Source organism: Devosia sp. Root685, from assembly GCF_001427875.1.
In the GTDB taxonomy this organism is placed as follows: domain Bacteria; phylum Pseudomonadota; class Alphaproteobacteria; order Rhizobiales; family Devosiaceae; genus Devosia.
On record NZ_LMHK01000004.1, the window covers coordinates 1 to 57,671 of the forward strand.

General features: G+C 61.6%; 47 protein-coding genes (1 of these 47 running past the window's edge). 11 read left to right on the top strand and 36 right to left on the bottom strand.

Annotation, left to right across the window (positions count from 1 at the left end):
• Both ASD83_RS21260 and ASD83_RS17470 read left to right on the top strand, forming a co-directional pair.
• The coding region (locus tag ASD83_RS21260; protein WP_210168351.1) for a hypothetical protein at positions 1 to 388 on the top strand (388 nt) is incomplete at its 5' end.
• Between the two features lie 189 nt (positions 389 to 577).
• Positions 578 to 2,548 (top strand): M23 family metallopeptidase, encoded by a 1,971-nt coding sequence (locus ASD83_RS17470; protein WP_056313388.1) that lies wholly within the window; start codon positions 578 to 580, stop codon positions 2,546 to 2,548.
• A 4-nt stretch (positions 2,549 to 2,552) separates the two neighbouring features.
• On the opposite strand, the gene ASD83_RS17475 is transcribed toward ASD83_RS17470, so the two are convergent.
• Both ASD83_RS17475 and clpB read right to left on the bottom strand, forming a co-directional pair.
• Positions 2,553 to 2,894, bottom strand: a complete 342-nt coding sequence (locus tag ASD83_RS17475; RefSeq protein ID WP_056313390.1) for a VOC family protein — start codon at positions 2,892 to 2,894, stop codon at positions 2,553 to 2,555.
• Positions 2,895 to 3,142: 248 nt separating this feature from the next.
• Positions 3,143 to 5,758: an ATP-dependent chaperone ClpB gene (gene clpB, locus ASD83_RS17480; RefSeq protein ID WP_056313392.1), complete on the bottom strand. Its 2,616-nt coding sequence runs from the start codon at positions 5,756 to 5,758 to the stop codon at positions 3,143 to 3,145.
• Between the two features lie 609 nt (positions 5,759 to 6,367).
• Between clpB and ASD83_RS17485 the strand changes: the two genes are divergently transcribed.
• Complete coding sequence (locus ASD83_RS17485; RefSeq protein ID WP_056313393.1) at positions 6,368 to 8,632, top strand: autotransporter outer membrane beta-barrel domain-containing protein; 2,265 nt, start codon at positions 6,368 to 6,370, stop codon at positions 8,630 to 8,632.
• 340 nt (positions 8,633 to 8,972) lie between these two features.
• Here the strand turns inward: ASD83_RS17485 and ASD83_RS21200 are convergent, their stop codons facing one another.
• The 5 genes from ASD83_RS21200 to ASD83_RS17510 all read right to left on the bottom strand — a co-directional run bounded on the left by ASD83_RS21200 (position 8,973) and on the right by ASD83_RS17510 (position 15,717).
• Positions 8,973 to 9,668, bottom strand: a complete 696-nt coding sequence (locus ASD83_RS21200; RefSeq protein WP_056313395.1) for a DUF4167 domain-containing protein — start codon at positions 9,666 to 9,668, stop codon at positions 8,973 to 8,975.
• Between the two features lie 339 nt (positions 9,669 to 10,007).
• Positions 10,008 to 10,964 carry a N5-glutamine methyltransferase family protein gene (locus ASD83_RS17495; RefSeq protein WP_056313397.1) on the bottom strand — a complete coding sequence of 319 codons (957 nt, stop codon included), beginning with the start codon at positions 10,962 to 10,964 and terminating at the stop codon, positions 10,008 to 10,010.
• On the bottom strand, positions 10,961 to 12,037 hold the full coding sequence (gene prfA, locus ASD83_RS17500) for a peptide chain release factor 1 (RefSeq protein ID WP_056313399.1): 1,077 nt from the start codon (positions 12,035 to 12,037) through the stop codon (positions 10,961 to 10,963). Before prfA ends, ASD83_RS17495 begins: the two co-directional genes overlap by 4 nt.
• A gap of 77 nt (positions 12,038 to 12,114) precedes the next feature.
• Positions 12,115 to 14,382, bottom strand: a complete 2,268-nt coding sequence (ptsP, locus tag ASD83_RS17505) for a phosphoenolpyruvate--protein phosphotransferase (protein WP_056313401.1) — start codon at positions 14,380 to 14,382, stop codon at positions 12,115 to 12,117.
• A 69-nt stretch (positions 14,383 to 14,451) separates the two neighbouring features.
• Entirely contained in the window at positions 14,452 to 15,717 is a 1,266-nt protein-coding gene (locus ASD83_RS17510) for an aspartate kinase (RefSeq protein WP_056314044.1), read from the bottom strand.
• Between the two features lie 198 nt (positions 15,718 to 15,915).
• Between ASD83_RS17510 and ubiG the strand changes: the two genes are divergently transcribed.
• Together ubiG and ilvD are read left to right on the top strand one after the other, a co-directional pair.
• A complete protein-coding gene (gene ubiG / locus ASD83_RS17515) occupies positions 15,916 to 16,656 on the top strand; it encodes a bifunctional 2-polyprenyl-6-hydroxyphenol methylase/3-demethylubiquinol 3-O-methyltransferase UbiG (RefSeq protein WP_056313403.1) in 741 nt (246 codons plus the stop codon).
• Between the two features lie 598 nt (positions 16,657 to 17,254).
• Positions 17,255 to 19,108 carry a dihydroxy-acid dehydratase gene (gene ilvD / locus ASD83_RS17525; protein ID WP_056313406.1) on the top strand — a complete coding sequence of 618 codons (1,854 nt, stop codon included), beginning with the start codon at positions 17,255 to 17,257 and terminating at the stop codon, positions 19,106 to 19,108.
• 219 nt (positions 19,109 to 19,327) lie between these two features.
• Here the strand turns inward: ilvD and ASD83_RS17530 are convergent, their stop codons facing one another.
• From ASD83_RS17530 to ASD83_RS17555, 6 genes are all read right to left on the bottom strand, one after another.
• Positions 19,328 to 20,197, bottom strand: a complete 870-nt coding sequence (locus tag ASD83_RS17530) for an aldo/keto reductase (protein ID WP_056313408.1) — start codon at positions 20,195 to 20,197, stop codon at positions 19,328 to 19,330.
• 78 nt (positions 20,198 to 20,275) lie between these two features.
• Complete coding sequence (locus tag ASD83_RS17535) at positions 20,276 to 20,635, bottom strand: MmcQ/YjbR family DNA-binding protein (protein WP_056313410.1); 360 nt, start codon at positions 20,633 to 20,635, stop codon at positions 20,276 to 20,278.
• Positions 20,632 to 21,057, bottom strand: a complete 426-nt coding sequence (locus ASD83_RS17540) for a DUF1178 family protein (RefSeq protein ID WP_056313412.1) — start codon at positions 21,055 to 21,057, stop codon at positions 20,632 to 20,634. Before ASD83_RS17540 ends, ASD83_RS17535 begins: the two co-directional genes overlap by 4 nt.
• The gene (locus ASD83_RS17545; protein WP_056313414.1) at positions 21,054 to 21,911 is read right to left on the bottom strand and encodes a carbon-nitrogen hydrolase family protein; all 858 of its coding nucleotides are present in this window, start codon (positions 21,909 to 21,911) and stop codon (positions 21,054 to 21,056) included. The genes ASD83_RS17540 and ASD83_RS17545 overlap by 4 nt, the downstream gene beginning before the upstream one ends.
• 21 nt (positions 21,912 to 21,932) lie before the next feature.
• The gene (grxC, locus tag ASD83_RS17550) at positions 21,933 to 22,187 is read right to left on the bottom strand and encodes a glutaredoxin 3 (protein WP_056313415.1); all 255 of its coding nucleotides are present in this window, start codon (positions 22,185 to 22,187) and stop codon (positions 21,933 to 21,935) included.
• A gap of 32 nt (positions 22,188 to 22,219) precedes the next feature.
• Complete coding sequence (locus ASD83_RS17555; protein ID WP_244489228.1) at positions 22,220 to 23,035, bottom strand: ComF family protein; 816 nt, start codon at positions 23,033 to 23,035, stop codon at positions 22,220 to 22,222.
• A gap of 39 nt (positions 23,036 to 23,074) precedes the next feature.
• Here ASD83_RS17555 and ASD83_RS17560 point away from each other — a divergent pair, with 39 nt between their 5' ends.
• The gene (locus ASD83_RS17560; RefSeq protein WP_082561320.1) at positions 23,075 to 23,908 is read left to right on the top strand and encodes a methyltransferase domain-containing protein; all 834 of its coding nucleotides are present in this window, start codon (positions 23,075 to 23,077) and stop codon (positions 23,906 to 23,908) included.
• Positions 23,905 to 24,444, top strand: a complete 540-nt coding sequence (locus ASD83_RS17565; RefSeq protein ID WP_056313419.1) for an AAA family ATPase — start codon at positions 23,905 to 23,907, stop codon at positions 24,442 to 24,444. Before ASD83_RS17560 ends, ASD83_RS17565 begins: the two co-directional genes overlap by 4 nt.
• 98 nt (positions 24,445 to 24,542) lie before the next feature.
• Here ASD83_RS17565 and ASD83_RS17570 read toward each other — a convergent pair whose 3' ends face one another.
• From ASD83_RS17570 to ASD83_RS17590, 5 genes are all read right to left on the bottom strand, one after another.
• On the bottom strand, positions 24,543 to 25,109 hold the full coding sequence (locus tag ASD83_RS17570) for a CarD family transcriptional regulator (RefSeq protein WP_056313422.1): 567 nt from the start codon (positions 25,107 to 25,109) through the stop codon (positions 24,543 to 24,545).
• Positions 25,110 to 25,478: 369 nt separating this feature from the next.
• The gene (fdxA, locus tag ASD83_RS17575; RefSeq protein WP_056313423.1) at positions 25,479 to 25,817 is read right to left on the bottom strand and encodes a ferredoxin FdxA; all 339 of its coding nucleotides are present in this window, start codon (positions 25,815 to 25,817) and stop codon (positions 25,479 to 25,481) included.
• 162 nt (positions 25,818 to 25,979) lie between these two features.
• Positions 25,980 to 26,384: an RNA-binding S4 domain-containing protein gene (locus tag ASD83_RS17580; protein ID WP_056313425.1), complete on the bottom strand. Its 405-nt coding sequence runs from the start codon at positions 26,382 to 26,384 to the stop codon at positions 25,980 to 25,982.
• Positions 26,385 to 26,387: 3 nt separating this feature from the next.
• Complete coding sequence (locus ASD83_RS17585) at positions 26,388 to 29,408, bottom strand: helicase-related protein (protein ID WP_056313427.1); 3,021 nt, start codon at positions 29,406 to 29,408, stop codon at positions 26,388 to 26,390.
• Between the two features lie 854 nt (positions 29,409 to 30,262).
• Complete coding sequence (locus tag ASD83_RS17590; RefSeq protein WP_162249189.1) at positions 30,263 to 31,036, bottom strand: DUF3108 domain-containing protein; 774 nt, start codon at positions 31,034 to 31,036, stop codon at positions 30,263 to 30,265.
• Between the two features lie 236 nt (positions 31,037 to 31,272).
• Here ASD83_RS17590 and rpmB point away from each other — a divergent pair, with 236 nt between their 5' ends.
• Together rpmB and ASD83_RS17600 are read left to right on the top strand one after the other, a co-directional pair.
• Complete coding sequence (gene rpmB / locus ASD83_RS17595; protein ID WP_056313432.1) at positions 31,273 to 31,557, top strand: 50S ribosomal protein L28; 285 nt, start codon at positions 31,273 to 31,275, stop codon at positions 31,555 to 31,557.
• 119 nt (positions 31,558 to 31,676) lie between these two features.
• The gene (locus ASD83_RS17600) at positions 31,677 to 32,369 is read left to right on the top strand and encodes a queuosine precursor transporter (RefSeq protein WP_056313433.1); all 693 of its coding nucleotides are present in this window, start codon (positions 31,677 to 31,679) and stop codon (positions 32,367 to 32,369) included.
• Here ASD83_RS17600 and ASD83_RS17605 read toward each other — a convergent pair.
• From ASD83_RS17605 to ASD83_RS17640, 8 genes are all read right to left on the bottom strand, one after another.
• Positions 32,366 to 33,058: a hypothetical protein gene (locus ASD83_RS17605; protein WP_056313435.1), complete on the bottom strand. Its 693-nt coding sequence runs from the start codon at positions 33,056 to 33,058 to the stop codon at positions 32,366 to 32,368. The genes ASD83_RS17600 and ASD83_RS17605 overlap by 4 nt on opposite strands.
• Positions 33,059 to 33,128: 70 nt before the next feature.
• Positions 33,129 to 34,100, bottom strand: coding sequence for a L,D-transpeptidase family protein (locus ASD83_RS17610; RefSeq protein WP_200946535.1), 972 nt, complete (start codon positions 34,098 to 34,100; stop codon positions 33,129 to 33,131).
• A 207-nt stretch (positions 34,101 to 34,307) separates the two neighbouring features.
• Entirely contained in the window at positions 34,308 to 36,206 is a 1,899-nt protein-coding gene (locus tag ASD83_RS17615; RefSeq protein WP_056313437.1) for an ABC transporter ATP-binding protein, read from the bottom strand.
• Complete coding sequence (locus ASD83_RS17620; protein ID WP_056313440.1) at positions 36,203 to 38,005, bottom strand: ABC transporter ATP-binding protein; 1,803 nt, start codon at positions 38,003 to 38,005, stop codon at positions 36,203 to 36,205. The genes ASD83_RS17615 and ASD83_RS17620 overlap by 4 nt, the downstream gene beginning before the upstream one ends.
• A 420-nt stretch (positions 38,006 to 38,425) precedes the next feature.
• A complete protein-coding gene (gene pyc / locus ASD83_RS17625) occupies positions 38,426 to 41,866 on the bottom strand; it encodes a pyruvate carboxylase (protein ID WP_056313442.1) in 3,441 nt (1,146 codons plus the stop codon).
• A 108-nt stretch (positions 41,867 to 41,974) separates the two neighbouring features.
• Positions 41,975 to 42,391, bottom strand: coding sequence for a TIGR01244 family sulfur transferase (locus tag ASD83_RS17630; RefSeq protein WP_056313444.1), 417 nt, complete (start codon positions 42,389 to 42,391; stop codon positions 41,975 to 41,977).
• A gap of 103 nt (positions 42,392 to 42,494) precedes the next feature.
• Positions 42,495 to 44,060: a putative bifunctional diguanylate cyclase/phosphodiesterase gene (locus ASD83_RS17635; protein ID WP_056313446.1), complete on the bottom strand. Its 1,566-nt coding sequence runs from the start codon at positions 44,058 to 44,060 to the stop codon at positions 42,495 to 42,497.
• 157 nt (positions 44,061 to 44,217) lie between these two features.
• Entirely contained in the window at positions 44,218 to 45,282 is a 1,065-nt protein-coding gene (locus ASD83_RS17640) for a glycine betaine ABC transporter substrate-binding protein (RefSeq protein WP_162249190.1), read from the bottom strand.
• A 222-nt stretch (positions 45,283 to 45,504) separates the two neighbouring features.
• Between ASD83_RS17640 and ASD83_RS17645 the strand changes: the two genes are divergently transcribed.
• Positions 45,505 to 46,701, top strand: a complete 1,197-nt coding sequence (locus tag ASD83_RS17645; protein ID WP_056313449.1) for an ABC transporter substrate-binding protein — start codon at positions 45,505 to 45,507, stop codon at positions 46,699 to 46,701.
• Between the two features lie 78 nt (positions 46,702 to 46,779).
• Positions 46,780 to 47,373, top strand: a complete 594-nt coding sequence (locus ASD83_RS17650; protein ID WP_056313451.1) for a class I SAM-dependent methyltransferase — start codon at positions 46,780 to 46,782, stop codon at positions 47,371 to 47,373.
• 3 nt (positions 47,374 to 47,376) lie between these two features.
• On the opposite strand, the gene ASD83_RS17655 is transcribed toward ASD83_RS17650, so the two are convergent.
• From ASD83_RS17655 to ASD83_RS17700, 10 genes are all read right to left on the bottom strand, one after another.
• Positions 47,377 to 48,048 (bottom strand): RES family NAD+ phosphorylase, encoded by a 672-nt coding sequence (locus tag ASD83_RS17655; RefSeq protein WP_056313452.1) that lies wholly within the window; start codon positions 48,046 to 48,048, stop codon positions 47,377 to 47,379.
• A complete protein-coding gene (locus tag ASD83_RS17660; RefSeq protein ID WP_056314046.1) occupies positions 48,039 to 48,566 on the bottom strand; it encodes an MbcA/ParS/Xre antitoxin family protein in 528 nt (175 codons plus the stop codon). The genes ASD83_RS17655 and ASD83_RS17660 overlap by 10 nt, the downstream gene beginning before the upstream one ends.
• Positions 48,567 to 48,632: 66 nt before the next feature.
• Positions 48,633 to 49,922: a branched-chain amino acid ABC transporter permease gene (locus ASD83_RS17665; protein ID WP_056313454.1), complete on the bottom strand. Its 1,290-nt coding sequence runs from the start codon at positions 49,920 to 49,922 to the stop codon at positions 48,633 to 48,635.
• Positions 49,919 to 50,923 (bottom strand): branched-chain amino acid ABC transporter permease, encoded by a 1,005-nt coding sequence (locus ASD83_RS17670; protein WP_056313457.1) that lies wholly within the window; start codon positions 50,921 to 50,923, stop codon positions 49,919 to 49,921. Before ASD83_RS17670 ends, ASD83_RS17665 begins: the two co-directional genes overlap by 4 nt.
• Before the next feature lie 3 nt (positions 50,924 to 50,926).
• Positions 50,927 to 51,631 (bottom strand): ABC transporter ATP-binding protein, encoded by a 705-nt coding sequence (locus tag ASD83_RS17675; RefSeq protein WP_056313459.1) that lies wholly within the window; start codon positions 51,629 to 51,631, stop codon positions 50,927 to 50,929.
• On the bottom strand, positions 51,631 to 52,416 hold the full coding sequence (locus ASD83_RS17680; RefSeq protein WP_056313460.1) for an ABC transporter ATP-binding protein: 786 nt from the start codon (positions 52,414 to 52,416) through the stop codon (positions 51,631 to 51,633). The genes ASD83_RS17675 and ASD83_RS17680 overlap by 1 nt, the downstream gene beginning before the upstream one ends.
• A 185-nt stretch (positions 52,417 to 52,601) precedes the next feature.
• Positions 52,602 to 52,964, bottom strand: a complete 363-nt coding sequence (locus ASD83_RS17685; RefSeq protein WP_056313462.1) for a methylglyoxal synthase — start codon at positions 52,962 to 52,964, stop codon at positions 52,602 to 52,604.
• 50 nt (positions 52,965 to 53,014) lie between these two features.
• Positions 53,015 to 54,637, bottom strand: coding sequence for a globin-coupled sensor protein (locus tag ASD83_RS17690; protein ID WP_244489229.1), 1,623 nt, complete (start codon positions 54,635 to 54,637; stop codon positions 53,015 to 53,017).
• A gap of 150 nt (positions 54,638 to 54,787) precedes the next feature.
• Complete coding sequence (locus ASD83_RS17695) at positions 54,788 to 56,488, bottom strand: methyl-accepting chemotaxis protein (RefSeq protein ID WP_056313466.1); 1,701 nt, start codon at positions 56,486 to 56,488, stop codon at positions 54,788 to 54,790.
• A 346-nt stretch (positions 56,489 to 56,834) separates the two neighbouring features.
• A protein-coding gene (locus ASD83_RS17700; RefSeq protein ID WP_056313468.1) for a methyl-accepting chemotaxis protein crosses the window boundary here: on the bottom strand, positions 56,835 to 57,671 show its final stretch. Its footprint extends 1,203 nt past the window's final position; the window shows 837 of its 2,040 coding nt (coding positions 1,204–2,040); its start codon lies beyond the right edge, outside the window; the stop codon is at positions 56,835 to 56,837.

A 57,671-nucleotide genomic window follows, 5' to 3' on the forward strand; every position in this document is an offset into this window, starting at 1 on the left:
TCAGATTGTAACACCAACAGTGGGAACAACTCTAAGTCATTCGCGTCGTCAGCGCCGCGGTATCTATGTCAGTCAAACCAACCTGTCAACCGCTTTTTTCAGAATTCCGGTAGAACCGAATTTCCTGGTCGCTTCATTGTCGAATTTATCATTCGTTTTCAGCAACTTGCTTTCGTCTTTGGCGCTTTGCGGCGCCGCCGTCTCCAGCGATGACCGGGTTATAGGGGCGACCCGTTTTGCTGTAAACCCCCTCCATGACAAAAACGACATTTTCCGATTTTTGCGTCCGCCCGATTGTGGAAAACACGACTGGATCACCAGAGATTTCAGGCGCCTCCCGCCATTCGTGCATTTCATCAGATTTTTCAGGAGCTTCCTCCCTTTATAGAGGCAATCGCGACCGAGAATGCGCCGGGCGCCCAAAACTCCGCGCTTTCGCCGCATTTGCGGACAATATGACGGCCATTGAAATCATTGTCCGCTCTCCTTAGGCTGCGCCCCACGCTATCTCTATAAGAAGAGGTCCGTCACATCGGGCCCCTGGAGGCAGACCTATTCAATATCAAAGGACGGCGCGTTGAACGCTGCGCAACGAAATCGCCACGCTTCCCTGCTGCGCGCCAGCGGCTTTGAAGATGGCCCGGCCCTGACAGTTCAGTCGACCGACGGTGAAATCCCGCAGGGTCGCGAGCTCAGCTTTGCCTGGTTGAGCGGCACGGTGATGACCGGCCTAACCTCTGTCCTTCTTATGGGCGCGGCTCTCTATGTATCCTTTCAGGGGCAGGACACCTTTTCGACCGCCTATAAAGCATTGCAGCTCGCCGCCCCGCGGCTTGAGCAGCCCTTTGCCACCGACATAACCGCAAAATCCTCGCGCATCCGTCCCGTCGCCGCGACCCGCTCGGATCTCGAAACCATCGAAGCCTCCATTCGCCAGGTGGTCGATGGCCGCGAGATCCTGCGCAATCAGCCCTTTACCCGCCTCCGCGCGACGCTTGCGACGACGGCCACCTCGCTTTCGGCCGACGCGCCCGCCTATGACCCGGTCGCCATTCTCAATGCGACGCAGCCATTGCAAGCCGTGTCGCTCGATCTCAATGCCGACGTCTATGGTACCGATGTCGATGGCGAAGTCGCGGTGCGCCAGGCCGACATGCCGGCAAGCTTCATTCCAGCGCGCGACATCAGCGATGAAGTGGCGGCCGATTTCGTCCGCGGCACGGCCGAAGCGACCTTTTATACCGAAGACGCGCCGCCGACCCTTGCCTATGCAGCGCTCGGGCCCAGCCTCGATGCCTTGGCCAAGGAAGGCACGGCCACCTCGCCCAATGGCATAGCCGAGAACGTCACCGTCGTTCCCAAGACGACGCTCGCCGCCAATAAGGGCCCCGGCCGCACCGAGCGCTTTCTCACCGTCCGCGAAATCGGCCCCCTGGCCGACACGCTGATCCGCAACGGCTTTACCCGCGCCCAGGTGTCGATGGTGGAAAACACCCTCGCCAACCTCATGCCAGCGGGTGGCCTGCCGGCGGGCATTCGCCTGCGCATTCTTTATGGTCCGCTGACCAGCGACAGCAACAGCCTCGTGCCCTATCGCATGTCGATCTATCGCCCCGAAGGCATGCAGGGCGATCCGCATATCGCCACCGTCGCCCTCAGCGACAATGGTCAATATGTCGTCGGCCTGCAGCCCGATTGGGTCGACTTCCCGAAAGAAGACATCGAGCAGATCAATGTGGGCAATCTTCCCACTGTTTATCGCTCGATCTGGGAAACCGGCCGCAAGCACGATCTCGACGACGAGACCATCCAGCGCATCGTCGGCATGTTCGCCTATGACGTGGATATGACCAAGCGCATCTCGGCCGGCGACACCATCGAAATCCTGGAGACCCAGGATACGCCCGAGGCCAAGCCCGAGCTGCTCTATGTCTCGCTCAATCTCTCGGGCACCAAGCGCCAGCTCTATCGCTTCGCCACTCAGGACGGCAGCGTGGATTTCTATGATCCGGACGGGGAAACCGGCAAGCGCTTCCTCAATCGCCGCCCGCTCGAAGGCGGCGGCACCCTGCGCTCGCGCTTCGGCTATCGCATCCACCCCATTTTCCACACGCGCAAGCTCCATACCGGCGTCGATCTCGCCGCCCCCAGCGGCACGCCGATCTATGCGGCCGGCGACGGCACCATCCAGTATTATCGCTGGCAGTCGGGCTACGGGAACAAGATCGAAATCCAGCACGTCAACGGCTATGAAACCGCTTATGGCCACCTCTCGCGCTATGTCGATGGGCTCGGCGTCGGCTCAAAAGTCCGCCAGGGCCAGCTGATCGGCTATGTCGGCTCGACCGGCCAATCGACCGGCCCGCACCTCCATTTCGAAATCCTGATCAACGGCAATCTCGTCGATCCCCTCAGCGTCAAACTGCCCAAGGACAATGTGCTGGCGCCGCAATATCGCGATGCCTTCAAGCAGGCCATGACCCAGATCGACGACCTGCTTGCCCGCGAAGGCGCCCCAACCCAGGTCGCCTCCGCGAAAACGCCGTAAAACCCTATTCCGCGCGCGACACCCAGACGGCAAGCTCATTGCCGCCGGGTTCGCGGAAATGAAAGCGGCGCCCGCCGGGAAAATCGAACTGTGCACGCGTGATGACGCCGCCGGCCGCGATCACCCGCTTTTCGGCATTATCGAGATCGTCCGTCCGCACGATCGCCATGGTCGCCGCCACGCGGCCTTCCGCCTGATCGACGCCACCGTCAATGCCCGCATTTTCGAGCCCATCATAATCGGGCCCATAGCCGGTCATCCCCCACCCAAAAGCCGCCGTGAAGAACGCGCTGCTCTTTTCCCGATCCGTCGAGGGAAACTCGATATAGTCGATCTTCTCAGCCATTCTTTCACTCCTTATGTTCGCTTTTTGTTCTAGTTTAGAATCGGCGAGTAGGCAAGGAGCATTCAGAGAGGGCCTTAACTCACTGGCCTCAACCCACACTCGATTGTCACCCCGGCGAAGGCCGGGGCCCAACCTGAGATCTCAGACAAGACCCCGGCTCAAGGCCGGGATGACAGAAGGTGGATGACCAAATAGCAAAAGGGGCCGGTCAAACGACCAGCCCCTCTCTTATTCACTCTGCGCTCCCGTCAGGCCGCAGCCTCAGCCTCGCTCTTGCCGCCCGGAAGCAGCACAATCCCCTCCTCATCGGCATCGACCACAACGCGGTCGCCATCCGAAACCTTGCCCGAGAGGATTTCCTCGGCCAGCCCATCCTGCACTTCGCGCTGGATGACCCGCTTCAGCGGCCGCGCCCCATAGGCCGGGTCATAGCCTTCGTTCGCCAGCCATTCGCGCGCCTTGGGCGTCAGTTCCAGGCTGATATCGCGATCCCGCAGCAGCTTTTCGAGCCGCCCGAACTGGATGTCGACAATGGAACCCATATGCTCGCGCCCAAGCCGGTGGAACAGCAGGATTTCGTCGATACGATTGAGGAATTCCGGCCGGAACGCCGCCTTGACCGCATCGAGCACTTTTCCGCGCACCAGCTCCACCGATTCTCCATCCCTGAGATCGACGAGGTATTCGGCCCCAAGATTGGAGGTGAGGATGATGACGCTATTACGGAAATCGACTGTACGCCCCTGCCCGTCCGTCAGCCGCCCGTCGTCGAGCACCTGCAGCAAAACATTGAACACATCGGGATGCGCCTTTTCGATCTCGTCGAAGAGCACAACCTGATAGGGCCGCCGCCGCACGGCTTCCGTCAGCACGCCGCCCTCGTCATAGCCGACATAGCCCGGAGGCGCGCCGATCAGCCGGGCGACCGAGTGCTTCTCCATGAACTCGGACATGTCGAGCCGCACCATGGCGGTTTCGTCGTCAAAAAGGAACTGCGCCAGGGCCTTCGTAAGCTCGGTCTTGCCGACGCCGGTTGGCCCCAGGAACATGAACGAGCCGATCGGCCGGTTCGGATCCTGCAAGCCGGCGCGTGAACGGCGCACGGCCTTGGCCACCGCGGCCACCGCTTCGGCCTGCCCGATAACCCGATTGCCGAGCGAGGTTTCCATATGCAGCAGCTTTTCGCGCTCGCCTTCCATCATCCGGTCAACGGGAATGCCGGTCCAGCGCGACACCACCTGGGCAATGTCGGTCGGCTCCACGGTTTCCCTGGCCATCAGCGGATCGGGCTTGCCGTCGCCGTCGGGATCGTCGGCCGTCTTCAGCCGCTTTTCGAGATCGGGAATGACGCCATAGGCCAGCTCGCCCGCCTTGGCGAGATCGCCCTGGCGCTGCGCGATTTCGAGCTGGCTGCGCGCGGCATCGAGCTCTTCCTTGATTTTCGTCGACCCCTGCAGCCGCTCTTTTTCCATGAGCCACTTTGACGAGAGGACCTGCGCCTGCTCTTCGAGCCCGGACAGTTCATGCTCCAGCCGCTCAAGCCGGGTTTTTGAGCCGTCGTCGGTCTCTTTCTTCAGCGCCTCGCGCTCGATCTTGAGCTGCATGATGCGCCGATCAAGCTCGTCCAGCGCCTCGGGCTTAGAATCGACCGCCATGCGCAACCGCGCCGCCGCCTCGTCCATCAAGTCGATGGCCTTGTCGGGCAGAAACCGGTCGGTGATATAGCGGTTCGAGAGGGTAGCCGCGCTCACCAGCGCCGAGTCGGCAATGCGAATGCCGTGATGGAGCTCATACTTTTCCTTGAGCCCGCGCAGGATCGAGATCGTATCCTCAACGGTCGGCTCCGACACAAACACCGGCTGAAAGCGCCGTGCCAAAGCCGGGTCCTTTTCGACATGCTTGCGATATTCATCGAGCGTCGTCGCACCCACGCAGTGCAGTTCACCCCGCGCCAGCGCCGGTTTAAGCAGATTGGACGCATCCATGGCGCCATCGCTCTTGCCCGCGCCGACCAGCGTATGCATTTCGTCGATGAACAGAATGATCTGCCCCTCGGCCGATTGCACTTCGCTCAGCACCGCTTTCAACCGCTCTTCGAATTCGCCACGATATTTCGCGCCGGCAATCAGCGCGCCCATATCGAGCGAGAGGAGGCTCTTGCTCTTGAGCGATTCCGGCACATCGCCATTGACGATGCGAATGGCCAAGCCCTCGGCGATCGCCGTCTTGCCCACACCGGGCTCGCCAATCAGCACCGGATTGTTCTTGGTCCGCCGGCTCAAGACCTGAATGGTGCGGCGAATTTCCTCATCGCGCCCAATGACGGGATCGAGCTTGCCCTCGCGCACATCCTGCGTCAGGTCGCGCGCATATTTCTTCAGCGCATCATAGGCATTCTCCGCCGAAGCCGAGTCAGCCGTGCGCCCCTTGCGAATTTCTTCGATGGCGGTATTCAGCCCCTGCGGCGTCACCCCTGCCGAGGCCAAAATCTTGCCTGCGTCCGTGTCCTTTTCAACCGTCAGCGCCAGCAACAGGCGTTCTGCGGTCACATAAGAATCGCCAGCCTTCTGCGCTGCGCTCTCGGCGGTGTCGAACACACGCGCCAGTTCGCGGCTGAGATAAAGCTGCCCGGCATCGCCCGAAACTTTTGGAATTTTATTGAGCGCTGCTTCCACCCCGGCCCGCGCCGCCTTGGCGTCGCCCCCGGCGCGGTCGATCAGCCCCGAGGCAAGCCCCTGGTCATCGTCGAGCAGCACTTTAAGCAAATGCACCGGCGAAAACTGCTGATGCCCCTTCCCCAGCGCCGCCGTCTGCGCGCTCTGGATAAAGCCGCGCGAGCGCTCGGTATATTTTTCGATATTCATTCAACTCTCCTTATCTCGCTCGCCACCCAGCCCTCTTGAGGCACCGGCATGACGACGGAAGCGTCGGTGATGAAACGCCCGGCAACCCGGCACGCTCCAGCATCAAGAAGATATATGGGAAGGCTTTCAGGAGGAGCAATGCCGTGCCACGACGAAATCGGCTACGCGCCCAAGCTGGTTGCATCCAAAAAAGTGCCGAGCGAATGAACTGCGGACGATGTCGCAGGGAGAATGAAGGTGGCCGCATTTATAACGCATGCGCTTCGACAGCGCAGTGCATGGGTCGGGTGGGGCCTCAACCAAAAATTCACCACAAGGCAAAAGTCGGCCGCTTGTATTAACCAGTGTCATTTTCAGGATAGGCGACGTCGGTTAACGTCTCCTTGCGGGTAACTGCTGGCGCTTGTTGGTCAATTCAGATTGCTGAAGGTCAGCGGTTACTGTCGGACCTCAACGAGGCCAGTCGCCAGCCAGAGAGTTGATATGACCAATTTTACTGGTGCCCCCCATCGGCGCCCAATCGATTCTGCATCGCGACCCTTCCAAGATTTCCGACATTGTGTTTCCAAGGCCCGGGCCCGCACAATTCTTGCGGGATTGTCGGTTACTATGCTCGCGCTGCTGGCCAGTGAAACAGCCACCGCCCAGACCTGGACTGGAAACGTCAGCAACGACTGGACCGACCCCGCTAACTGGAACACTAGCGTTCCAACCGGCCTGATAGGCGTGACTATCAGCACGTCGGCTTCCAACCCAACCGTGCTTGGCGTGAGCGCTCCGGCAACCGGCTTCGCGAATGGCATGCTGTTCGGGGGCGTCACGAGTTCGCTGACGGTTCAGAATGGCAGCACCCTGACCAGTGGCGCCATTGTCGCTATTGGTTCATCCCCGGGAGGCGTCAATTCCGTCACGATCACCGGCGCCGGGTCACGTTGGAGCGTTGGCGGAACGCTGAGGGTGGGCGGCAGCGGCGCGGGAACCCTGAACATAAAAAATGGGGGCCTTGTTACTGCCCTGAATGGCACTCAGCTGGGCTTTGGCGCAACTGGCTCGGGAACGCTGAACGTGAATAGCGGCGGCATTCTCGAAACGACCAATCTGACAAAGCTAGCAGGCAGCGCGCAGGTCAACTTCGACAACGGCACCTTGCGCGCACTGGTAAGCAATCCTGCCTTCATCAACACCCTCACCGTCTCCGAACTCACAATCGCTGCCGGGGGGCTGACCGTCGACACGAATGGCTTTGATATCGGGTCGCCGGGCTTCAGCGGAATTGGGGGCCTGACGACGACGGGCACGGGTAGCCTGACGCTGAACGCTGTCAGCACCTATAGCGGCGACACCCTAATTGGCAGCGGCAGCACGCTGGCCCTGACCGGCATCGGCGCGCTGGCGTCCAACCGGATCGTTGCCGATGGGACTTTCGATATTTCGGCCATTGCCGCAGCCGGTATAACGATTCCTCAGCTGGCCGGCAGTGGCACGGTGGTGCTGGGAACGAAGTCGCTGGCCGCGACGGAAATCTCACCCGGCGGCAATGCAATTGGTACCCTCACCATCGATGGTGACTATGCCGGTAGCGGCACGCTGCTTCAAATCCAGGCCGTGCTCGGCGACGACAATTCAGCAACGGACCGCCTCGTCGTCACCGGCAATAGCAGTGGCGCGACGACTGTCGCGGTGACCAATGTTGGCGGTCTTGGCGGTGTCACGGTCAATGGTATCAAGGTGGTGGATGTGGGAGGGATCTCGGCCGGAACCTTCTCCCTGCGAGGCAACATGCTTGTAAACGGCCAGCAGGCGGTCGTCGGCGGCGCCTATCTTTATGGCCTCTATCAGGGCACGCCCACCGCCGCAGACGGCGACTGGTATCTGCGCAACCTCACCAATCCTTCCGACCCGGATGCGCCGTTGTTCCAGCCGGCCGCGCCGGTGATTGAATCCTATGTCGCATCGGCGTTGCAAGCTTTCAACAAGACGGAAAGCCTGCAGCAGCGCCTCGGCAGCCGCTCGTGGTCCGATGGCGGCGGCCAGGGTGTCGGGGTCTGGGGTCGCATCAACGCGGACCATGCCACCATCGCGTCTGACGGATCGACGACTGGCGCGAGCCATCAGGTCGGAACCGCTCGGCTGCAAGCCGGCCTCGACGGCGTGGTCAATAGCAGCGCTAAGGGCACCATTATTGGCGGTTTCGACATGCAGATCGGCACTGTGTCGGCCGATGTCCAATCCGGCTCCGGCACCGGCAAGGTCAGCAGCACGGCCTACGGCCTAGGCACCGGCTTGACCTGGTATGGCAGCGACGGCTTCTATGTCGATACCCAGGGCAAGCTCGCCCTGTTCAATAGCAGCCTGAGCTCGGATACGCTGGGAACAACGATTGTTTCGGGCAATCCCGGTCTTGGATATGCTTTAAGCCTCGAGGTCGGACAGCAGGTTGTTCTCGGCAGCAACTGGTCAGTGACTCCGCAGGCTCAGCTATCCTATTCCCATGTTGGATTCGACGATTTCGTCGATCCCTTCGGTTCGAGCGTTAGGCTCGATCGCGGCGACAGCGTTGTCGGGCGCCTCGGTATCTCTGCCGACTATGAGGCCGAGTGGCAGGACCCCAATGGCGGGACCGGCCGTGCCCGCCTTCACGGTTTAGCCAATGTCAATTACGAGCTCCTCGATGGCACCACGACCACTATCGGCGCCAGCACTGTCCATAGCAGGAAGGATCCGCTTTGGGGTGGAATTGGCCTTGGGGGCTCGCTCCACTGGGCCGAGCAACGGTTGTCGATGTTTGGCGAGGTTGGACTAAGCACCAGCCTCAACAATATCGGCAAGAGCTATGGTCTGGGCGTGACCGCCGGCCTCAAGGGCAAGTTCTAGATCTGCAAGACGATCTCGTTGGCGCGTCTGGCCGCCGTTTCGGCCGCGCAGACCAACGTGATCTAGAGCATGCCTCCGGAAAGTGGTCACCGGTTTCGGGATAGAGACTTTAAGCCGGCAAGAGCCAGTCTTGCGGGCAGAATCGAGCGCTCGCAAAGCAAGGCGCCGGCATCGGGGTTGAAAACGGCTTGAGGCGAAAAGTGTTCGCTGAAACAGGCGCAAACTTGAAGCCTAAGCTCCAAGCCGGGCCACAAAAGAGTCGCGACGGGGCTCACCCCTGTCCGCCCAAAAATACAAAAAAGGCCGGGCAATCCGCCCGGCCTTCTTTTGCATAAAAATCTTATTCGGCTGCTGGCGCCGTGCCCGCTGTCAGAAAGGCGGGCAATTCGCCGACGTCTGGCTGCTCGGCATTTGCCGGATCGACAGCGCCTTCTCCGCCAGCCGGACGGCGGCGGCGCGGGCGGCGTTCACGCGGCTTGCGGGCCGCCTGTTCTTCTTCCCCGGCGACGGCTTCTTCGGCGCCTTCGGCCGCTTCTGCCGCAGGCCGTTCGGCCACGGGACGCTCGGCCGGCGGGCGGCGCGACCGTTCGGGGCGCTCGGCCCTTTCGGGGCGTTCAGAGCGCTCGGGCTGGGCTGTGGCAGGGGCCGCCTGCGGCTGCTCTTCTTCCGCTTCGTGGCTCACCTGGGCCTGCACCGGCTGGGGCGAGGAGAAGCGCGAGTTCATTTCCGAGACATCGTCATCGAACTCGTTATCGTCCTGGCTCTGGCCATCGCGCACCCCGTTCAGGGCCTGCTGGGCCGAGGAAACGATGCGGAAATAGTGTTCTGCGTGCTGGAGATAGTTCTCCGCCATCACCGAATCGCCAGACGACTGGGCATCGCGCGCCAGCTGCATGTATTTTTCGGCGACGTGAGCCGCATTGCCGCGGACCTTTACGTCCGGACCGTTGCTCTCATAATTACGCGACAGCGGGTTAACATGCTTGCGGCCGCCATTGCGGTTACGCTGCCGGTTCTTGTTCTGGTTTGGTCTCATCGGGTCGCTTTGTCTAACTCTAGATCGTTAAGCGTCACATCTGGGCGGACCGGACTTTTGGCCGGTCTGGCCCCACATCCCGCGAATGTCGCACTGGGATGGGGTATACTGGTTTCATGAAGACCGTATGCTTTCGTGCAGCGCCCTCGGAAAAATCCGCCCTTTTGATCCCGCTTGGTTCCAAAAGGAACAAGCACGGCCTTTGCCGCAAGATTTGGATATAGGGTGTGGTCGCTGCGGCGCCCATGATGCGCCATTGACAGCACGGTCAAGCTACAAGCTTTCGCCGATCTTGACCAGCACAAAGTATTCTATGCCTGGTTTCTGCGCTGCAACACGCTAGATGTGGTGCGCCGAAACCACACGATCAAGACCCGCCAGGTCCTTTTCGACGCTAATTCGCTCAAACCCGGCCCCGGCAAAAAGCGCTGAAACCGCTGCGCCCTGATCATAGCCGATCTCGACCAGCACGGCTCCACCCGCCTTCAACCACCCAGCCGCCTCCGCCGCAATGATCCGATAGGGCCCCAACCCATCCGGCCCCCCATCCAGCGCCAACCGCGGGTCAAAATTTTTCACCTCCGGCGACAAGGTCTCGACGATCTCTGACGAGATATAGGGCGGATTGGAGAGAATGAGATCAAATCCCTCTTCACCTCTCCCTTCGGGGGAGAGAGCCTGCCCCGGACGTGATCCGGGGTCGGCGCGCAGCTCACCGAATGCGCGATTACGAATTCGGTTGGGGTGACGGGGCCTTTCGGCAAGAGCCCCGAACCAATCGCCCTGCAAAAATTCCAGCCGACCACTCACCCCATTCCGCTCGGCATTGCGCCCGGCCATCTGCAGTGCCCGGGGATTGATATCGCTCGCCACCCCCGACGCATCTGGCCGATTGACCAAAACCGAAATCGGAATGCACCCCGACCCAGTTCCGAGATCAACAAACCGTCCGCCTACGGGCAGCGCCTTCAGTGCCAGATCGACCAGCAGTTCCGTATCGGGTCGCGGCTCGAGCGTCGCCTCGTTGAGCGCGAAGTCGAGCCCATAAAATTCCTTGTGGCCGACGATCCGCGCCACCGATTCACCGCTCAACCGCCTTTGCATCAGTTCGGTTACGGTAGATGTTAACAGGCTGCTAACCAACTCGCTCTCACGCACCGCCAATTGCAGCGTGTCAAAACCAAGCGCGTGGCCCACCAAAATCTTGGCGTCGAGCGTCGCCGTCGCAAAGCCGCGCTGGCTCAATTGGTCCCGCCATCCCCGCCAAAGCGCTGAGACAGTGACCGCCTCGCTCAGTTGGAATTCTCCATCGCGGCCAGCTGCGCCGCCTGGTTTTCGGTGATCAGCGCCTCGATCATTTCATCCAGCGCTTCGCCCGCTATCACCTTGTCGAGCTTATATAAAGTCAGGTTGATCCGGTGGTCGGTGACGCGTCCCTGCGGGAAATTATAGGTCCGGATCCGCTCCGAGCGATCCCCCGAACCCACCTGCCCCTTGCGCTCGGCCGAGCGGGCACTGTCCCGCTCCTCGCGTTGCATTTCATAAAGCCGCGAGCGCAGGACGATCATGGCCTGCGCCCTGTTCTGGTGCTGGCTCTTCATGGCAGAAGTCACCACGAGCCCGGTCGGCAAATGGGTGATGCGCACCGCCGAATCGGTGGTGTTGACGTGCTGTCCGCCGGCCCCCGAAGCGCGCATCGTATCGATGCGGATATCTTCATTTCTGATTTCAATATCAATGTCTTCGACCTCGGGCAGCACCGCCACCGTCGCCGCCGAAGTGTGGATGCGCCCCGAGCCTTCCGTCGCCGGCACGCGCTGCACGCGGTGCACGCCGGACTCGTATTTCATCCGCGCATAAACGCCCTTGCCCGACACATTGGCGATGACTTCCTTAAAGCCCCCCATTTCGCCGGGGCTCTCTTCCATCAGCGTCACCTTCCAGCCGCGCAGCGCCGCATAGCGCTCATACATGCGGAAGAGATCGCCCGCGAACAAAGCCGCCTCGTCGCCGCCCGTACCGCCGCGAATTTCGAGAATGATCGACTTTTCGTCGGCCTCATCCTTGGGCAGCAGGAGGAGACGGATCGACTGGGTTAATTGTTCAAGCTTTTCATCGAGTTCTTCGATTTCCGCAGCGGCCATCGCGGCCATGTCCTTGTCAGGACCTTTGACCAGGGACTCCGCTTCCGCGCGGTCGCGCCGGGCCTTTTGATAGGCATTGATCTCACCCACGATCGGGCTGAGATCGGAATGCTCTTTCGAGAGCTTGGCCAGTTCGTCCGGGCTCGCGCCGCTCGACAGGGCAGCCTCGATATATTGGAAACGGGTGGCAAGCGCGTCGAGCTTGTCCTCTGGCAAAGCGGGCATTCTGGGTCTTTCCGGAGCTATTGGGGACTGGATAATAGCCATCCCCGCCAATCGCAAGCAGAACTAGGGTCGAGTCCCTAACCCATCGGCAGGTTCTGCTTCTCCACCCATTCCTTCAAGAGATCGCGGATCGCGACGCCATCGGCACCGACGCTCAGGGCCGCAGCAACCGAATCCTGGATCGGTTTCAGATCGACATTGAGCACCAGCTCCTTGATCGGCCCGATTGACGCTGGCCCCATGGAAAGCCGCGTCATGCCGATGGCCATCAGCGCCAGCGCTTCCATCGGCTTGCCCGCCAGTTCCCCGCACATGGTCACCGGCTTGTTGTGGCGGCGCGCCGCATCGACCACCAGCCGCATGGCGCGCAACCGCGGCAATGCAATGGCGTCATAATTTTTCGACACGCGCGGATTGGCCCGGTCGGCCGCCGTCAGAAACTGCACGAGATCGTTCGAGCCGATGGAGACGAAATCGGCCTCAGGCATGATCTGGTCGAGCTCGAACAGCAGCGATGGCACCTCCACCATCGCCCCCAATTCAAGCCGCGACGGCACCTTTTCGCCGGCCCGGCGCAGACGTTCCACTTCCTTGGCGACCACGAGCTTGGTCTGCCGGAATTCAAACGTCTCCGTTACCATCGGCACGAGAATTTTGAGCGGCCTTCCATTGGCCGCCAAGAGCAGCGCCCGCACCTGGGTGCGCAACAGCCCGGGCCGGTCAAGGCCAAGGCGGATCGAGCGATAGCCCATGGCCGGGTTTTCTTCGGCCATCGAGCGCAGATAGGGCACGACCTTGTCGCCGCCGATATCGAGGAGGCGGAAGACCACCGGCCGGTCGCCGGCAATCGCCATGGCCTCGGCATAGAGATCGACCTGTTCCTGCAGCCGCGGCAGCTTGCTCGCGATCATGAACTGCAATTCGGTGCGGAAGAGCCCAACCCCCACCGCCCCGGTATCGTCGAGCATGGGGAGGTCCGCCACGAGCCCGGAATTGTGCAAGAGCGTAATGTCGACGCCGTCCCTGGTAATGGCCGGCTTGTCCTTGAGCGCGGCATAATGCGCCCGGCGCTTGGCCGAGACCCGCACCTTGTCGATATAGGTCTGCTCGATATCCGGCGTCGGCCGCAGATGCACCTGCCCCGCCGGACCATCGATGATGATGTCGTCGCCGCTTTCGCACATGGAAACGATCGAATCGGCCTGGCCCACCGCCACAAGCCCCAGCGAACGCGCGACAATGGCGACATGCGCCGTAGCCCCGCCCTCTTCGAGCACCAGGCCGCGCAGTTTCTTCCGGTCATACTCCAGCAGTTCCGCCGGCCCCATATTGCGGGCGACGAGAATGGCATTATCCGGCAGTTCGCGATGCGCCGGCTGGTTCGTATTGGTCAGAACGCGCAGCAGGCGATTGGCCAGGTCGTCGAGATCGTGCAGCCGGTCGCGAATATAGGGGTCGGTCTGGCGCAGCATGCGCGCCCTTGTATCGTTCTGCACCCGCTCGACCGCGGCTTCCGCCGATAGCCCATTTTCCACCGCCTCGGTCAGCCGATTCACCCAGCCCCGGTCATTGGCGAACATGCGATAGGTTTCGAGGATCTCGCGGTGGTCCGAGCTCGGCTGCATATCGCCATGGTCGAGCATGGCGTCGATCGAGACGCGCATGCTGGCCAAAGCCTTGTCGAGCCGCGCCTTTTCCGCATCGGTATCGTCGGCGATGAAGTTGACGACGACCACGCGGGGATCGTGCAGCACCACGGTGCCAAGCGCGATTCCGTCGGTAAAGCTAACGCCGTTGAACATGCGGGGACGCCTGAGATCGATATCGGACCCCGGCTTGATCAGATTGTCGAAATCCGAGGTCGCGATCATCTCGGCGAGGATTGTGGCCGTAGTCAGCATGGCCTCGGTTTCATCCTCGCCATAGTGACGACGCTCGGCGTTCTGAACGACCAGAACCCCCAGGGTTTGCCCGGCCCTGAGCACAGGTACGCCGAGGAATGAATTATATTTGTCCTCGCCCGTTTCGGGGCGATAGGCAAAACCGGGATGGCTGGGCGCGTCGTCGAGGCTGAGCGGTTCTGCCTCCGACGCGATGAGCCCGACAAGCCCCTCTCCGAGGCGAAGCGTGGTCATGTGGACCGATTCGGCCTTGAGGCCGCGTGTGGCGAAAAGTTCGAGCGCGCCATCGTCGCGCAATACGTAAAACGAGCACACATCGGCCCGCATATTATCGGCAATCAGGCCCACGATCTTGTCGAGCCGGGCCTGCGAAGCCAGAGGCTCCGCCATGGTTTCGCGCAATTGCCGCAGCAGCACCCGTGGGCCGCCTATGGTCGTGACCATCCCGTTACCGGCAGCCCCGCCGAGCCGCCCCCCTTGATCGGACGCGGCCCCTTTCCCCTCGAAACGAGATCAGGCGTCCTTCTTGTCCAATCCGTAATAGGTGTGCAGCGCGCGAACCGCAAGCTCAGCATATTCCTCATCGATCAACACCGAGGTCTTGATTTCCGAAGTGGTGATCAGCTGTATATTGATGCCCTTGTCGGCCAGCGCCTTGAACATCGAGGATGCGACGCCCGCATGGCTGCGCATGCCCACGCCCACGACCGACACTTTTGCGCCGCCCTTGGAGCCGGAAAGACGGGCATATTCGAACTTGCCGCCATTATCTTCGAGCGCCTTGACCGCCTTGTCATATTCGCTGTCGGGCACGGTGAAGGTGATGTCGGTGGTCGCCCCATCGTCGGCAATGTTCTGCACGATCATGTCGACGATGATGCCTTCGTCGGCCAGCTGGCCGAAAATGGCCGCGGCTACGCCGGGCTTGTCCTTGACATCGCGCAGGGTGATCTTGGCCTCGGCCTTGGCGAGCGTCACGCCCGAAACGATCTGCTTTTCCATGATCTCATCCTCATCGCAAACGAGCGTGCCGGGAACGCCGGGCTTTCCATCGGGCGCAATCTGGGGCGCATTGGGGTCATCAAAACTGGAGCGGACCAGGAGGCGCACCTTGTGCGCCATGGCCATTTCGACCGAGCGGATCATCAAGACCTTGGCGCCGAGCGAGGCCATTTCCAGCATTTCCTCAAAGGAAATCCGGGTCATGCGCTGCGCCTTGGGCACGATGCGCGGGTCGGTCGTATAAACGCCGTCTACATCGGTATAGATATCGCAACGATCCGCGCCAACGGCGGCGGCCACGGCAACGGCGGACGTATCCGAACCACCGCGACCGAGCGTCGTCACCCGCCCATGGGGCGAAATGCCCTGGAAGCCGGTGATGACAGGCACCCAGCCATCCTTCATGCGCTTGTCGAGTTCGGTCGGCTCGATCCCGGTGATGCGCGCCGCGCCATGCGCGTCGTCCGTATGGATCGGCACCTGCCAGCCGGCAAAGGAGCGCGACTGGATGCCCATTTCGCTCAGGACAATGGCCATGAGGCCCGCGGTGACCTGTTCGCCCGAAGCGACCACGGCGTCATATTCGCGCGCATCGTGGAATTTGCTGGCCTCGTTGACCCAGCCAACCAGTTCATTGGTCTTGCCGGACATGGCGGAAACGACGACGGCAACTTCATTGCCGGCCTCGACTTCGCGCTTCACATGGGCGGCGGAATGGCGGATGCGTTCGATACTGGCCATAGAAGTGCCACCGAACTTGACGACGATACGGGCCACTTTATTCCCCGGCTGAATCCAAAGCAGCTCCCGCCGAACCCGGCGGTACGCTTTCATTAGCGCGGGGAAATGCCACAAAGATGCGCTGGGATCAACTGGCATCGCACCCAGCGTCACCTGTGATCGCGCCCCTGCGTCACCCCGCGCCTTGAACGCAGCACGCAACCCGGTCCATATGAAGCCCATAAGGAGCCCACAATGTCCCAAACCACCATCAACGATGCCGAGATCGCCAAATTTACGGCCATGGCCGAGGAATGGTGGGACCCCAAGGGCAAGTTCAAGCCGCTCCATAAATTCAATCCGGTGCGCCTCGCCTATATCCGCGACAATCTTGTTTCCCATTTTTCCCGCGACACCTCGGGCATGCGGCCGCTCGAGGGATTGAAGATCATTGATATCGGGTGCGGCGGCGGCCTTCTTTGCGAACCGCTGACGCGGCTCGGCGCCAGCGTGACCGGCGTCGACGCGGCCGAGCGCAATATTGCCATTGCCAAAATCCATGCGGAGAAATCGGGGCTCGATATCGATTATCGCGTCACCACCTCCGAGGCTTTGGTAGAAGCGGGCGAAAAATACGATGTCGTGCTCAACATGGAAGTGGTCGAGCACGTGGACAATGTGCCGCTCTATATGAAGAGCTGCGCCGATCTCGTTGGCCCCGGTGGACTGATGTTCACCGCGACGCTCAACCGCACCGCCCGCGCCTATGCCCTTGCGGTGCTTGGCGCCGAATATGTGCTGCGCTGGTTGCCAAGGGGCACGCATGACTGGAAGAAATTTCTCACCCCCGACGAAATCCGCAGCCTGATCGCCCGCAACGGGCTGACGGTGACCGAGGGCAAGGGTGTCACTTTTAATCCAATTGCCGACGAATGGCGTCTCTCTTCCGATATGGGCGTCAACTATATGGTCCTCGCCGAACGCCGCGCCGTTTAATCTTCTCTTGCCGGAAACCCAACACCAATGCCCGCACGGCCCATAGGGCGCACGGTCGCGACGCCCATAGGGCGCACGGTGAAAAGCGGCTTTCGCCCCGAAGATTGGTAGATAAGAAGAGGCGAAAGCCGCTTCCCACGATCGGGGTTTTTTGCGCACGCCTCGAGCGGCCCCCTTTTGGGGTTTTACGGTCCAGTTTGCCGTCGGAAGCATCCTGAGATGCAACGGGGGCTCACTGCCGCTTGGCCGGTGGTCGGCATCCACGCATCCGTCCAGGCGACCCCGAACAGCCCGTCTTCCCACCCGGCACTTCGTCGGTACCGCGTGTTGCGGTGGGAATGGGGCCAAGAATGACACAGGTCGTGATGGAGGAGGATAAGATGGATAGATTTGATGACCGCTTCTCCATCCCGGTCGTCACCACCGGGCTCGTCCCGGCAATGACGGCGGAAGGATCAGGGCGGCGCACAGTTTTAGAACCACTAACCCCAACCGTACCGTACGGTACGGTACGGAAATTCCTTGAAGCGCCTCTGGAATGGGTCTAAAGAAAAAGCAACACCCCGGCCCCACCGGCGAATAACTTCGAGGAACCGCCATGCCTGTCTATCGCTCCCGCACAACCACTCATGGCCGCAACATGGCCGGCGCGCGTGGCCTGTGGCGCGCCACCGGCATGAAGGACGGCGATTTCGGCAAGCCCATCATTGCGGTGGTCAATTCCTTCACCCAGTTCGTGCCGGGGCACGTCCATCTGAAGGATCTCGGCCAGCTCGTCGCTCGCGAAATCGAGGCAGCCGGCGGCGTTGCGAAAGAGTTCAACACCATCGCCGTGGATGATGGCATCGCCATGGGCCACGACGGCATGCTCTATTCGCTACCGAGCCGCGACATCATCGCCGACTCGGTTGAATACATGGTCAACGCCCATACCGCCGACGCCATGGTCTGCATTTCCAATTGCGACAAGATCACGCCCGGCATGCTCAACGCCGCCATGCGCCTCAACATCCCCGTGGTCTTCGTCTCCGGCGGCCCGATGGAAGCGGGCAAGGCCATCGTCAAGGGCAAGCTGCAGGCGCTCGATCTCGTCGACGCCATGGTGATGGCTGCCGACGATCACTATACCGACGAGGAAGTGCAGGCCGTCGAAGAAGCCGCCTGCCCCACCTGCGGCTCCTGCTCGGGCATGTTCACCGCCAATTCGATGAATTGCCTCACCGAAGCCTTGGGCCTGTCGCTGCCGGGCAATGGCTCGACCCTTGCCACCCATTCCGATCGCAAGCGCCTGTTCCAGGAAGCCGGCCACCTAATCGTTGATCTCGCCCGCCGCTACTATGAGCAGGACGACGAAACCGTGCTGCCGCGCTCGATTGCGACCAAACAGGCGTTTGAGAACGCCATGGCGCTCGACATTGCCATGGGCGGCTCGACCAATACCGTGCTGCATATCCTGGCTGCTGCCCATGAAGGCGACGTCGATTTCACCATGGACGATATCGACGCCCTCTCGCGCCGCGTTCCCGTCCTCTCGAAAGTCGCGCCCGCCAAGAACGACGTGCATATGGAAGACGTCCACCGCGCCGGCGGTATTTTTGCAATTTTGGGTCAGTTGGATCGCGGCGGCCTGATCAACCGTGGGGAACCGACGGTTCACGCCGCGACCATGGGCGATGCCATCGACAAGTGGGACATTTCGCGTACCAATTCGGAGAGCGTGCGGAATTTCTACATGGCCGCCCCCGGCGGCGTGCGCACCACGGAAGCCTTTTCCCAGTCCAACCGCTGGACCGATCTCGACACCGACCGCACCAATGGCGTCATCCGTTCGCCCGAAAACCCCTTCTCCAAGGACGGCGGCCTCGCAGTTCTCAAGGGCAATATCGCGCTCGAAGGCTGCATCGTGAAGACGGCGGGCGTCGATGAATCGATCCTCAAATTCACCGGCCCGGCCCGCGTCTTCGAGAGCCAGGATTCGACGGTAAAAGCGATCCTCTCCAACGAGATCAAGCCCGGCGACGTCATCGTCATCCGCTATGAAGGCCCCAAGGGCGGCCCCGGCATGCAGGAAATGCTCTATCCCACGAGCTATCTCAAATCCAAGGGTCTCGGCAAAGCCTGCGCGCTTCTCACCGACGGCCGTTTCTCCGGCGGCACCTCCGGCCTCTCCATCGGCCACGCCTCGCCTGAGGCGGCCGAAGGCGGCGCCATCGGCCTCGTGCGCGAAGGCGACATCGTCGAGATCGACATCCCCAACCGCACCGTCAATGTGCTGGTGTCAGACGCTGAAATGGCCACCCGCCGCGCCGAACAGGACAAGCTCGGCTGGAAGCCGGCCCATCCACGCAAGCGCAAGGTGACGACCGCGCTAAAAGCCTACGCGGCCTTCGTCACCTCCGCCGCTAAGGGCGCGGTGCGCGACACCAAGGCCATCGACAAGTTCTGGAACTAGGGCGCCCGGCCACGCAAGCAAACACATCATTTCCGGGTCAGCCCGGAAATGATGTGCTGTGAATTTGCGACAAGCGCGTGACAAGCGAGAGGAGCGGTGCTAAAGCCCCGCTCAGCCACTCAGCGGTCTGCCAAGACAGCTGAACTGGTCAGGCCCGATAGCGGGGATTCCACCCTCCCTATTGGGCCGACCTGAACCTCCCCCTCAGATTTGACCGCTTCAGCGCTTCCGGCCAATGCCGTCGAGCGTGGCAAAATCCTCATCACTGAGTTTGACCGCCGCGGCGGCGACATTGTCCTCGAGATGCTTGACCTTGCCGGTGCCCGGAATGGGCAGCATGACCGGCGAACGCTTCAGAAGCCAGGCGAGCGCGATCTGGCTGCCCGAGGCATTGTGCTTCTCAAGGATCGCCTTGGCCCCCTCATGACCCTCGACGAGATCGCCACCGGCCAGCGGGAACCACGGAATAAAGCCGATGCCGTTCTTCTCGCAATGCTCAAGCACCGCTTCGCTCTGGCGATTGGCGAAATTGTAGAGGTTCTGGACGGTCGCGACCTTGAAATATTTGCTCGCTTCCTCGATGTCGGCGACACTGACTTCGGAAAGGCCGACATGGCGGATAAGGCCTTCCTTCTGCATGGCGGCAATGACCTCGAACTGATCGGCCCGCGGCGTCTGCGCGTCGATGCGGTGCAATTGCCAGAGATCGATCCGTTCCAGTTTCAGACGACGCAGGCTGGTCATCACGCCCTGCCGCAGGAATTCGGGGCGCCCGACCTGGTGCCATTCATCGGGGCCCGTGCGGGTCAGGCCGCTCTTGGTCGCGACGATCGTGCCCTTCGAATAGGGCGCCAGCGCCTCGGCAATCAAATCTTCGCTGATATAGGGGCCATAGCTTTCGGCCGTATCGATGAAATCGACGTTGAGTTCGGGCAGGCGCTTCAGCACGCGGATGGCTTCGTCGTGATTTTCCGGCGGGCCCCAGATACCCTTGCCGGTGATGCGCATGGCGCCAAAGCCAAGGCGATTGACTTTCAGGTCACCGCCGATGGCAAAGCTGCCCGACAGACTTGCGTCGAGTTTGGTCATCTCAATCACTCCATAAAGAGGTGCGAAAGGCAGCGGCCTCCATTTAGGCGCGCAACCCGAGGCATAGGATTTTGAATTTCAGCCCTCGAGGATACCGAGCTCTACCCGCAGTTTCTTGGTCAGCCCCTTGGCAACCAGAGCGTGCGAGCGCCCGATATAGGCGAGAAGATCGTCGGCACTGAGGGGCGAGCCCTCGGTCACCGAGACCCATTGGCGCTTAGCGAAATAGGCAGCCTGCTCGACGCCTTCAAGGGCCGTCAGGATATCAAAGCTATCTTCGCCGCATTTGAACACCAGCCGGAGCGGCATTGCGTCGGAGAGAAGACAAAAAACCTTGCCGCCGACCTTGGCGACACGCGCATCCCACTGATCGACAAAGGTCACGCCCGCAAGTTCGGCCAAGGCCTTGTCGTATTGCGCGCGATTGTAGAGGTTCAATTATGTTCCTCCGGCACATCCGGCAGCGGCAGGAAATCAACGCCGTCATCGAGCAGGGCCGCAACCTCGTCGCGGGTCGCCTCGCCATAAATACCGCGGGCTTCGACTTCCTCGAAATGGATTTTTCGGGCCTCTTCGGCAAAACGATCCCCGACGTAATCGGCTTCCGTCGTCACCTTGTTGCGATATTCGCGCAGCATTTCGCGGAATTTCTTCGCCTCGGGATGGGCCGAGGACAGCGGCACGCGCTCATGGTCGGTGCGTGCCACCGCAGGCGCCATCGGCGCCTTCTCAACATGGCTTTCGCCACACACGGCGCAGGTGACGATGCCGCGGGCGAGCTGCTCGTCATAGGCGGCAGCACTTTTGAACCAGGCGTCGTAGCGATGCCCATTCGAACACTGAAGTGCGTATTGAATCACGATATTGTCGTTTCTTGTGCAGCGCTAAAGCCATGCAAACCCGGCTTGGCAAAATCGCGCGCATTGGCGAGCGCTGGAATACGCTGTCGCGCTTCCACCACTGCCTGAGGATCGATCTCGGCCACCAGCACGCCCGGCTCGTCATGATCGAGTTCGGCGATCACCTTGCCCCAGGGGTCGATAACAAGCGAATGGCCATAGGTCGAGCGCCCATTGGCATGGGTGCCGCCCTGTGCCGCCGCGATCACATAGGAGCCGGTTTCGATGGCCCGGGCGCGCAGCAGCACATGCCAATGCGCCTGCCCCGTCGGCACCGTAAAGGCCGCCGGCACGGCGATCAGATTGGCCCCGGCATTGGCAAGCGTGTTGTAAAGCTTTGGAAAGCGCATGTCGTAGCAGATGGAAAAACCGAGCGTAAACGGGCCGAGCGGAGCCGTGACAGCCTCTTCGCCGCCTCTATAGGTGGCACTTTCGCGATAGGCGTTGAGCCCGGCAATATCGGCATCGAAGAGGTGGATCTTGTCATAGGTCGCGAGTTGCTCGCCGGTCGGGGCGAACAGCACCGAGCGATTGGCAAAGCGCCCGTCTTCAAGGGGAATCGGCAATGAGCCGATGTGGATATGGAGCCCCAGGCGCTTTGCCAGGGCCCCAACCTTGGCCAACTGGGGATGGCCCTCAAAGGGCGCGGCCACCGCACGCAACTGCTCCCGGTTTTCCGGAAAGATCATCGTCACTTCCGGGGTAAGAACATAATCGACGCCCTGCGCCGCTGCCTCTGTGAGCAAAGGCTCGAGCGCTGCGAGATTGGCTTCCGGATCAAGGCCCGAACGCATCTGGATGGCGGCGATTTTCATGTGTCTGAAACCTGGGAGGAACTACTGGGCCAAGAGCGGATCGAGCCCGCCGGCGCGGTCGAGCGCCGCCATATCGTCATAGCCGCCAACATGGGTTTGCCCGACAAAAATCTGCGGCACGGTGCGGCGGCCATTGGCGCGCTGCGTCATGGCTTCGCGCAGTTCCGGGTCGAGCACGGTGATTTCGGTGAAATCGACGCCCTTGTCCTCGAGCAATGCCTTGGCGGCATGGCAATAGGGACAGGTCGGGGTCGTATAAATTTCGACATTGGCCATGGATCTGGGGCTCCAAAAATTGGGGTGGCTTCTTATATGGGCACTTCTTCGCCGCTGACAACGCGGGCAAAGGTCAGAACATCAACTTCGCTCGCGCCATTGCGCAATAATATGGACGTCACCGCCTTCACCGTGGCTCCGGTCGTATAGACATCGTCCACCAGCACCACGCGCCGCCCCCTGATCCGCACCAGCGCATCGGCATGGGCGGAAAAAGCACCCTGCACATTGCGCGCCCGGCCGTCCCCCGAAAGCCCGACCTGCGAGCGCGTTTTCTTGTGCCGCCTGACGAGGAAGGGATCGATGTCGAGGCCAAGCTGCCGCGCCAGAGCATGTGCGAGGAGATAGGACTGATTGTAGCGCCGGAACCGCAGCCGGCTCTGGTGCAGCGGCACCGGCACGAGCAGCGGCCGCGCGCCCCAGAATTCATGCCCGGCCCCTGCCATCAGCCGCGCACAAAATTGCGCCAGTTCGGTGCGATCGCTATATTTGAGCCGCGTCACCAGCATCTGCGCCACCTCGCCATAGCGCATCGCCGCGCGGGCCCGGGCAAAGGGCGGCGGATCGGCGAGAGCTTCGGCACTGATCGCGTCCGGCCCCAGCGCCACGTCGAAAGGCAGGCCCAGCACCGGGCAGAGCGGCGCCGTGATGGGCACCACACCGGCAAAGCACTTTGGGCAGAGCCCGGCACCCTCGGCGATAGGCGCACCACAGGCGGCGCAGGCCGGCGGATAGAGCTGGTCGAGCAGCGCCAAGGCAAAGTGCCGGCCGCCCTGCAGCACCCACCCCGCAAGCCCCCCGCCTTTGACTTCGCGCGCTCCGCTCTCCATAAGGGCATAGTGCTTCAAGGCCGCTCCATCGGCCAGTTCTTTTGAGAAATTTCGGTCTTGTCCCAGCCGCCCCGCCTGTTCGATCCGCTCCAGCTCGCCCGCAACCTCAAGCGGCGCCCGACGCGCGAAAATTTCGTGCGTGATCTGGTCTTTGACGATCTGGCGGACCGGCTCGGCGCCCATATGCGCAATTTCGCCGATGCGGTTCTCATCGCCCCCGATGTCGACCTCCTGCCCCATCGCGTCGCCACAGCGTCCGGCACGGTCACTTTCCACCCGGTAGAGGCCTTTGCTGGCGAGGACGATTTCCCCGCCCTCCCCGAAGGCGATTTCGATCTCATCGTTTCCCTGTTGCACCTCCAGGTCGTCAACGACGTGCCGGGCCACATGGCGCGCCTGCGCGCGCGGCTGCGGCCCGATGGTCTGCTGCTCGTCGCCATGATCGGCGGGGAAAGTTTCTCCGAACTGCGCGAAGCCTTCCTCGCGGCCGATCTCGCCGTTGCCGGCGGCGCCTCGGCGCGGGTCGCGCCCATGGCGCAGGTGCGGGACGCCGGAGCCCTGTTGCAACGCGCCGGCTTTGCCCTGCCCGTCGCCGATGTCGAAACCCACCGCGTCCGCTACGCCAATGCCTTTGACCTGATGGCCGAATTGAAGGCCCTGGGCGCGGCCAATCCGCTGACCGACCGCCCCCGGCGCTTTGCGACCAAAAACCTTCTCACGGCGGCCGCCGCAGCATACCAGGAGGCCTCGGCCGATGCCGACGGCCGCGTCCGCGCGACATTGGAGATCATCTGGCTCGCCGGCTGGGTGCCGCATGAAAGCCAGCAAAAGCCCCTGCGCCCCGGCAGCGCCAAGGTCAGCCTCGGCGACATCCTGAAAAAGGGCGAATGATGCTCGATCTCGCCGGCCACATCGCCATCATTTCCGGCTCGCCCGGCTCGGGAAAGACCACCGTCGCCGATGCGCTGGCGCATTTGCCCGGCGTGCCCAAGGTGCATGTCCACTCCGACGATTTCTGGGGCAATATCAAGCACGGCCATATCCCGCCCTGGCTGCCGGAATCCGACGATCAGAACCGCATGGTCATGCAGATCGCTGCCGATGTTTCCGCCAGCTATGCGCGCCAAAACTACTTCGTCGCCCTCGATGGCGTCGTCCGCCCCTGGTGGCTGCCGGCATTCAAAGCCCTCGGCCTGCCGCTTCACTACCTCGTACTGCGCCCACCGGTCGAAGACGCCATTGCCCGCTGCACCGCGCGGGGCCGCGATAGCCTCACCGACCCCACCGTCGTCGCCGATCTCTACGCCCAGTTCGCCGATCTCGGCGCCTATGGGAGGCATGTGCTCGATACGGCAGGCCTTGACCGCAGCGCGACCCTCGGCGCCGTCATTACCGCGCTCGAAAGCGGAGCCTTTCGCCTCAACTGACACCGTCATCACCGGGCGGCCCACCTGCCGCTCCTGACAGCGCAAACAAAAAGGCCGGCATCACTGCCGGCCTTTTCATTCTCGGTGGAAGAAACCGCTTACGCAGCTTCCTCGTCGCTTTCCGGCTCAGCGGCATCCGCCTTGGTGCGCTTGGGGCTCTTGGCGAGCTGCTTTTCGATGAGCTGCACGGCTTCGGTAATCGTCAGCTTGTTGACGACACTGATTTCACGGCTCATGCGGTCCATGGCCTGCTCGAAGAGCTGGCGCTCGGAATAGGACTGCTCGGGCTGATCGTCGGAGCGATAGAGATCGCGCACGACTTCGGAAATGGCGATCAGATCGCCCGAATTGATCTTTGCTTCATATTCCTGGGCGCGGCGCGACCACATGGTGCGCTTGACGCGAGCCCGGCCCGTGACGGTTTCGAGGGCCTTGTTGACTTCATCTTCTTCGGCCAGCTTGCGCATGCCGACAGACTTGATCTTGGCAACGGGAACGCGAAGGGTCAGCTTGTCCTGCTCGAAGCTGATCACGAACAGTTCGAGTGTGAGGCCAGCGACCTCCTGCTCTTCGATGTTGACGATCAGACCGACGCCATGGGCCGGATAGACGACATACTCACCCGTCTTGAAACCGAGCCGCTGCTGAGACTTCTTGGCTACCATATACTGGAACTCCTTGTTGACGCCCCAGAATGGCCAGTTCCTTGCGGGAAGGACTGTCCATCCACACTACTTCGCCCGCTTGAACGGGCCCTTTTACAGTACGAACACCCACAGTCTTCGGTTCCGCTTTGTTCCGAAGCGCCATGCAACAGGGAATGTTGTGTCAAAAAAATCGTGCCTTGCGGCACGGTTTGGGTGAAGGGCTGAGCTGCATTTAAAGACACCATAGCACAAAAATTCAGCAAAATCAAAAGGAACGAATCGCATCAGCGACTCGCTCCTTTCACGTCGTCGTCTGTCCGTGACAGAGCGGTGACAAATCCTTGCCAGTGCTTAAACTTCTTAGCGCCAGTAGATGCGCCTTCGGCATCAGTCGCCTTCGCCGGGCTCCTCGGAGAAGTACTTTTCGAGCTTGCCGCTCTCCCCGTCACGCTCTTTTGCTTCGGGCAGCGCATCGCGCCGCTCGGTCAGATTGGGCCATGCGGCAGCGTATTTACGGTTAAGCTCGAGCCAGTTGTCGAGGCCGCTTTCGGTGTCGGGCCGGATGGCTTCGGCCGGACATTCGGGCTCGCAGACGCCGCAATCGATGCATTCATCGGGATGAATGACCAACATGTTCTCGCCTTCGTAGAAACAGTCCACCGGACAGACTTCCACGCAGTCCGTATATTTGCAGGCGATGCAATTATCAGTGACGATATAGGTCATAGAGAGGGCAGTCCTTGGCGGGCGCCGCGGCCTGGGGGCTGGCGCGGCGGCAGTCTCAACGCGTTTGGTGCTAAACTCTTTTCAGTTTTCGGGCAAGGCGCTAGCGCGGGACGGATTGGCGCAAATAGAGGCTGTGCTGAAATTGTGTGCCCGGCGGATGGCCTAGTCGTCCTCGCCCCTGAGCGCATCGGTCTCCCGCCGCTCTTTCTTGGTCGGCCTGCCCGCGCCCGTTGAACGCTCGGCAATAGCCGCCTCATAGGGCGAGCGCTCGGCCTTGGGCAGGCTCGGCGGCGAAATATCCTCGTAAAGCCCCTGGGCTTCGCTCGCGGGCCCGCGACGTGCGCCGGGATCGAGGATGCGCCAGACGAGAATCCGGCCGTGCAGCGACATGGTGAGTACATCGCCCGCGCCGACCTTGTGATCGGTGCGCTCGGTCCGTTCGGAATTGACCCGAACAGCGCCCGTTTCGATGAGTTTTTGCGCGAGAGTGCGGGATTTGACGGCGCGCGAGAAAAACAGGAACCGGTCGAGCCGCTCCTTGCGGAGCGTATCGCCCGGCCCCGTCAAATCCTACTCCTTCTTGCCGCGGAGGGCAGCAAGGGCCGCGAATGGGCTATCCGGATCGAAGGCCACCTTGCGCTCTTCGCGGGGCGGACGACGATCGCCACGTTCCGGACGCTCGTTCTTGGTGTCCGGACGCGGGCGCTCTTCACTGCGTGGGCGCGTATTGGCCGGACGCGTGTTGGCGTTGGCAGCAGGACGGGTGGCCGCCGCTTCGCCCTCGGGACGGCGCGGGCCTTTGGGGCGCGAGCGGTCCGGACGGCCACGGCCTTCGGCCTTGGCTTCGCCACCTTCGGCAGTGTCGCGACGGCGATTTTCCGAACGGCTTTTGCCACCGTGGTTGTTTTCGTTGTGGCGGCGGCCACCGGGGAACCAGATTTCATCAAATTCGGGTTCGGCAGGCGCTGCCGGCTCCGAAGTAGTAGCTTCGTCCACAACACCCTCGGCGGCAGCCGGGGCTTCGGCGGCGGCCTCTGCAACGGGTTCGACGACAGGCGCGTCTTCCGCCGGAGCATCGACCTCGGCCGGATTGTCAACGAGCACCGCCTCGAGCGCCGGCGCTTCGGCGCTGGCTTCTGCGGCAGGCGCGGCAACCTTCGGGGTGCGGCGAACGCGATAGCCGAGGGACGACAGAATCGAAGCGAAATCTTCCCCCGAGCAACCAAGAAGGCTGGTCATTTCGACGGTAACGCGGAAACCATTGCCTTCGGCAGCGCCGGCCGGCGGTTCGCCCTGGAACCGGGTCGGGTCGATGGCAATCAGCGGACGGATGATATCGGCAAGGCGTTCCAAAATATCGACGCGCACGGCCCGCTTGCCCGCGACCTTGAAGCCGGCGATCTCATAAAGACGCGTATCAACTTCGGGATCGACGAGGAACGAGGTGCGGCCCGAAAGGACAATGTGCGGGATGTCGGTGACGCCCGGCTGGCGAATGCCGCCATTGCGGAGCGCGAAAAGAATTAGGGCCAGTTCGCGCGGCGCGGGCTTGAGCGAAAGCGGCACATAGATGTGGTAGGCGCCGAACTTGATGCCAAGCTTGCGCATCTTGCCGCGCACGTCCTGATCGAGGTTCTTGACCTCATCGGAAACCTGGCTGCGCGGAAGTAGCCCCAGATGCTCGAAGAGCTGGAAGGCGATACCGCGCGCGGGTCCGTCGACATCGGCGGGCGCTTCGAGCGCCATGACCTGTTCGAGCGTCGTATTGACGTGATGGCGGAGCCAGAGCGACAGGCGATCCTGCACGCGCTCGAGATCGATGCCGGTCAGCGATTCGTCGGCGAGCATGATGATGCGCGGCCGATAAAGGCTGTCGCCTTCGGCAAGTTCGGCCACCACATCGCCGCGCCAGCGCAGACGACCGTCGGTCGCGAGAACGAATTCCTCGTTCGGCGCGCCCGCCAGGCGATCGGCGCGATTGCGGATCTCCGGAGCCACGACCTGGTCCGCTGCGGTGCGGGTGCCCTTGGCATCGAGCTCTCCATCGGAGCGCGCCAGGGTGAAGCGGAAGCCTTCGAGCGTGCCGAGAAGGTGGCCTTCCAGCCTTACTTCGCCGCGCTCATTGATCTCGGGAGATACCATACGTTTGTCTTTCAGGTGGCGGAGCAGCACGCTGGTGCGCCGGTCGACGAATCTCTGGGTAAGGCGCTCATGGAGAGCATCACTCAGGCGATCTTCAATCTCACGGGTCTTTTCGCGCCAATAGTGTGGGTCTGCAAGCCAGTTTTTGCGGTTGGCGACGAAGGTCCAGGTCCGGATCTGCTTGATCCGGTGACTGAGCGTTTCAATGTCACCTTCTGCATTGTCGCAAAAGCGAACCTGCTCGGCAATCCAATCAGCATTGATGGATACATTTTGCCTCAAATCCGAAAAGATCCGGGTGACGATCTCGCCATGCGCCGCCGGCGATATCCCTTGATAGTCGGGAATCTGGCAGCATTCCCAGAGCAGTTTGACCGCTTCGTGGCCGCGCGCCATTCCCGCTGCCTCATTTCGCGATAAAAATTCCAGCGCCAATTGGTCGGTCGCAATGGGAACCCGCGTCAACGTCCGGTCGTCAGGCGTTTTTTCAAGGCTCGAGCGCAATCGGTCGATGGAGGAAAAATCGAGAACCGAGTTGCGCCATTGCAGCACTTTGACCGGTTCGAAATCGTGCGTTTCGAGTTGCACCACCAGTTCTTCGTCAAAACCCTCGGTGCCGCCGGTCACCCCAAAGGTGCCATTGCGCTTGTGCCGCCCGGCCCGCCCAGCAATCTGGCCGATCTCGGCCGGGATCAGCGGCCGGCTCTGGTGCCCGTCGAATTTGGTGTCGTCGGCAAAGGCGACGTGCTGGATATCGAGATTAAGCCCCATGCCGATCGCGTCGGTGGCAACAAGAAAATCGACATCGCCATTCTGATAAAGCTCAACCTGCGCATTGCGGGTGCGGGGCGAAAGCGCCCCCATGACCACCGCCGCTCCGCCCCGCTCGCGCCGGATCAGTTCAGCGATCGCATAAACCTGCCGGGCCGAGAAGGCGACGATGGCGCTGCGGCTGGGCTGGCGCGAGATTTTCTTTGAACCGGCATAGGTCAGCTGGGAAAAGCGGGGCCGCTCGATGATCTCGGCATGCGGCAAGAGTTTGCGGATGACATTGGCCATGGTGCCGGAGCCGAGCAGCAGCGTCTCGTGAAACCCGCGCGCTTTGAGGATCCGGTCGGTAAACACATGGCCGCGGTCGAAATCGGTCGCGGTCTGGATTTCATCGACCGCCACGCAATCGACATGGATATCCATGGGCATGGCTTCCACCGTCGCCACCCAATAGCGCGGCTTTGGCGGCACGATCCGCTCTTCGCCTGTTACCAGCGCCACAGCCTGCTCGCCGACGCGTTCGACGACGCGGGCATAGACCTCGCGGGCGAGAAGCCGCAGCGGCAGGCCGATCATCCCGGTGGGATGGGCCAGCATGCGCTCGATGGCGTAATGGGTCTTGCCGGTATTGGTCGGCCCGAGGATGGCCTTGACCGACTGGGAGTTTGCAGAAGTCATCGCAGCTCTATTTAGGGTGCCGCGAAGCCCATGGCGAGGGGCGAGAGAAATTGTCCCATGAAAGCACGCATTTTTGTGACAGTGGCGCCCCCGTTAAAATTTGGAACCAAGGCAGAACGAACAGGGACAGAATCGCTGCCGACTCGGGAATCCGGTTTTGTTCACGGCAATATGTGGTGGGTGGCCCCTGTCGATAGCCACTAGCGGTGTCATGCCGACTTCATTTGTGACACGGAAATGCAGAAACCCGTTCAGCTTCCTTTCGAAATGACTAAGATCATGATTTTTCAGTCATTTAATGACGATTTATGAACGGAAGGAGAGCGAGAATTCTGGAGCCGTTAAGGGTTTACGCCAGGCTTTACCGGGGGCCTTTTTATGCATTTTAGCAATTTCGTCGTTGACCGTGCCGAAGCGGGACGGAGCGTGAACCTCTTCCTCGCGGCCTGCTCCCTCTCAACGCGGCAAAACTGGCCCAAGCAGCTCGCGATCCAGAATGATACAGCTCCTGTGCGGCTAGACGGCCGCAATTAACATTCGGCCCAAACCCGGAACGAACAGGGTCAGAATCGGAACTACCCCCTGTTTTCTACCTTTGTTCCATACGATGGCTGGTGGCTTCACGGGCGCAGGGCCACAAGCCGCGTCACGACTGCGCCAAAAGCACCGAGTTCCCATTCACCTGCATAAACAATGACTTAAAACGGACGCGCGACTCGGCTTTCCTGCCGGTCCGTTACCGAAACAAAAAAGGGCGCCGCAGCGCCCTTAATTCCCAAAGCCCGCAAATCCGGGACGGAAAAACACAAAAATTGAGAAAAAACCCTTTGACCGTCCCAGCTTAGGACATCGGCTCAAAACGCAGCCTTGGTCAGGACCATGGAAAGATCGCCCATCGAAGTGCCGAGCAGCACGCGATAGGGAATGAAATAGCCGCTCTCGCCCAGCGGCATGTACCAGACGAGAATGCGGCTTTCCTCGGCGAGATAATTGGTGATCTCGTTATTCTGGTAGTGACCGGAAATGGGTTCATATTCGATCGAGCAGAGCACCACCGGCCCCTGATAGCCGGTCCGCGGCGAGGTGGCATTGTCGTCGCTGACAAAACTCATATCGAGATTGAAACGCTCGACGCCGGTAAAGACGCGCATGCGGCGATCGCAAAGGCTTTTATCCAGCGCCCTTCCCTTGAGCACGAAGGACGAAACGAAATCCGTGACGCCGGTCAGGTGACCACGCTCGACCGGCACCCGGTCATAGTCGCTGACCGGCGGCTCGACCTTGAAGGACGAAACATTCTGTCCGGCAAAGCCGACATCGACCGTAAACGTCTGCCCACTGGCGCGGGTTTCGAGCGCAAAGCTCTCGGAACGCAGCGTCGTGCCCGAGGACTTGCCCTTGGCCGTGACATTGGCCGTGCCGCTCGCCACCACCGCGCCGAGCCCGGCCACATTGGCCTTGACGCCAAGGGTATAGGAACTGCCATCGTCATCGAGGTCGATATGCATCATGGCGACATTGATGCCGCCAAGGGTCAGCACATAACTGGCTGTCGCATCGACCGGGGCCGCCTGCGCCTGGGCAAGGCCGAGAACAAGGGCGGAGGCAGCAAGGCTGGTTCGGATCAAGATAGGTCTCGTCTCGTGCGGCATGGGCCCGATGTGGGCGCGTTCGCGAATCACCGATAAAGGTTCAAGGTGCCGCCCTCTTATGGTACTGGCAAGGCACTCGCGGGTCTTTGAGGGCCCGGCTGACTTGACTGATGGGCCCCTTTTCTCTAAGACGCCCGCAGATTTCAACACAATCGAGGCCCGTTGCGGGATTTCCCGCCGCGCAGGACCTTTACACAAATAGGATATCTACTATGGCACGTCGCTGCGAACTCACCGGCACGGGCGTCTTGGTTGGCAACACCGTTTCGCACGCTCTCAACCGTCACCGCCGCCGTTTCCTCCCCAACCTGATCAACGTGACCCTGATCTCCGACGCTCTGCAGCGCCCGATCAAGCTGCGCATCACTGCAGCAGCTCTGCGCACCGTTGAGCACCGTGGTGGCCTCGACGCATTCCTGATCAAGCAGGATGATGCCGACCTGTCCCCGCTGGCTCTGGGCATCAAGAAGGAAGTGCGCGCCGCCCTCGCCGGCTAATCGCGCCTCTAACCGAATTAAAGCCGCGCGTGCCTCTGGCCGCGCGGCTTTCGCTTTTTATGTAAGTCTCATTCCGCCCCGGTCTTCTGCCGGCTCGTGGACCAAAGAGGTGCATTCTGATGCTGTCTCGTTTTCTGGCTGCCGTGGCCGCCATGGTCGTGGTCGTCGCCGCGTCCAATATTCTCGTTCTCTATCCCTTTCAGGTCCAGCTCGGCGCGGTCAATCTCGCCGATCTCCTGACCTGGGGCGCCTTCACTTTCCCCTTCGCCTTCCTGATCACCGACCTCACCAATCGCTATGACGGCCCGCGCAATGCCCGCCGCGTCGTTCTGGTCGGCTTTCTGGTGGGTCTGGCGGTATCGTTCTACCTGAGCTTTCATCCGCTGCCCTGGAACGCCGGTGGCAATCCGGCGACGACCCAGCGCATCGCGCTCGCCTCCGCCGCGGCTTTCGTTACGGGCCAGTTGCTCGATATCAGCATTTTTTCGCGGCTACGCAGCGTGCGTGCCTGGTTCCTGCCACCGCTGGTGGCATCGCTCTTTGGCTCCATGATCGACACGGCGATTTTCTTCACCGTTGCCTTCGCGCCTGTTCTGGCCGGTATTGATGCGCTGTTCGGGCTTGCGGATGGCTCGCTCGCCTTCCCCGCACCCTTCCTCGGCATTGGCCCCGAAGTGCCGCTCTGGACCTCCCTCGCGGCCGGCGACTTCATGGTGAAATTCCTCGCCGCGCTGGTGCTTTTGGCGCCCTACCGCGCACTCATGGGCAAGTTCAAGCCCCTGCCGCCACTGGGCCGCACCACGCTCGCCTAACAGGTGACGCGAATCTCGGCAAAGCCGGTGGTGGCTTCGTCGCCGCCGGAAGTGACCGCGATCATGCAGGCCGTACCGGGCAGCGGCACGGTACTGCCCGAGGGCACCGTCGTGCCGTCCGTCAGCGAAATATAGCCATTGCTGACATTCATCACCTCGATCGTCGTCTCGGTGCCGCAGACGGGATAGGAATCCCCCGCGGCCACGAGAAGCCGCATGCCCGAAGGCAGGCAGTCGCCGTCGCTCTCGCTCGACGCTGTCGGGCCTGACGGCGGTGGCACTGCTTGTGGCGCCGCGGCCGCACCACGCCAATTCTGCTCAAGAACCGCGAGACGATTTTCCAGTGCCGAGAGCGCTTCACTTGTCGGGGCCTGCGTAGACAGAGGCGCGGCGGCAACGCCCCGCTGGGCATAGAGATCAAGGCTCAGGCGCAATTGCGCGATCTCGGTTGAAACCCGCACCATTTCCCGGCGCATGTCGGTATAGATCCAGGCGCTGGCCGCCAGCGAGGCAAGCCCGATGGCCGCGGCACAAATGCCGAAGATCAGGCTCTTCTTCACCCGCCGCCGGCGACGGGGCCGCCTGAGGCTGGTCGGCACGGACGTGTCGATATCTCCCACCAGCACGTCGGGGACTTCCCCGGCGCTTCTCGGTTCCGGCGATGGTTTTTCGCTCGGCTTGTCGTCCACGCCGCTTTGCTCCTGCTCACATTGGCGTGACGGAGGTCACACCAAACTGGGGCCGAACTAAGGATCAAATCTATTGCGCAGGCGTTGCAGCGACTTCGGTTGTCGGCTGCGGATTGCCCGTGATCATATTGCCGATGCCCGAAAAGAAGCCCGATACAGCTTGGCTTCTTTCCTTGAGCGCCGCTTCACTGGCCGCCTGACGCTCCACGCCCGCCGCCACATTGGCGAGCGCACTGGCATCGGCCACCTTTCGCGCCTCGACCTCGGCATTCTGATAGGTCGCAGGGCACGGTCCTAGCGCATCAAGGCCCGAGGCGGTGGGATTAAAGATATAGCGCTGCTCGCACACATCCCAGGCTGGCGGGGTCTTGGTCAGATCGAAATAGTCGTAGCCTTCCTTGATGTTCCGCCAGAATGCCAGATGCTGGTTGGAAGCATTCTGCGTCAGGCTGGCCGTCGTCATGCGGAAGGGAAATATCTGCACCTGAAAACTTGGATTGCCGCCCTTGAAGCTTTCGCGGGCCAGCGCATAAATCTCGGCAATGCCTGCATCGGTCATGGCGTAGCAGCCGACCGATTTGCAATCGCCATGGACCATCAGGTTCGAGCCCGAGCGCCCATTGGCGCGATCGAACTTGTTTGGAAAACCCGTATTGAAGGCGAGGAAGTAGTTCGACTTCGGGTTCATCAGGCCGGGCGTGATCGTATAGAACCCTTCCGGGCTCTGATAATCGCCTTCCTTAAATTTCGGGCCGAGATCGCCGGAATAGGAGCAGATTTCATAGGTCTTGAAGACCTTGTATTGCCCCGAGCTTGTGCGCTTCCACACCTCGAGCTGCTGCTCGCGCTTGAAAATGCGCACGACCATGCCCTCGGCCGGCGAGGATCCCATATCATAAAGCGCCTTCACCATGGCCGGAGCCAGGGGGATATTGTGCCGGTTGTCGCCCCCCTTGACGAAATTGGCACAGGCGGCAAGCCCGAACCCCAGCCAGAGGACGATGATGACGGAGGCGATGCGATGAAAGAGCTTGGCAGTCACGAACAGGGCCCACAAAATCCGCCCCACGGGGGCAATGGTTAGCGCAGCATGACTAGGCTGGGTGAAGGAAGCCTTATCATGCCGTCCACGCGGGCGAAAAGCTCCCGGTTTTCACGCAATAGTGTGGGCGCCGGCAATCATCATCGCCGCGCAAGAAGCGCCGTCATTGCCCGATCAAGCGGGCAATGACGGTAGTAGAACCGAGCGCTAGGTGCTCGCCGCCTTGGCATTGGCCTCGGCCACCAGCTCGTCGGGAATGTCGTCGAAGCTGGCATAGTTCATGTTGTAGAGGCGCGAATAGAGCCCGCCCAGTTCCATGAGCTGGTCGTGATTGCCCTCTTCGATTTTCTCGCCACTTTGCAACACGATGATCCGGTCCGCACCACGAATGGTGGCGAGACGGTGCGCGATGACGAGGCCGGTGCGGCCCTTGAGCAGGATTTCGAGCGCCTTCTGGATCTGCCGCTCGGTATAGCTATCGATATTGGCCGTCGCTTCATCGAGCACGAGGATTTTGGCGTCGGCAACCAGCGCCCGGGCAAAGCTCAGCAGTTGGCGCTGACCGAGCGACAGGTTGGAGCCGCGCTGTTCGAGCTTGCTGTCATAGCCGCCCGGCAGGCGCTCGATGAACTCATGCGCACCGACCGCCTTGGCCGCGGCGATGACATCCTCGCGGGTCGCCGAAGCCTTGTTGTACTTGATGTTGTCGAATACCGAGCCGGTAAAGAGGAACGGTTCCTGCAGCACCATGGCGACCTGTTCACCCAAGCTCTCCTGGGTGACATTGCGCACATCGTGCCCGCCCACCAGCACCGCGCCGCCCTGCACTTCATAGAAACGATGGACGAGTGCCATGGCGCTGGTCTTTCCCGAACCGGTCGGGCCGACAAGCGCCACCGTCTCCCCCGGATTGACGCGGAAAGACACGTTCTTGAGCACTGGCCGATTGGGATCGTAACCAAAAACCACATCGTGGAAGGCGACCGAGCCGTCCATATCCCCCGTCAGCGTCAGCGCATCGGGCTTGTCGGTAATGGTCACCGGCAGGTCGAGCACTTCGGTGATCCGGCGGCCCGAGGTCATGGCCCGCTGCATGATCGAATATTGCATGGTCAGCGAGCGGATCGGATCGAAGAACCGCTGGATATAAAAGAGGAAGGTGACGATGATGCCCACCTGCAAAGTGCCGTTGAGCACCAGCGATCCGCCGACCAGCACCACGGTCGCCATGGCGATACCGGTGAGACTGTCGACGATCGGCACCATCACCTGCGCAAATTTCGAACCGGTCAGCTGAGTTTCAAGGTTGTGATAGGCCTTGTCGTCATAGAGGTCGAAATTGACCTGCTGGCGCTCGAGGTTCTGCACTGTGCGCACGCCATTGATGCCTTCGGCCATGGCGCCATTGGTCAACGAATTGGTTTCATGCGCCGCCCAGAAGGCGCGCTTGGCCGGCGGCAGCCAGAAGATGCGGACGATGAACAGCACCGGCATGGTGACGAGGGTCAGCAGCCCCAGCCACGGATCGAGTGTCAGCAGCACCGCAACAATGCCGAAGAGCAGCACGATGTCGCCCACGGAAATGACCGAGGTCTCCAGAAACTCCTGCATGGAATTGACGTCGCCCTGCAGGCGGCTCATCAACCGGCCCACTTCGGTCTTGTCCATGAAACTGAGCGACACGCGCTGCAATTGCGCGAACATGGCGCGGCGCATGTCGAACAGCACGTTTTCCGCCACCTGCCCCACCTGCGTTTCCTGCACATAGGAAGCCGCGAAATTGAACAGCACGGCGACCGCAAAGGCGACCACGGCCCAGATCAGATTATTGGCATTGCCCCCCGCCACCATGGCGCCGTCGATGGCCCAGCCAATGATGAGGGGAATGGCAAGCTGCGTAGCGGTAAAAACCAGCACGGCCGCCACTGAGAGGTAAATCTTGACCCGATAGGGTTTCACGAAAGCCCAGATCCGGCGCACGGTTTTCGGGTCATAGGCCTTGCCAAAGACCTCTTCCTCGATCCGGTGGCTACCCACCGATGCGCGCGGCGGCCGTTGGCCGGGAAAACTTGCGACGTCCCGTTCGTCGTCCTCGACCACGCTCATTGGGCGGCCCTTTCTGCGTCGATTTCCTCGGTCGGTCGCGTCTGGAGGTCATAGAGCGCGCTATAGCGCCCACCCAGCGCGAGGAGCTCGGCATGGCTGCCGCGCTCGACGATTGAGCCGTCTTCGAGGAACAAAATAGTATCGGCATGCATCAGCGAGGAGAGCCGATGCGCGATGATGATGGTCACGCGATCGCTGGCATAGGCGCGGATGGCCGAGCGGATGCGATGCTCGGTGCCCGCATCGATGGCCGCCGTCGAATCGTCGAACACCATGACGGCCGGACGCATGACGAGGGCACGCGCAATTGCGAGGCGCTGGCGCTGGCCACCCGAAAGCGACACCCCGCGTTCGCCCACCACAGTGTCATAATCGGTCGGCAGACCGATGATGTAGTTGTGGAGCTGCGCGCTTTCAGCCGCCTTTTCGATCTTGGTTTCCTTGGCCCAGGGATCGCCATAGGCGATGTTATTTTCGATCGTGGTGGTGAAGAGGAACGAATCCTGCTGCACCACGCCAACCTGCCGGCGGAGGGATTCCAAGGTCACGTCGCGCACGTCCTGCCCATCGATGGTGACGCGGCCCGATGTGACGTCATAAAAGCGCGGAATGAGATGAGCGATCGTCGATTTGCCGCTACCGGGCGCCCCGACAATGCCGATGGTTTCGCCGGCCCGGCCCTCGAAGGTAATACCCCTAAGGGTCGGGTGGGTCGCACCGGGATAGGTGAAATTCACGTTCTCGAAACGCAGCGTTCCCTCGCCCAGCTGCAACGGCACCGCCCCGGGCTTGTCCTCGATGTCGATGGCCTGATCGATAAAGGCATAAAAGCGCTGTCCGCAGGTATCGGCGCGGGCAAAGGAATTGACCATCAGACCCAGCTGGCGCACCGGCATTTGCAGGATGGTCATGAAGGTCAGAAAGCTCGCCAGCGTCCCGACGCTCATTTCCCCAGCGATCACCTTATTGCCCCCGAACCAGAGCACGAGCCCCATGGCAGCAAAGAACGAAAAGGTCATCATCGACGTGTTCTTGACGCGGATCAGCACGCGATCATGCGCCAGTTCCAACGCCGCCTTCGACGCCTTGTCGAACTTGGCAAGCTCGAACAGCTGGCCCGAAAAGGCGCGCACGACGCGGATACCGCCGAGATTTTCTTCCATCACCCGCGTCATAATCGAAAGCCGCTCCTGCAAGACGACCCAGGTCGCGCGCAGCATCAGCTGCGCCACCGAGGAACGCCAGGCAACGAAGGGCACGAAGCTCAGGGCCAGGAGCCCCAGCACGACATCGGTCGTCAGCAGCATATAGGCGCCAACCCCGATCAGTACCGTAAGCAGGATCGTGCGCACGAAGCCGGTCGAAAAGAACATCCGTACGCCATCGAGATCGAGCAACCCGAGGGTGATCAGGTCGCCCGAATGCACGCGGTCATGGTAGGAATAGGAGAGCTTTTGCACCTTGTCGTAAAAGGCGAGGCGCAGCTCGTAGCCCACATGGTGGCCGACCGATTCCGAATAATAGTTCTGAACCAGGGTAAAGAGCCCGCGCGCCACCGAAACCAGCAGCAGCGTCGCGGCGCTCCACATCAGCGCCTGCTGTGCACCCTCTGCCGCCGTGCTCAACACGTTCTGCGCCTGATCGACCGCATGGCCGAGCAGGCGCGGAATCATCAATTGCAGCACCGAGGCGATGATCGTTGCACCAATGGCCAGACTCGCCTGCCAATAGTGCCGCAGGGAGAAGAACGTGATGCGCAACAACGGGCTTCGGCCTTTGCCGGCATATACGGCAGCCAAGTGAGCCCGAGCATCGCCGCGTGAACGCGCGCGGCCAGCCTTGAGGGTAGGCAAGGGATTATCCAGACTTTAAAAAGTGAGGCCCGAGGGGGAGGCGGGGATCCGTCGACCGGGATCGGGCAAATCAATGCCTGCCTATAAAAGTCGCATTATGCGTACCATTCAAGGTGCAAATTGCGCAATTTTTGCAACTTTTCGGCGTCCCGCTGCGCGAGTGAAAGGCTCCAGTGGAGCCTTTCAAGCCGAAAAGGCCATGAGAGCTATGCTCGAATGGCATGCTCAATTGGTGGAGCGTGAGGCATCCCCACCTAGCCTCCCCTTGAAAGGGGAGGAACATATCGAGTTTGTCGCGCTACCAGTGAGCCACCGGCAGATCCCTCCCCCTATCAGGGGGAGGCTAGGTGGGGTTACTGCTGCCCCCTACTCCAGCCGAACCAGCAAATCCTTCGCGTCGATCTGATCGCCCGGACGAATGAGCAGCTCCGCTACCACGCCATCGACCTCGGCATGGATCGCCGTTTCCATCTTCATGGCCTCGATCGAGCACAAGACATCGCCGGCCTCGACCTTCTGGCCTTCTTTGACGGCAAGCGTCGAGATGACGCCCGGCATTGGCGCACCGACCTGCTTGGGGTCGCCCACAACGGCCTTGGCGCGAACTTTCACCTCGCCGGCCTTCAAGCGATCCGGCACAACGATAGTGCGCGGCTGGCCGTTCAGATCAAAGAAAACGCGAACCTCACCCTTTTCATTGGTCGGGGCGCGGCCGAGATAATTGACCACCAGCGTCTTGCCCTTCTCGATATCGACAAGCAGTTCGTCGCCTTCTTCGAGGCCGTAGAAATAGACCGGCGTCGGCAGCGCCTCGGTCGGCCCATAGCGATCCTGGGTCTTTTCGAAATCCGAATAGACCTTTGGGTACATCAGATACGAAGCGAGCCGGAAATCATCGACCGGCACACCGACCTCGTCCGAAATCTTCTTGCGCTCGGCTTCGAGATCGACGTCCTTGAGGTAAGAACCCGGACGTTCCGTCAGCGGCGTCTTGCCCTTGAGCACCTTCTTTTGCAGCGACTGCGGGAAGCCCCCCGGAGGCTGGCCGAGATCGCCGGCAAAAAAGCCCACTACCGAATCGGGGAAGGCAATGTCCTTGTCCGGATTTTCGACATCGCTGCGGGTAATCCCGGCCGAAACCATGGCCAGCGCCATATCTCCCACGACCTTGGAGCTTGGCGTCACCTTGACGATATCGCCGAACATCTTGTTGACGTCGGCATAGGTCTGCGCGACCTCGTGCCAGCGGGTTTCAAGACCCAGCGAACGCGCCTGCTCCTTGAGATTGGTGAACTGGCCACCCGGCATTTCGTGGAGATAAACCTCCGAAGCGCCGCCCTTGAGGTCGCTCTCGAAAGCCCGGTACTGGGTGCGCACGGCCTCCCAATAGAACGAGATCTGGCGGATCGCCTTGGGATCGAGCGCGGGGTCGCGATCGCTGCCTTCAAGCGCCGCAACCAGCGACCCCAGCGTCGGCTGGCTGGTGGTCGAGGACAGCGCATCCATCGCCGCGTCGACTGCATCGACGCCCGCTTCCACCGCCGCCAGCACCGTCGCCGCCGAAGCGCCCGAGGTGTCGTGGGTATGGAGATGGATCGGCAGGTCGGTCTCGTTACGCAGCGTCGAAATCAGTTTTTTGGCCGCGGCAGGCTTCAACAGGCCGGCCATGTCCTTGATCCCAAGCACATGGACGCCGGCAGCTTCCAGTTCCTTCGCGAGACCAACATAGTATTTCAGGTCGTACTTGGAGCGATCAGGATCAAAGAGATCGCCGGTATAGCAGATGGCGCCCTCCGCCACCTTGCCTTCGGCCGCCACCGCGTCGATCGAGACGCGCATGTTCTCGACCCAGTTGAGGCAATCGAAAATGCGGAAAATATCGACGCCGCCCCTGGCTGCCTGCTTGACGAAAAACTTTACGACATTGTCGGGATAGTTTGTGTAGCCGACGCCATTGGAGCCACGCAGCAGCATTTGGGTCAGAATATTGGGCGCGCCTTCGCGCACCTTGGCCAGCCGCTCCCACGGATCCTCGTTGAGGAAGCGCATGGACACGTCAAAGGTCGCGCCGCCCCAGCATTCAAGCGAAAAGAGGTTCGGCAGGCCACGCGAATAGGCCTGGGCAATGCGGGTAATGTCGAACGAGCGCATGCGCGTCGCGAGCAGCGACTGATGCGCATCGCGCATGGTCGTGTCAGTGAACAGAACCTTGCCCTGCCGCTTCATCCATTTGGCGAGGCCAACCGGCCCATCGCGGTCCAGCACCTGCCGGCTGCCCTCGATGACGATCAGCGGCTCGAATTCGGGCACGAAAGGCGCCGCGGCGGCAGCAGGCGGCTTCGGCCGGTCGCGGACTTCCGGATGCCCGTTGACGGTCACGTCCGCGATGTAGCTCAGGAGCTTGGTCGCGCGATCGCGACGGGGCTTGAAATTGAACAGTTCCGGCGTCGTGTCGATGAAGCGCGTCGTATAGCGGTTTTCGACGAAATCAGGATGCGTGATGATGTTTTCAAGGAACGCGAGATTGGTCGCGACGCCGCGAATACGGAACTCGCGCAGCGCGCGATGCATGCGGGCAATCGCCTCCTCGGCACTCGGCGCCCAACAGGTGACTTTTTCGAGGAGCGGATCGTAGTAGCGGGTGATCACTGCGCCCGAATAGGCCGTGCCGCCATCGAGGCGCACGCCAAAGCCGGTCGCACCGCGATAGGCAGTAATGCGGCCATAGTCGGGAATGAAATTCTGTTCCGGGTCTTCCGTCGTGACCCGGCACTGAATGGCATTGCCGTTGAGCTTGATATCTTCCTGCAGCGGCACACCCGATTCCGGCGTGCCGATGACGGCGCCATCGAGCAGGTGAATCTGGGCTTTGACGATATCGATCCCCGTCACCTCTTCGGTGACGGTATGCTCGACCTGGATGCGCGGGTTCACTTCGATGAAGTAGAACTTGTCGGTATCGGCATCCATCAGGAATTCAACGGTACCGGCGCCGCGATATCTAGCAGCATTGCCCAGCCGCACCGCAGCATCGGTCAGTTCGGTCCGCACAGCGTCTGACAGGTAGGGCGCGGGCGCGCGCTCGACCACCTTCTGGTTGCGGCGCTGCACCGAGCAATCGCGCTCATAAAGATGCACGAGATTGCCGTGATCGTCGCCGATCAGCTGCACTTCGACGTGGCGGGCGCGCTCGATCAGCTTTTCGAGATACATCTCGTCCTTGCCGAACGCGGCCTTCGCTTCGCGTTTGCCCTCGGACACTTCCGAAAGCAGCGTCTTTTCGTCCATGATGCGGCGCATGCCCCGGCCACCGCCGCCCCAGGAGGCTTTGAGCATCAGCGGATAGCCGATTTCGGCCGCGAGCTTCTTGATTTGCTCGGGATCATCGGGCAGCGCCTCGGTTGCCGGCACCACCGGCACCTTGGAGGCAATCGCCATATTGCGCGCAGCAACCTTGTTGCCGAGATCGCGCATGGTCTGGGCGCGCGGGCCGATGAAGATCAGGCCGGCATCGTCGCAGGCATCGACGAATTCCGGGCTTTCCGAGAGGAGGCCATAACCGGGATGAATCGCATCCGCGCCGGAAATCCGGGCGATGCGGATATATTCTTCGATTTGCAGATAGGCCTCGACCGGGCCCTTGCCCTTGCCGATAAGATAGGCCTCGTCGGCCTTGAAACGGTGCAGCGCCAATTTGTCTTCTTCGGCATAGACCGCAACGGTCTTGAGCCCGAGTTCGTTGGCGGCGCGAAACACGCGGATGGCGATTTCGCTACGATTGGCGACGAGGATTTTCTTGATTGGCATCGATTTAAATTCCGAGCAGGAGAGGTTGAGGACCCGCTTGCCCGGGTCCGGCTCAGCTTGTGTCGGTAGCTCGGATGGCGGGCCATCCAAGCCGCCAGTGTCGTTATGTCAGCTTCTCGAAAGAATGCCGGCGAGGTGGCTCATGTCATAGCCAGCTTCCGCTGCCTGCGAGATGACTTCCGACGCATCCATTTCACCGGCCTGGCTCAGCGCCCAAAGGGTCGTCGAACGCGTACCGGAACGGCAGAAGCAGAATACAGGGCCGTCGCTCCCCTCGATGACGGCCTTGGTCTTCTCGACGAGATCGGCATTGACGCCCTCTCGTCCCAGCGGAATGGCATGATAGGCAAGCCCGGCGGCCTTGGCCGCTGCCTCGATCTCCTCGCCCGCCGGCTGGTCGGGTGATTCACCGTCGGGACGGTTGTTGACGATGGCAACGAAACCCAGGGATTTGAGCGTGGCGATATCTTCGGGGCTGATCTGCCCGGAAACACTGACGTGATCGTTGATCCGCTTCAAGTCCAAGTCGCTACTCCCCAAATCCGCCCATTGGCTTCCCGCCCTCTTATATCCACCCGGTGGCAGGCCATGCAACTGTCGGTTAGTCGAAGAGTACTCTTAGTTACGCTCAGGCCGCATTGGCGACCGAAAGGCGCTTGAGTGGCGCCGGCCGTCCGAGGAGATATCCCTGGAACGCCGTGCACCCGGCCCGGCGCAACATGTCGAGCTGCGCTTCGGTCTCGACACCCTCGGCAATGACATCGACTTTCAGCGAACGCGCAATATCGCAGATCGCCTCGACGATCATGGCATCGATGCGGTTATCGCCAAGATTGGCGATATAGGTCCGGTCGATCTTGATGATGTCGAAGGCAAAGCCGCGCAGATATTGGAGGCTCGCATGCCCTGCCCCGAAATCGTCGATGGCGACTTTTAGCCCCAAGGCGCGGATGGCATCGAGATTGGCCTGTTCGACGGCCCCGGCCACCATAGGCACCGTTTCGGTGACTTCGATGATCAGCAGGCCGGGATCGACACCCATGTCCGCAACGACCTGACCCAGCTGTTTGGCGAAATCGGCGCGACGCAATTGGGCCGGCGAAACATTGACCGCAACGGGCGTCCCGAGCGCCTCAACGTCGGCACAAGCGCGGCGCAGGACCCAATCGCCAAGCTTGTCGATCAGGTCGCTCTCCTCGGCAATGGCGATGAACTGCGCCGGCGGGATCATGCCGCGTACCGTATGCCGCCAGCGCAGCAGCGCTTCATGCGAGCGCACCCGCATATCGGCGCCAAAGACCGGCTGATAGTGCAGTTCAAGCTCGTCCATCAACAACGCGGCGCGCAATTCGCGCTCGATAAAGCGGCGATGGCGCTCATCGCCCAGCATATCGGGATCGAAAGCCACCACCTGCCGGCGCCCGGCTTTCTTGCCCTTGTAGAGCGCGAGATCGGCCTTGGCGATCAGATCGTCGACATCGGTCGCATCGGCCGGCGCCAACGCCATGCCGATCGTTGCTGAAAGCCGGGTCGGCCGCCCGGCCAGATTGACCGGCTGATCGAGCCGGCGCAGCAGTTCTTCGCCCAGCCGCCGCAACGCGCCGCGATTGTCGCAATCGGGAATGGCGATGCCGAATTCATCGCCCCCAAGCCGCCCGACAACCGCGCCCGGCATCACCGCGGCAATCGTCTTGGCCAAATGCGTCAGCGCCGCATCGCCCGCCGCGTGTCCCGCCCCATCGTTGAGGACCTTCAAATTGTCCATATCGAGCAAGAGGTAACCCAGCGACTTATCCGAGCCATGGTGCACATCGTTGCGCAGCGCCTCCATGAAATAGGAACGCGTGAAAACCCCGGTCAGCGCATCGCGATGCACCGAAGCCATGACGGCGCGGGTGGCCCGGGCGGACTGGAGCAGATCGCGGCGGATCATGCGATAACCCGCATAAAGCGCCGCCAGCCCCATACCGCCAAGCGCGATGGCAATGATGACGATCGAGAGATCGAGGCGCCCCTGCGCCCCCGCCACCAGCGCGGCCGAAACAGCGCCAACAAGGCTCATGGAAACGAGAAAGGCGATGGCGCGATAGCTCGACAGGATACGCACGAACTGATCGACCTGTCGGAGATCGCGATCCCCGGCGCTGCTTCTGCTTAGGGCACGGCCCGGCCGGGAAATACCGCGAGCAAGCATCGACTGGCTCCGCTCTTTTAACAAAAGATTCATAAATAGTTCAGGGGCTTAAAGGCGCATTTAGGCGGCACCTTACGTCACGCGGCGCCGCCCCGGATGACGGTTCGATGACAAATCATCACCGCCCGAACTTATGGTATATGGCGCGTAAAGCCTTTTACGGCACCGCCCCGACCCAAGCCCCCCAGAGGTCGCGGCGAGCGGCAACGAACCGCTCTGCGACGCCCTCGACCGTTGCACCGGGCTCGTTGAGTTGCCCGAGCAAAACGTTCATTTCCGCGATCGGCAGCGTGGCGCGCTGGAAATAGGAGGCGACAGTGGGTGCTTCGGCAAAGACCCATTCGGCCAGCGCAATCACCACCGTTTCGGCCGGAAAGGCAGAAGGTTTCGGCGCGGCGCAGGAGAGCCGCGCCAGGCACTTCATCGCTTCTTCGTCATAAGCACCCATGTCGAGCGCCCGGAACTCGAGCTGCGCCAACACCGCATTGGGCTGCCAATAGTAGAGGATGAAATTTTCGCGCCGGCTCACCGCCTCGGCAATCAAGGCATCCATTTCAAAACGGTTGGCCGGCTCGACCAGTTGCACGAGATCGCCAAGACCATAGGCCGCGATGAGATTGCGATTGATCACGGAACAGGCCCAGTCCGCCGGGCAGGAAATGAAACGGACCGGCATTTCGCTGGTTTGTGTCGAGAGCAGCGCTTGCAGGGCCGCGGCGCTTGGCGGGCCGCCAAAAGCGCCTTCCATATAGGAGGGGATAAACCAGCCCTCCATGGTCGCTTCGGCAAAGCTCGGAGCAACGCTGCGCACCATCTGCGTTTCGATCGCGCCGTTCCACACATCGGCGATACGCGTCACCCACATTTCGGGTGCTACGGCCGGTTGGCCCGTCGACCCCATGGACGACGCCGTTGCCGCCAGGTCCCCCGGCACCACCCGCGCCTCGCAGCCAAATTCGGCATTGAGGATCCGGGCATGAATATCGGCAAGCAGCGCCGCCGAGGGCCAGGTCATGCGCGCAATCGTCATCGGCTGAGTGCCGCAGGGTGGTGGCTGCGCCCCGGGCGTCGCGGCGATCTCGCCTGCCGGGGCAACCCGGGCCGCAGCCTCGCCGCCCTGCGGGCGATCCTGCGCATTGTCGAGCACGGTGATCTGCGCCATGGCGGGCCCCACCAGAAAGGCCAGCATCAGGCCCGCAATGACAGGGTGCCGAAATCGCATGCGCATCCTCATTCCACCGCGCTCAGTCTATGCGCAATCGCCTTGCCTTAAGCAACCGCGAGCGTTCACCATTTTGCCAAACACCCCCGGTGACTCGCTACACGAAAATGTGCAACAGTCGCCACCAGCGGGGCGCGTGAGGCGCCCCCGGCATTCGTTGAGCGCTGTAAGGAGGAGGCTGGCAAGGCCACCCGGCGCGCAACGTCAACAGAGGGACGTCCATTGTTCAAGAAAACCCTGACCCTGGCGGTCGCAGCCACCGCTCTGTCCATCGCCGCTCCGGCTTTGGCCCAGGACACCGGCGCCACCATCGGCTTCATCGGCGGCTTCACCGGCCCGATTGAATCGCTTACCCCGCCGATCTTCGGCGGCGCTGAACTCGTCGTAAAACAGATCAACGAGCAGGGCGGCATCCTGGGCGGCGAGCTCAAGCTCATCTCCGCCGACGGCGCCTGCGACGCAACGGCCGCTGCCGCCGCTGCCGACAAGCTGATCAACACCGACAACGTCACCGGCATCGTCGGCGCGCTCTGCACCGGTGAAACCATCGGCGCCTTCAACGGCTCGGGTCTGTCGGGTGGCGTCGTGTTCATCTCGCCGGCGTCTTCCGCTCCGGCCCTGACCACGCTCGAAGACAATGACCTTGTCTATCGCACCACCCCGTCCGACGCGCTCCAGGGCGTGAAGCTGGCTGATCTGCTGCTCGCCAAGGGCGTCAACGACATCGCCATCACCTATGTGAACAACGACTACGGCAAGGGCTTTGCCGATGCTCTTGCGGCTGCCTATACCGCCGGCGGCGGCACGGTTGCTGCCAATCTCGCTCACGAAGAAGGCAAGGCCGACTACCGCGCCGAGCTCGGCAACCTTGTTGCCTCGCAGAACCTCGTGATCCTCGCCTATGCCAACGCTTCGGGTAACACCGTGCTGCGTCAGGCCGTCGAGTCCGGCAACTTCACCACCTATGTGGGCGGTGACGGCATGGTCGGCGACGACCTGCTCAACGGCATCGACGCTGCTGCCGTCGAAGGCCTGATCGCCACCCGCGCCGGCGCCCCGACCGGCGAAGCCGTTGACATCTACAACGCCTTCACCGGTGACAACTTCACCGCCAACGCCACCTACGCCCCGCAGGCCTATGACGCCGCTTTCCTCCTGGCTCTCGCCATCGAGAAGAACGGTTCGGCCAGCCGCGAAGGTCTCTCCGCCGCTCTGCGCGACGTTTCCTCCGCTCCGGGCGAAAAGATTCTGCCCGGCGAATGGAAGAAGGCTGTCGAGCTGATCAAGGCCGGCACCGACATCGACTATGAAGGCGCCGGTGGCCCGCTCGACTTCGACGCCGCTGGCGACGTGGACGGCATCATCGTCGAACTCGCCGTCGAAGGCGGCAAGTTCGTCGAAAAGGGCGCGATCCAGTAACTTGGCGCCATAGAATATCGAACGAACCTATGACGAGGCCCGGGAGCGATCCCGGGCCTTTCTCTTGGAGGTCCAAGCATGACCGACGACCCGACGCTACGCTTTTACGCTGACAATGCCGCCACCTATGCCGAACACGTCACGACACCCACCGGCCCACGGCTGAGCGCGTTCCTGGCGCGCGTCCCGGCAGGCGGCAAAATCCTCGAACTGGGCTGCGGCAATGGCCGGGACGCAGCGCACATGCTCTCCCTCGGCTTTGATGTCGAGGCCACCGACGGCACGCCCGAACTGGCCGCGGAGGCCGAAAGGCGCATAGGACGACCGGTCCGCATCCTGCGCTTCGAACAGCTCGATGCCGACGCCGCCTATGACGGCATCTGGGCCTGTGCCAGCCTGCTGCACGCCCCTGCCGCCGATCTCGTTGACATTCTCGGCCGCATCCATCGCGCCCTGCGCCCCGGCGGCGTCTTCACCGCCAGCTTCAAGGCCGGCAGTGGCGAAGGGCATGACGGCCTTGGTCGTTATTTCAACTATCCCAGCGCCGAGCGTCTCCGGGCCGATTACGCGGCTGCAGGCTGGGCCGATATTGTACTCGAAACGCAAATGGGCACCGGCTATGACGCACAACCCACGGCTTGGCTCTGGGTCACGGCGCGGCGTTCACCCTAAAGGCTATTGCGAGAGCGTCTCCACCGCGATTTCAGGCCCATCGGTCCGCACCGTCACCGCAAGATGCTGCGCCTGGGTGACATCGAGCACCTTGCTCGGCCGATAGGCGCAGATGGCGACCCCGCCGGCAAAGCGCAGGCTATCGTAGACAATGCCATCTTCGCCCGCCGCCCGCTGGCGCTCCCCAAAAGCCTGGCTCGCCGCATAATCCTGCCGATCATAGAGCGCCGGCTCATCAGCCCCGCAAAGATCGACAAAGGCGCCTGCAAGCCGGGCGACATAGACCCGGAAGCATCGGGTGGCGCCAGATTGCCGTCGGGCAAAAGCCTCGCGCCGGAGGTGATGGGCCACTTCGGCAAGACTAGCCTCGATCCTGTCCGCCGCATACCAGGCGCCTAGATCCGCTCCCGAAAAGCGCCCGCCACCCGGCGCAGCATGAAGGAACGCCGCCATGACGATGGAGGAATTGGCCCGGCCGAACACCCATTCGCTTTGCGGCAATCGGGCAAGGCGTTCGGCAACCAGCCGGTCATTGGTCCAACCGGCCAGCTCCATCACCGCATCGAGGTCGGCCGCCCGCGAAACCGTATCGAAAAGCCCGATGGGCGGAAATTGCGACGGGATCAGTCGATAACTCGGCTGCGGCGCTGGCGCGCGGCGCGACTCTAGCGCCACACGATATCTCCCGCCGTCGTCGCCGGAAAATCCACGTCGAGCCCATTGGGCGGCATATAGACCCCGCCCCGCGCCGCATCGAGAAAGCGCCGGACCTGCAAGATGCCGTCAAGCGAACCCGAGACAATGAAGCTCAGCGGCGTCTGCCCGCCAAAGAGCGGCGCATCATGCGGCCCCTTGAGCCAGCCAAGCTGTTCCTGCGCATCGGCAAACAGCACGCCCAGCGCCTGATGCACCCCGAAAACAGCCGAAAGCCGCATCAGAGCATCGACATCGAGCGTTACCTCGCCCTGTTCGCGCGCCAATTTCATCCAGTTCTGATAGGTCGAGCGGCTCGGATAGCCCAGCACCAGCCGGCGCTGCTCTTCATTGAGCCCCCAAAGATCGGCGATGGCTGCAAAAGTGCGCAGCGCCGGCGCGCTCAACCGCCGCCTATTGCCCGGCTCGAACCGTTCAACACCGAGAACCTGCGCCTGACCAGCAAATCCCGCCTGCGGCGCTTCACCAAAGCCAAACATGGACATCTCAATCTCCTTCGGGATCAAGATTGTCCATATTTAGACATTTGTCAAGTTTTAGACAAATCAGCTTTCGCGTTTGACCACTTCGGGGATAAGACCCCGCGGCGCAAATCGCAGCGCAATGGTGATGACGAGACCGAGCACGAAGACGCGCATCTGCGCCGAACGCGCCTCGATTTCCGGGATCGCGCCCCAGCCGAATTGCGTCGACCAGGTGCTGACAAATTCGAACACCGCTTTGGAGAGCGGCTCGGACACCACCCAGATCAGCCAGAGCAGCACCGCGCCGAACAGCGCACCCCAATTATTGCCCGCGCCCCCCACGATCACCATGACCCAGATGAGGAAGGTGTGGTTGATCGGCTGATAGCTCGAGGGATCGAAAATCTGCACGAAGCTGACCAGCATAGCGCCGCCAATGCCCATCAGCACCGAGCCGAAGACAAAGATCTCCAGCTGGCGGGCGGTAACGTTCTTGCCCATGGATGTCGCGGCAATGTGGTTGTCGCGGATAGCCCGCATCATGCGGCCCCAGGGCCCGGCATAGGCGCGCGAAATCAGCCACAGCACGACGCCAAGGACGACGAGGGCGAGCAGCAGATAAAGCGCGCGCGCCGTCAGCAGGGATTCCGAGATGCTCGTGCCACCGGCCTGCAATTGCTGCGGCAGGGGCGTCGGCCACGGGATCGGCGAGACGGTCAGCGTGCCGCGCGTCAGCCAGTCCATATTCTTGATCAGCGCGCGGATGATTTCGGAAATGCCGATCGTGGCAATGGCGAGATAGTCGGTCCGGAGGCCCAGACAGATTTTGCCGACGACATAGGCGATACCAGCCGCCAGAACGCCGCCAAAGATCCAGCCCAGGATCGGGTGGCCGCCAAGGCCGCCAACCCAGCCACCACCGGCCGCCGATTCGATATAGGCCGCGGCCGGATCGAGCTGGCTACGATAAAGCACATAGGCGACGAACCAGGCGAGGACGGTCAACGCCGCCTTCCACTTGCCGGTAATCCCGATACGATCGGCCTTGCGTGCGCCCAGAACCAACAGCGCGCCGATGGCAAAGGCGAACAGCGCCTTGCCCAGCATGGCCGGGCCTTCGCCACCCCAGAAGACGGGATTGACCGGATAGGAAATGAAGGTGACGGCCGCGCCGCCGACCATCAAAAAGCCCATGATGCCGAAATTGAACAGCCCGCCATAGCCCCATTGGATATTGAGGCCGAGCGCGATCAGCGCATAGGCGGCGGCTTCAACGAGGCGCGACGAGGTGAAAGGCGCGCCCATCACCCAGCCCATGAGCAGGATCAGAACGAACAGGCCGCCGAAAAGCGTCAGGGAACGCTGGATCATGACGAGGCTCCCTTGAAGATACCGGTCGGTCGCACGAGCAGCGTCACGACAAGAATGAGGAAGGCGACGGTGAGCTTATATTCGGTCGGCACCAGCGCCAGCGTCGCCGGCAATTGCATCCAATCCGGCAGGATCGCATTGAGTGGCCTGAGCAGCATGGTCCAGTTGAACACAGCCAGCGTTTCGGCAAAGCCAATAAGAAGGCCCCCGGCAATGGCGCCATAGGCCTGGCCCAGTCCGCCGACGATGGCGGCCGCAAAGATCGGCAGGATGATGTTGAACGCGAGGTCCGGCTTCAGCGTCACGTCGAGTGCCAGCATGGTCCCAGCCATGCAGGCAAGTGCCCCAGCAATGACCCAGGTCACGCGCACGACGAGCGCGGTATTGATCCCCGAAACCTGCGCCAGATCGGCATTGTCGGCCATGGCGCGCATGGCCTTGCCGAGCCGCGAACGGGTCAGGAAGAAGTGCAGCGCCAAGACCGAAACGAAGGTGACAAGGATCATCAGCACCTGCGGCTCGGTAATGACCAGCGGCCTTGTGGAGCCGATCCCGGTCATGTCGAAGCGGAACACTTCCTTGGGCTCATGCTCGAAGAACGAATAGGAACCGGCGCCGAAAAACAGGCGAATGAGACCCTGGATCATCAGCGTCACGCCAATGGAAGCGATCAAGAGCGTCACCGGCTTAGCGCCACGCTTGCGGAGCGGGGCATAAAACCCCTTGTCGATCCCGAGCGCCAGAATGGCCGCCAGTACCATGGCGATGGGCAGAACGACGAAACCGGTCGGGATCGGGGTGACGATGCCCCAGGCCGCAAAGGCGGAAGCGAGAAGAAACGCGATAAATGCCCCGCCCGTCATTAGCTCCGAGTGAGCAAAATGCGCGAAGCGCAAAATACCGAAAATCAGCGTGATGCCGATGGCGCCCAGCGCATAAATGCAGCCGAGCACGAGACCGGAAATGATCACCTGATTGGTGAAGAAAATGAGTTCGGTCACGGCTTAGCCCCCGAGGAAAGACTTGGCGACGTCCGGGTCGGCGATCAGCTCCGCCCCGGTGCCGGTGAAGCGGTTCTGCCCGCTGGCAAGCACGAAACCCTTGGAGGCAAAGGCCAGGGCCTGCCGTGCATTCTGCTCGACCATGAGAATGCCGACGCCTTCCTTGTTGACGCGTTGGATGGTCTCAAAGATTTCGATGACATAGCGCGGCGAAAGACCGGCCGACGGCTCGTCCAACATAAGAAGCGTCGGCTTGCTCATCAGCGCGCGGCCCATGGCCACCATCTGCCGCTGACCGCCCGAAAGCTCGCCCGCCGGCTGCCGGCGCTTTTCCGCAAGCACCGGGAACATCTCGTAGACCCATTCCATGGTGCTGGAAAAATCGTCGGTACGGGTGAACGCGCCCATTTCGAGGTTTTCCTCGACCGACATCGAGGTAAAGACGTTCTTTTCCTGTGGCACAAAGCTCAGCCCCTTAGGCACGAGCTTGTCGGGCAGCGAATTGGCGACATTCTCGCCGCCGAATTCAATCGTGCCGCCGGTGACTTTCAGAAGGCCAAAAATGGCCTTCAGCGTCGTCGATTTTCCAGCACCATTAGGGCCGACAATAACGCCGATATCCGTCTTCTCGATAGCGATGTTGACGCCATTGAGGATCGGCGCGCCACCATAGCCACCGACCACATGCTTGAGTTCAATCAGGGGCATTAAGCAACCACCTCGGCAGGCGAGCCGAAATAGGCTTCGACGATTTGCGGATTGGCGCGGATTTCGGCCATCGGGCCTTCGGCGATCTTTTCGCCTTGCGCCATGACGATGACGGGATCGCAGAGCCGGCCGATCAGGTCCATGTCATGCTCGATGACAAAGAACGTATAGCCAAGCTCGCGATTCATGCGCTCAATGTTCGAGGCTAGATCATTGAGAAGGCTCTTGTTCACGCCGGCGGCCACCTCATCGAGCAGCACGACCTTGGCATCGACCATCATGGTGCGGCCGAGTTCAAGCAGCTTCTTCTGCCCACCGGAGAGGTTCCCCGCCAACTCGTTGCGCACATGGCCCAGTTTCAAGAAGTCGATGACATCGAGCGCCTTCTTGCGCACCTCGGTCTCGCGGCTTTTGACGAGCCCCGGCCGGAACCACGTCGAAACCAGATGTTCGCCCGGCTGGTCGCCCGGGACCATCATCAGGTTTTCGAGCGCCGTCATCTGGCTGAATTCGTGCGCGATCTGAAAGGTGCGCAACATGCCGATGCGGAAAAGCTGATAGGGCTTCATACCAGTGACATCGGCGCCATCGAAGATGACCTGGCCGCTATCGGGCGTGATATTGCCCGCGACCATGTTGAACAGGGTCGACTTGCCAGCCCCATTGGGCCCGATGAGCCCGGTGATCGATCCGCGCTGGACCGAGAGCGAGCAATTGTTGACGGCCAACAGGCCGCCAAATCTTTTAGAGACGTTGCGAACGTCTATAACCAAATCGGTGGTCACTAACCGCCCCGAATTTCCTGAATGCCATGCCGCCCGGTTAATCCAGGCAATTTTGGGGCATCTGCTCACAAGCAGGGGATGTGGTCAACTTCACCGCGTGTCCTATCAGGACAAAATCGCGCCAGTGGCGCGATTTTAGCGGCGAAGGCCATGAGAGCTGCGCTCGAATGGCTGGGCGCAGAGGCTTAGACGGCCGCGAGAACGGCGTCGGCCGTCGAGCGGTTATTGGCCAGCGGCACATCATAAAGCGTCGCCAACCGCGTCAGCGCCTTCACATCGACATCATGGGGCTGGGCGGAAAGCGGATCGATGAAAAAGATCAGCACATCAAGCCGGCCTTCGCAGATCATCGCCCCAAGCTGTTGGTCGCCACCCAAAGGCCCGCTTTTGAGCAGCGCCACGTCAAGCCCTGTCGCCGCCATGATCCGGCTGCCGGTCGTTCCCGTGCCCCAGAGCTCGTGCAGGACCAGCTTATGCCGATGCCGTTCGGCCCAGGCACAAAGGTCATCCTTCTTGTCGTCATGCGCCACAAGCCCGATGCGCGCCATGCGTGTCTCCTTAAATCGAAAAGCCGGGCCCAGGGCCCGGCTCAAAACTATCAGAACTCGTCCCAATCCTGCGCCAGGGCTGTATTGCCATGGCTCCTCGGCAAGGGCTTTGCCGCCGGTTTCGGCATGGCCTTGGGCCGAGTTGCCGAAACGGGCGCAGCAGCAGGCCGCTGATGGCCCTCGATACGGAACACATCGACGATCTTGTCGAGTTCGCTCGCCTGGGCTTCGGTCTGCTCGATGGCCGCATTGGTTTCTTCCACCAGCGCCGCATTGTGCTGGGTCATCTCGTCCATCTGCCGCACCGCCACGGTCACCTCTTCCAGGGCCGCGGACTGGGTGCGATTGGCATGGGCAATGGTGTCGATCAGCGTGGCGCTTTCCTGCGCGCCGGCCAGAATGTCGAGCAGCACTTCGGCGGCGCGCGCCACTAATTGCGTGCCGCTGCGCACTTCGGCGGCCGATGTTTCGATCAGCGCTTTCACTTCCGAAGAAGCATTGGCGGCGCTCTGCGCCAGTCGCCGCACTTCTACGGCAACGACGGCAAAACCCTTGCCCGCTTCGCCCGCCCGCGCCGCCTCCACCGAAGCGTTCAGCGCCAGAAGGTTGGTCTGGAAAGCGATGTCATCGATCAGCCCGATGATGTTGGAAATCTTGGACGATGAGGTTTCGATGGCGCCCATGGCCCCATTGGCGGCCGTTATCGCCTCCCCGCCGGTCGTCGCGCTCTCGGCCACGCTGCGCGCCTTGTCGCTGGCCGTCGCCGCGCGCCGGGCATTTTCCACCACCGCCGTCGACAGCTGCTCGATGGCCGCCGTCGTCTGTTCGATGGTTGCGGCCTGCCGGGTCGTGCGGTCGGCCAGGTCATTGGTGCCCGACAGAATCTCGCTCGTCGCCACCTTCATCTGGCGCGAGGTCTGCTGCAATTGCGCGACGATGGCGCTGAGCCGTTCGGCCACCGCATTGGTATCGTGCTTGATCTGGTCAAATTCGGGTTCGAGATCGGCCGTCACGCGTGTCGTCAGGTCGCCGCGCGCTACGTCTTGCAGGACGGCGCCCGCCGCCGATACGGCGGCTTCAATCTTGGCTTTGGCCGCATCATCGGCCTTGCGCGCATCGTCATTGAGCTTTTCGAAATAGGCCGAGACGCCGATATCGATGTCGAGCATGATTGCTTTGAGCACTGAAACCAGCGAGCCGGTCAGCACCTCGACATCCTTCATGATCTCCTTGGGGTCGCGCGGCACCAAGCGCCCAAAAGCCCCCTTGGTCGGGGCCAGGGCCGCCGTCATGTAATCCCTGATGATCCCCGTCACCAGCGTTTCGACGATGAGGCTATAGCCCCCGATATGCCAGCGCGGCTCGAGCCCGATCTGGGCGTGCCTGAGGCCGACCCGCGTGCTCGATTCGAAATAACTGGCATCGAGCTGGCCCGAAGCAATGGCGCCCCAGTGGCCGACCTGCTTGCTCTGGGCCCGGTTCATCTGTGCCTTGCCATCGAAAAAACGGGCCGCTGCCGGCACGGTGGCGATATGACCGTAGAACCGTTCGAGGGCCGGCACGAGATGGGCTTCGATCAATGGCCTTATGCGTGCCAGGCGGGCCCGGGCCTCCTCGTCGAGTTGAACGAAATCCAGCCGCGACTGCAGCAACTCGTGAGAAGATTGAGACATGACCGGCCTTTGACGCGCACAAGAGTGTGTTGGGCTTGAACCGCGGGCAAGTTCCAAATCTTGAACACGATCAACCACAGAACCCTATGGCGTTCTTGGTAAATTTCCGGTTTACCCAGTCGCGCCATGCCTACGAAAAAGGCAGCTTCATCAAGCCGCGGAACGCTCCTGCCGTGTGCTCCTTTGCTCCTGGCGAAAGACATCGACAATGCCGTCGAGCTTGTTTGCCTGGGCTTCGGTCTGCTCGATGGCCGCATTGGTTTCCTCGACCAGCGCCGCATTGTGCTGCGTCATTTCGTCCATCTGCCGCACGGCTGTCGCCACCTCATTAAGGGCGCTCGATTGCTCGCGGCTCGCCTTGGCCATGTCCCCGATCAACCCAAAGCTGTCCTCGGCCCCGCGCAGGATATCGTCGAGTTTTCGCGCCGCCTGGTCGACCAGCTGGGCGCCGGTGCGTACTTCGCCGGCGCTGGTTTCGATCAGTGCCTTGACGTCGGCCGAAGCCTGCGCCGCCGATTGCGCCAGCCGCCGGACTTCTACCGCGACCACCGCAAACCCCTTGCCCGCGTCCCCGGCCCGCGCCGCTTCGACCGAAGCGTTGAGCGCCAGGAGATTGGTCTGAAAGGCGATGTCGTCGATCAGCCCGATAATATTGGAAATCTTGCCCGAGGACGCTTCGATGGCTGCCATGGCCCCGGTCGCCTCCCCCATCACCGCGCCACCCTTGGTCGCGTCCTCGGCAAGGCTTCTTGCCTTGTCGCTGGCCGCCGCCGCCCGCTTGGCATTTTCAGCCACGGTCCCGGCCAGTTGTTCGACCGCGGCCGAGGTTTCCTCGATAGTCGCTGCCTGCCGCGTCGTGCGCTGTGACAGATCATTGGCACCGGCCAGGATTTCTGCCGTCGCAGTCTTCAACGATCCCGACGCATTGCGCAGCCCCCCGACAATGGTTTCGAGCTGGCTCAGCGACTGGTTGAACGCCTGCCGGAGCTGCTCATATTGCCCGGTAAAGCTGGTATCGATCCGACCGCCGAGATCGCCATTCGACATCCGCGCAAGGCTCTGCGTCAACAGTGCGATAATGCCCTCGGCGCGCTTGCGCTCGGAAATGTCGGTCGCGAATTTTACGACCTTCGTGACCTTGCCGGCAGCATCGAAAATCGGGTTGTAGGAGGCCTGAATCCATATCTCCTTGCCGCCTTTGCCAAAGCGCTGGAACTCGGCCGAAATATATTCGCCCGCTCCCAGCCGCTGCCAGAAGGACCGGTATTCCGCGCTCGCGGCAAAATCCTTGTCGCAGAACATGGAATGATGGCGCCCCACGATTTCCTCGAGCCGGTAGCCAAGGGTATCCAGAAAATTCTGGTTTGCCTCGATGACGGTGCCGTCCAGCGTGAAGGCGATGACCGCCTGGACACGGGAGATCGCCGCCACCTGCGCCGCATGGTCGGCCGCCACGCTCACCTGCTCGGTAATGTCGGTGGCAAACTTGATCACCTTTACCGGCTTGCCCGACTTGTCCAAGACCGGGTTGTAGCTGGCCTGGATCCAGATCTCGCGCCCGCCCTTGGCCAGCCGCCGATAGGCCGCCGATTGAAACGAACCGCGCCGCAGCTCGGCCCAGAAGTTTTTGTACTCTTCGCTTCCCGCGTAGGCGGGGTCGCAGAACATCGAATGGTGCTTGCCCACGATTTCTTCGAGGCGATACCCCATCGCGCCGAGAAAATTCTCGTTTGCCGTGATGATCTTCCCGTCGAGAGTGAATTCGATGACTGCCTGGCTACGCGATATGGCTGCGCACCTGGCCTCGAGATCGCGTATTAAAGCACCCTGCCCAAAGCCCAGCGCTCGCATGATTTTGGCCTCTTGTCCGGGGCGCCAGCCGCCTGCCGCCCTCCATACAAGGCTGCTCCCCGATGGTTACCAAAATCCTAATCGGCAAGTAAAAGACTTCCCATATTATGGAGCGGCGCCTGCAAAAAACACGCGTCATCTGTTAATATGAAAAGAAACATCAGCAAATAGAAAGACCAGATCTATGCAAAGACGCGTATTCGGGCCTGCATTGTTCATTATTAAGTTCGGAATGAAGATGAATGCGGCTTCGTTGAAGGCCCTGTCCCGGAAATGACAAGGGGCGCCACTTTGGCGCCCCTTTGCTTCGCGCTCGGCGGACATGTCGTCCGCATCGCATTTGCGATCAGAATTCGTCCCAGTCAGCCGCCAGCGCGGCATTGCCCCTAGCTTTAAGAACAGGGGCAGCCGGGCGCCGCACTTGAACCGCAGGTTCGGTCCGGGCGTCATCGACGGTAAAAATATCGACCACCCGATCAAGCTCGGCTGCCTGCGACTCGGTCTGTTCGATGGCCGCATTGGTCTGTTCCACCAGCGCCGCATTGTGCTGGGTCATCTCGTCCATCACCCGCACCGAACTGCCCACTTCTTCGATGGCCCGAGCCTGCTCCCTGCTGGCCTTGGCAATGGTCTGCATCACCTCGGCATTGCGCGCCACCGCCTCGAGCATGCTTTCAAGCTTGTTGGCCGCGGTCGAGACCAGCCGCGACCCCCCGCTCACCTCCATGGCGCTTTTCTCGATCAGTTCCTTGACCTCTGCCGAGGCCTGCGCTGCCGATTGCGCCAGGCGCCGCACTTCGACGGCGACCACCGCAAAACCCTTGCCGGCCTCACCCGCCCGCGCCGCTTCCACCGAAGCGTTGAGGGCAAGCAGGTTGGTCTGGAAGGCGATGTCGTCGATCATGCCGATAATATTGGAAATCTTGGCCGACGATTGGGTGATGCGTTCCATGGCCTCATTGGCTTCGCCCATCACCACACCGGTCGCCTCCGCCTCGCGCGACACGCTGTCGGCATCGGCCCCGGCCTTCCCGGCCAGTTCCGCATTGCTGGCGACGGTCGAAGCCAACTGCTCCATGGCGGCCGAGGTTTCTTCGATCGTCGCGGCCTGTTTGGTGGTGCGTTCGGACAGGTCATTGGCCCCCGACAGGATTTCTCCCGTTGCCGTCTTGAGGGCCCGCGA

Bases quoted from the DNA above. Each gene is read 5' to 3' on its own strand.
- ASD83_RS17475 (WP_056313390.1), bottom strand. From the start codon at position 2,894: ATGGCTGAGAAGATCGACTATATCGAGTTTCCCTCGACGGATCGGGAA.
- clpB (WP_056313392.1), bottom strand. From the start codon at position 5,758: ATGAATATCGAAAAATATACCGAGCGCTCGCGCGGCTTTATCCAGAGC.
- ASD83_RS17485 (WP_056313393.1), top strand. From the start codon at position 6,368: ATGCTCGCGCTGCTGGCCAGTGAAACAGCCACCGCCCAGACCTGGACT.
- ASD83_RS21200 (WP_056313395.1), bottom strand. From the start codon at position 9,668: ATGAGACCAAACCAGAACAAGAACCGGCAGCGTAACCGCAATGGCGGC.
- prfA (WP_056313399.1), bottom strand. From the start codon at position 12,037: ATGCCCGCTTTGCCAGAGGACAAGCTCGACGCGCTTGCCACCCGTTTC.
- ptsP (WP_056313401.1), bottom strand. From the start codon at position 14,382: ATGGTCACGACCATAGGCGGCCCACGGGTGCTGCTGCGGCAATTGCGC.
- ubiG (WP_056313403.1), top strand. From the start codon at position 15,916: ATGTCCCAAACCACCATCAACGATGCCGAGATCGCCAAATTTACGGCC.
- ilvD (WP_056313406.1), top strand. From the start codon at position 17,255: ATGCCTGTCTATCGCTCCCGCACAACCACTCATGGCCGCAACATGGCC.
- ASD83_RS17530 (WP_056313408.1), bottom strand. From the start codon at position 20,197: ATGACCAAACTCGACGCAAGTCTGTCGGGCAGCTTTGCCATCGGCGGT.
- ASD83_RS17545 (WP_056313414.1), bottom strand. From the start codon at position 21,911: ATGAAAATCGCCGCCATCCAGATGCGTTCGGGCCTTGATCCGGAAGCC.
- grxC (WP_056313415.1), bottom strand. From the start codon at position 22,187: ATGGCCAATGTCGAAATTTATACGACCCCGACCTGTCCCTATTGCCAT.
- ASD83_RS17565 (WP_056313419.1), top strand. From the start codon at position 23,905: ATGATGCTCGATCTCGCCGGCCACATCGCCATCATTTCCGGCTCGCCC.
- ASD83_RS17570 (WP_056313422.1), bottom strand. From the start codon at position 25,109: ATGGTAGCCAAGAAGTCTCAGCAGCGGCTCGGTTTCAAGACGGGTGAG.
- fdxA (WP_056313423.1), bottom strand. From the start codon at position 25,817: ATGACCTATATCGTCACTGATAATTGCATCGCCTGCAAATATACGGAC.
- ASD83_RS17585 (WP_056313427.1), bottom strand. From the start codon at position 29,408: ATGACTTCTGCAAACTCCCAGTCGGTCAAGGCCATCCTCGGGCCGACC.
- rpmB (WP_056313432.1), top strand. From the start codon at position 31,273: ATGGCACGTCGCTGCGAACTCACCGGCACGGGCGTCTTGGTTGGCAAC.
- ASD83_RS17600 (WP_056313433.1), top strand. From the start codon at position 31,677: ATGCTGTCTCGTTTTCTGGCTGCCGTGGCCGCCATGGTCGTGGTCGTC.
- ASD83_RS17615 (WP_056313437.1), bottom strand. From the start codon at position 36,206: ATGAGCGTGGTCGAGGACGACGAACGGGACGTCGCAAGTTTTCCCGGC.
- pyc (WP_056313442.1), bottom strand. From the start codon at position 41,866: ATGCCAATCAAGAAAATCCTCGTCGCCAATCGTAGCGAAATCGCCATC.
- ASD83_RS17635 (WP_056313446.1), bottom strand. From the start codon at position 44,060: ATGCTTGCTCGCGGTATTTCCCGGCCGGGCCGTGCCCTAAGCAGAAGC.
- ASD83_RS17640 (WP_162249190.1), bottom strand. From the start codon at position 45,282: ATGCGATTTCGGCACCCTGTCATTGCGGGCCTGATGCTGGCCTTTCTG.
- ASD83_RS17650 (WP_056313451.1), top strand. From the start codon at position 46,780: ATGACCGACGACCCGACGCTACGCTTTTACGCTGACAATGCCGCCACC.
- ASD83_RS17660 (WP_056314046.1), bottom strand. From the start codon at position 48,566: ATGTTTGGCTTTGGTGAAGCGCCGCAGGCGGGATTTGCTGGTCAGGCG.
- ASD83_RS17665 (WP_056313454.1), bottom strand. From the start codon at position 49,922: ATGATCCAGCGTTCCCTGACGCTTTTCGGCGGCCTGTTCGTTCTGATC.
- ASD83_RS17675 (WP_056313459.1), bottom strand. From the start codon at position 51,631: ATGCCCCTGATTGAACTCAAGCATGTGGTCGGTGGCTATGGTGGCGCG.
- ASD83_RS17685 (WP_056313462.1), bottom strand. From the start codon at position 52,964: ATGGCGCGCATCGGGCTTGTGGCGCATGACGACAAGAAGGATGACCTT.
- ASD83_RS17690 (WP_244489229.1), bottom strand. From the start codon at position 54,637: ATGTCTCAATCTTCTCACGAGTTGCTGCAGTCGCGGCTGGATTTCGTT.
- ASD83_RS17695 (WP_056313466.1), bottom strand. From the start codon at position 56,488: ATGCGAGCGCTGGGCTTTGGGCAGGGTGCTTTAATACGCGATCTCGAG.